The following is a 57671-nucleotide window of genomic DNA, read 5'->3' as shown; positions in this document are numbered from 1 at the left end:
GATAGCGTCCGGTCATCTCCTCGTGGCTGATACCGACCTGCTTGGCGCGCGCCGAGATAACACCTTCGATGCGGGGCCCCTCGATGATGCCGGGCAGGATGGCGTTGACCCTGATGGCGTGCGGCCCGAGCTCCTTGGCGAGACTCTGCGTGAAACCGATGACACCGAACTTGGCCGCCGAATAGGGTGTGCGGAAGGCGTAGCCATGGCGGCCGGCGGCAGACGACATCGAGACGATCGAACCACCGCCCGCCGCCTTGATCAGCGGCACGGCGCGACGGGCGCACAGAAACTGGCCGGTCAGGCAGATGTCGATACAGCGCCGCCAATCGGAAGGGTCGATCTCGTCGACACCGCCGGTCGGCCCGGCAATGCCGGCATTGTTGATCAACGCATCGAGCCCGCCGAGTTTTTTCTCGACCGCCTCGAACAGGCGGTCGACGTCCTCGTCGCGCGAGACATCGGCCTTGACCGCAGCGACAAGGTCGATCTTGCCGGGAGCAGCGGCCAACGCCTCGTCGGAAACATCGCAGACGACGATGCGAGCGCCGAGGCGTGACAGCGTGTCGGCTATGGCAAACCCGATGCCGCCGGCGCCCGCCGTGACCAGCACGCGCTGGCCTTTCAGCCCGGTCAGAAATTCGTCCGCCGATGCCGGCGCCCTTGTGCTCATGGTCCTGTCCTTTTCATTGCAGCCGCCGTTCGCGCAACGCCATGACGGCGCCCAGAACGACCAGTCCGTAAAGAATTGCCCTCGTGGCATAGGGAAGCGTGGTGCCGGCGAGCAGCATCTGCAGTGCCGTCAGCAACAACACGCCGCCGAGCATGCCGAGATAGTGGCCGCGTCCGCCGGTGATCAGCGCGCCGCCGACCACCACCACGGCGATCGACGGCAACAGATAGTCGTCGCCCATGCCAAGGCTTGCCTGACCCGAAAAGCCGGTCAGCATGATGCCGACAACAGCCGCGCAGACGGCCGAAAGCATATAGACCAGGATCAGCGTGCGCTCGACGCCGATGCCCGACAAGCGCGCCGCGCGCAGCCCATTGCCGATGCCGTAGACGCGTCGTCCGAACGGCGTGCGGCCAAGCAGCAGTACCGCCGCGACGACAAAGACGACCATCAGCAGGACGATTGGGGTCAGCAGGCCGGCAAGCTTGGCCGTCATGACCCAGCGCAGCATCGGCGAGGAAAACCCGGCCGGCGTTCCCTGCGAATAGAGCAGCGCACAGCCTTGCAGAATGCCGTTGGTGGCAAGCGTCATGACGATCGGCGATATGCCGAGATAGACGATGCCGAAACCATTGGCGAAGCCGATGGCGCAAGCCATCACCAGAACGACCGGCAAGGCGTAGACAAGGGCCGCGTCGGAGCCGTTGACCATGCCGGCCAGGATGATGCCGGAGATGCCGATCGTCCACGGCACGGAGAGATCGAGGCCGCCGGTCAGGATGACGGTTCCCTGCCCGAGCGCTAGGACGGCGAGGAAGGACGACAGCACCAGCAGCGAATTCCAGTAACCCGGATTGAGGATGGCGCGGCCGAGCCAGACCTGCGTGACGACCACAATGAGCAACAGGCAGACATAGGCGGGCAGCGCATAGCGCAACGTTTCCGCGTTGCGTAGATGGAAGGCAGGGCGCGGCGATGCCGGACTGCGCTGGGCATGGGCTGGTTCGGCGGTCTTGAGACGCCGGTCCACGCGCTCGAGTTGCGAGGGCAGTATGCCGGCGCGCCAGGCGGCGAGCCGGGCACGCGCGGCGCGCAACTGCACGGCAAGCACCGATGCGTGCGAGATGGAGCCGGCAAGTGCTGCCAGCACCAGAATGGTGCCTTCGGCGATGGTCGCATAATAGGCCGATACGTTGAGCACCAGTAGGATGTTCACCACGATCATCAGGATAAAGGCGCCAAAGACAGAGCCCACCGGGCCGCCCTGCCCGCCGCCGAGGCGCGTGCCGCCGACGACGACCGCCGCGAACATCGACAACAGCAGCGGATTGCCGACCAGCGGATCACCGCTGCCGGTCTGGGCGCTGATGAAGACGCCGGCAAGGCCATAGCAGCCGCCGGCGATGACATAGACGGCAAAGCGCACCAGCACGACATTGATGCCGACGGAAGCGGCCGACTCCGCATCGCTGCCGACCGCATAAAGTGCTGTGCCGAAGCGGGTTCCCTTCAGCCAGAACCAGGCGAGCAGGACGACGCCGATCCCCACCAGCGGCATCGGCAGCCAGCCGGCGATCGCGTCGCCAAGATAGAAGGTACCGAGATCGGGCGACACGAAGCCGCCGGGCTTGTCCATCACCAGCAGCGTCACGCCTTGCAGGATGAACATGGTCGACAGCGTCACCACGATGGGCTGCATGCGCAGCACAGCGATGAAGAAGCCGTTGAAGGCGCCCACGGCCATGCCGACGCCGATGCCGACGGCGGTCCACAAGATGATGCTGGCGCCTGGCGCCATTGGGTCCATGCTCGATGCCAGCACGGCATTGACCAGCGATATCACCGCGCCTGCGGACAGGTCGAAGCCGCCCGACAGGATGACGATGGTCTGGCCGATCGCCGCGAGCGCCGAGGTGGCGCCGCCGCTCGACAGGAACGACACGTCGAAATATGTCAACGGCCCGGCGCTGATCCAGTCGACAACGAAGAGCAGGATCGCCAGGACGGCCGCGGCGATCAGCGCGCCGCGATTGCGCATCAGCGCACGGCGCAGTCCGACGCCGCCGGTAGCGGGGGATGAGGCTGCTGCGCTGCTCATGCGGCGGCTTCCCCGGCATGCCCGAGCGCCGGGCGCATGATGGCCGGTTCGGTGATGGCGTCGCCTTCGAGTTCGGCGGCGATGCGCCCATCGTAGAGAACCAGGACCCGGTCGCATTGATGGACGAGTTCGGGAATCTCGGTCGAGTGCAGCAGGATCGAACCGCCCGAAGCCACGTAGTTTCGCATCATCACATAAAGCTCGTGCTTGGTGCCGACGTCGATGCCTCGGGTGGGATCGAACAACAGCAGGATGCGGCTCTGCGCCACCAGCCATTTGGCGATGGCGATTTTCTGCTGGTTGCCCCCGGAAAACGCACCGGCCCGCGTCCAAAGCGCGCGGCGGTCGACCTCGACAGTGGCGAATGCCGCCTCGACGGAGCGGGTCTCGGCTTGCCCGTCGACAAGACCTAGCCGTGTGAAGCGCGATATCACGGGCAGAGTGGCGTTCTGGCTGCCCGACAGTTTCAGGAACAGGCCTTCGGATTTGCGGTCTTCCGGCACCAGGCCGATGGCCATGTTGGGGCGCAAAGCATCGGCCGGCGAACCGAGCCAGACCTTGCGGCCGTCGACGAGGATGTGGCCGCGGGTGATTTCGGCCATGCCGAAGCAGGCCAGGAATAGGTCCTGCTGGCCCATGCCCTGCAACCCCGCGACGCCGAGGATTTCGCCCTTGCGCAGATCGAAGCCAGCGCCGTCGAGCTTGCGCCCGACCTTGAGATCGCGCACGCCCAGAACCGGCGGGCCGAAGGCCTGGGCGCTGTCCGGCTTGGGCGGGAAGGTCTGCTCGATGCTGCGGCCGATGATCTTTTCGATGACGTCGCCATCCGAGACATCGGCAACCGGCGCGGTGACGATGTGGCGGCCGTTTCTCAGGATCGTCAACGTCTCGCAGAAGGCACGGACCTCGCGCATGCGATGGGTGATGAAAACGATGGTGGTGCCGGCCGCCTTCAGCCTGGCGATGATGTCGCCCAGCCAGTCGACGTCGCGGCCGGCGAGCGTCGAGGTCGGTTCGTCGAGCAAAAGGATGCGCGGCTTGCGGTAGACGGCACGCGCGATCTCGATCTTCTGGCGCACCGAAAGCTCGAGCTCACTCACCTCGGCATCGAGATCGACGGAAAAACCGAGATCTTCGATATGGCGGCGGACGGCCTTGCGGGCGGCACCGCGGCGGATCAGGCCGGAGATGCCGACGGGGGCGTAAGGCAGCATCATGTTGTCGAGGACGGAGAGGTCACGCACCAGGGTCATCTCCTGGAATGCTGTCTGCATACCGAGCGCATGTGCTGCGCGCGGTGCGCCGCAAGCGATCTCCTTGCCGAAGACACGGACATGGCCTTGGCTCGGCCGGACCAGTCCGGACAGCAGCTTCACCAGTGTCGACTTGCCCGCTCCGTTTTCACCGAGCAGGGCATGGACGCTGCCGGGCGCGATCGCAAACGACACGCCGTCCAGCGCGACGGTCGGGCCGAACGCCTTGCTGATACCGTCGATCTCGATGGCGGGGAGCTCGGAATGTTCTGTCATTGTCCTCGATCGCCGGGCTTGGCATGGATTGACGATGCACGGACAACAGTCCGTGCATCGTCACACGCGCCTTGGGAGGCTTAGTTCTCCGGTTGTCCGACGAGGGCAGCATTAAGGCCGACCTCGGGTGTCTGGTCCGAGAAGATCGAGGCAAACCAGCCCGGATTGGAGACCAGCGACGGCTTGAAGGCGTTGCAGCCGGCCTTCATCTCCGCCCATGTGCCTTCGTCGCACAGCTTGATCGTCTCATTGGTGACGAGCGGCAGCGGCAGGATGGTGGTCTTCGGCACGTCCTTGCCTTCGATCGCCTCGACGGCAAGCTTCAGCGCCAGCGCACCCGAATAAGGCGGCGAGGCGTAGGAAATGCGTTGTGCGCCGGCCGGCGCGTAAGGGGCGGCCGCACCTTCGACTTCGGTGCCCTCCGGCAGCATCTGGATGCGGCCGCCATTGGAACCTTCGCCGGCGCAAGGCAGGAGTTCGCTTGTCTTCTTGCCGGCCTCGAGCTGCATCGAGTTGGCGGTGAAGCAGCCGACCTGCATCCACAGCCCGTTGATGTCGTCCCAATTGCGGGTGGCCAGGATTTTCGAAAGTTCGGTGCGGGCGACCGCCTGGCTCCACATGCCGACAGCCTCGCCGACGATCTTGATATCAGGATATTTGGCGAAGACTTCCTTGGCGGCTTTTGTCCGCTGATCGTCGACGGATGTTCCCGGGACACCCGTGATGGCGATGATGTTGCCCTTGCCGTTGAGCTTCTTGACCAGCCATTCGGCGGTCACCCTGCCGGCTTCCAGCTGGTCGATGTGGACGTTGTAGGCACAAGGCTCGGTGATCTCGGCGTCGTAGGCAAAGACCTTCACGCCCTTGTCGCAGGCATTCTTGACGACCTGGTTGAGCGCGGTCGGCGAGATCGGATATACGACGATGGCCTCGGCGCCGCTTTGCACCATTGCGTTGATCTGCTGAATCTGGCGTTGCGCGTTGGGGCCAGCGACCTGGACCTGCAGGTCGACCTTGTCGGCCAGGCTCTTGTGAGCGGCCATGGCCTTGACCATGTTGGCCGCCTCCGCTTGCCAATCATTGCCTATGTAGCTCATGCTGAGAAAGATCTTGTGCTTCTCGGCTGCCTGCGCGGCGGACAGGCCGAAGGCGCATGCAGCCATCCCAGCCAGCAGCGCGAGCCGCCGGACTTTCGATCCGATACCCATGTGAAACTCCTCCCAAACAGAACGACCGAATGCCTCCCAAGGGCACAAAACGTAACCTTTGCCATTCGATGCCAGCGACCGTAACATGATTTGATCAAATATCAATGATGAAATCGTTTATATCAAAACGGCTATGTCAGCCGCTTGACGTGGCACCACGAACCTTGCATTCCGACACAAGCAATAGTGTCGCCCTTGGGCGGGAAGGTTGACCGGAGATGGCTGGATCGGCGTTCAGGAAGCCTGGTGTCGAGATCATTCCACTGTCCAAGGAAACTCTGCAGGACCGGGTCTATAATCAGGTCACCGAACTGATCCTCGACGGCAGCATCGTACCGGGCGAGATGGTCACGGTTCAGAGCCTCGCCGACGCCTTTGGCGTCAGCCCGATGCCGGTCAGGGAAGCGCTGCGGCGCCTGACGGCAGCCAACGCGCTGACCGTGGTATCCGGGCGCTCCATTGGTATTCCGGCGCTCAGCCGCGAGCGGCTCACCGATTTGCGCAATGTACGTTTTGAGATAGAGGCCATCGCCGCCGGCTGGGCCTCACAGAACCGGAGTGATGCGGATCTTGCGATTTTCGCGCGCGATCTGGACTCGCTGGAACGCGCGAATGGCGCGGACGACGTAAAGGCCTATCTGAGGGCGAATTACACCTTCCACTTCGCAATCTACCGAGCAGCAGGATCCGAAACCCTGCTCAAGATCATCAAGGACCTATGGCTGCAGATCAGCCCCTATTTCAATATGCTTCATGGGTCCTACTCGACCGCGAACACATACCATCAACAGATGTTTGCGGCCCTGCGCGACCGGGACGAGCAGGCAGTTCAGGCGGCGGTTCGCGGCGATATCGATGCGGCTTTCGACATGCTGGTCGACCTTTTGAAGTAGCGCCCGGCCCCACCTCCAACCCCCAACAGATGCCTCCTATTTCTAGGGATGGCAGAGCAGCGCCCATGCGCACTCAGCGGGCAAGCGCGGGCTTCTTCTGGTGATCTAGAAATCGTATCCAGAGCGCGCCATCCATGGTTCTCGTGCTGGAGCTTGCCGTCGGCAGCCGATGACGCGGCGCACGCATCGCATGGTCATTATCAGATTGCCAAAATCTGGTAGCGTGATTATACCAGTTGATCAGTTGACGACGGGCGATGCCGTCGGCGAAGAACAGGAGTGGTGACCAGATGACAACGATTGCGCTGTTCGGGGCTGGCGGAAAAATGGGCTACCGCCTGTCGACCAACTTTCGCGGGTCGCCCTACACGATACGCCATGTCGAGGTCAGCGATGCCGGCCGCGAACGGCTGAAGACCGGACTGGGTTTCGATACGGTCAGTGCCGACGAGGCGCTCAAGGACGCCGATGTGGTGATCCTGGCCGTTCCCGACACGCATATCGGCAAGGTAGCGGCCAGCATCGAGAGCAAGCTGGTATCAGGCACGATGGTGGTGGTGCTAGACGCGGCAGCACCCTTCGCCGGCCATCTGCCGAAGCGGCCGGACCTCACCTATTTCGTCACCCACCCCTGCCATCCGCCGATCTTCAATGACGAGACGGACATGGCCGCGAAGAAGGACTATTTCGGCGGCGTGAAGGCCAAGCAGCATATGGTCAGCGCCCTGATGCAGGGGCCGGAAGAGGACTACGCCAAGGGCGAGGCGATCGCGAAGATCATATGGGCGCCGGTGATGCGTTCGCACCGCGTCAGCGTCGAACAGATGGCGCTGCTCGAGCCTGGCCTTTCGGAGACGGTGTGCGCCTCGTTGTTGGTGGTGATGAAGGAAGCCGTCGACGAAGTCGTGGCGCGCGGTGTCGACAAGCAGGCGGCGCTCGACTTCCTGCTCGGCCATATGAACGTGCTCGGCGCCGTCATCTTCGGCGAGACCAAGGGCGTTTTCTCGGACGCCTGCAACAAGGCGATCGAGTTCGGCAAGCCGGTGCTGATGCGTGACGACTGGAAGCGGGTGTTCGAACCGGAAGAGATCGCCGCCAGCATTCAGCGGATCACCTGAGAGAAGACAGGTGCTTGACGCAGCACCTCGAGGGCCCGGCCTGTCATTGCCGACCCTCGGTTTTGGTAGCTCATCAGGTACATGTCACCTGAATTAGTGGTTGACTCATCATACCAGTTGGCTTAGCTGTTCATGGCTCGGATCGACAGGGTTTCGCAGGGAGTTCGAAGCCTGGCGAGTGGAGGATGGCTGGGGAGCAACGATCCGCCTGGGGTAAGCCGGCAACGGTTTTTTGACCCAAGCGATCCGCGGCCCGCGCTGCCTGACGAGTTCGGATGCAGACGAAGCCATTGGCCGATCAAGGCAATTTTCAAACGGGAGGACTTCATGAAACTCACACGCAGAATGACGCTTGCGGCTTTCGCCGGCATGCTGGCGCTTGGCACGGCCGTGCCCGCCTACGCGGCGGATCTCATCGCCATCATCACGCCCTCGCACGACAATCCGTTCTTCAAGGCGGAAGCCGTCGGCGCCGAAGCCAAGGCCAAGGAACTCGGCTATGAGGCGCTGGTGCTGGTCCATGACGACGACGCCAACAAGCAGTCCGAGTTGATCGACACCGCAATCGGCCGCGGCGCCAAGGCGATCATCCTCGACAATGCCGGCGCCGACGCCACCGTCGCCGCCGTGCAAAAGGCCAAGGACGCAGGGATTCCGTCCTTCCTGATCGACCGCGAGATCAACGCCACCGGCGTCGCCGTGGCGCAGATCGTCTCCAACAACTACCAGGGTGCCCAGCTCGGCGCGCAGGAGTTCGTCAAACTGATGGGCGAGAAGGGCAATTTCGTCGAACTGGTCGGCAAGGAATCCGACACCAATGCCGGCATTCGTTCCAAGGGTTATCACGACGTCATCGATGACTATCCGGACCTGAAGATGGTTGCCCAGCAGTCGGCCAACTGGAGCCAGACGGAAGCCTATTCCAAGATGGAATCGATCCTGCAGGCCAACCCCGACATCAAGGGCGTGATCTCCGGCAACGACACGATGGCGATGGGCGCCTATGCGGCACTTGCCGCGGCGAACCGCAAGGACGTCATCGTCGTCGGCTTCGACGGATCGAACGACGTGCGCGACTCCATCACCGCCGGCGGTGTCAAGGCAACCGTGCTGCAGCCGGCCTTCGCGCAGGCGCAGATGGCGGTCGAGCAGGCCAACGACTTCATCAAGAACAAGAAGTCGCCGGCCAAGGAAAAGCAGTTGATGGACTGCGTTCTGATCAATGGCGACAATGCCGCCAAGCTGGAGACCTTCGCGCTGACGAACTGAGTCAGCGTGATTTCAATAGCGAGGGGCGAACATCGGTTTTCGCCCCTTGCCGCCATTTTCCGTGGGCCGCCCACGATGCTGAACGACAGGCCGCCATGCTGAACACCAAGCCGAACTGGCCGATCCTTACCGTGATGGTCGGCATCAGCCTGACCGCCTGCAAGATCCTGCCTACGAAATCGGAAGCCGGAGACAACGCTCCCGCCTTCAATCCAGACAAGATGGTCGAAGAGACATGGGCGGCAAAGGTCGTGCCCTATCTCCAGCAGAAAGCCGGACCGTTTGCGCAGGTTCACACCCTGGCGACAACCGATCCATCGGCTGCCGGCGCCAAATACGGCAATCCGAACAAGCAGGCGAATTCGCCTTGGACTTTCGCGGTTCGCCTGGAAGGCAAGATCGTCGCGGCCAACACGCAGTCGCGGGCGGCAACCGTCGACGTCGATGTCGACGGCGACGGCAAGGCCGATGCACGGGTGCAGATCGGACCGGCGGTGCGCGGCACCGCGCTGCGCGACAGCCTGGACTTCATCCAGTTCAACGACTTCACCAACCAGATCGACTTCGCCCAGTTCGGCAAGGCGTTCAACAGCTACACCGACAAGACGGTGCTGTCCAAGCTGCCGCGCGAGGCGCTGGAAGGCCGCAGTGCCAAAGTGCTGGGCGCCTATACGCTGGGGAGCGGCCAGGACCTGCCGCTGGTGACGCCGGCGGAGGCAGAGATCGGGCCGAAGCCATGAGCGCGACAGCAGAGCGCGAAATCATCCTGAAGCTGGAGGACGTCTCCAAGGTCTATTCTGGCACCGTTGCGGTCAAGCGCGCCAATTTCGAGGTGCGCAAGGGCGCGGTCAACGTGCTGGTCGGTGAAAACGGCGCCGGCAAGTCGACGCTGATGAAGATCATCGCCGGTGTGGAACGGCCGACCGCCGGCCGCATCCTGCTGGAAGGCGAAGAGGTTTCCTTCTCGTCATCCGGTGATGCGGTGAACCGTGGCATCGGCATGGTGTTCCAGGAGTTGAACCTGTTCGGCAACATGAGCGTCGCCGAGAATATTTTCGCCACCCGGGAGATCACCAACCGCTTCGGCAAGATCGACCGCAAGGAACAGGAGCGCCGTGCGGCTGAATTTCTGGAACGCCTGCAAGCCGGCATACGGCCCGACATGCTGGTCGAGGATTTGCGCATCGGCCAGCAGCAGTTGGTCGAGATCGCCAAGGCGGTTTCGCTCGATGCGCGAATCCTGATCATGGACGAGCCGACCTCGGCGCTGAGCGCTGCGGAGGTCGAGATCCTGTTCAAGGTGATCGCCGACCTCAAGGCGCGCGGCGTGGCCATCGTCTACATCTCGCACCGGCTGGAAGAGCTGATCCGCATCGGCGACTACATCACCGTGCTGCGCGACGGCCGCATCACCGGCCAGGAGGAGATGAAGAACGTCGACACGCAATGGATCGTTCGCCAGATGATCGGTTCCGACGCCAAGGATTTCGCCAAGGCTGACGGCCATCTTCCGGGCGAGGAGATCTTTCGAGCCGAGGACATCTGCCTGCCGCGCGCTATCGGCGGGCTTGCCGTCGACCATGTCTCGCTGTCGCTGCGCGCCGGCGAGATCCTCGGCATCTACGGCCTGATGGGCGCCGGTCGCAGCGAATTGTTCGACTGCATCATGGGCCGCCACGGCCATTCGACAGGCGCGATCTTCATTGGCGGTAAAAAGGTCAAGGAGCGCGACACGACGCGGCGCATCCGGCGTGGCCTGGCATTGATCCCCGAGGATCGCCAGCGCGAAGGGCTGGTGTCGATCCTCTCGGTCGCCAGCAATCTGACGCTAGCCAGCCTGTCGCGATTTGCCCGCCTGTTCCATATCCGTGGCGCCGACGAAAGGCAGGCGGTGACGCAGATGGTGCGGGAACTGGCGATCAAGGTCGCCGACCCGGCGCAGGAAGTGTCTTCGCTGTCGGGCGGCAACCAGCAGAAGGTGGTGATCGGCAAGGCGCTGCTCACCGAACCCAAGGTGCTGCTAATGGACGAACCCAGCCGAGGCATCGATGTCGGCGCCAAGGCAGACGTCTTCCGCACCATGCGCAAACTGTCCCGCGACGGATTGGGGATTTTGTTCGCCACCTCCGACCTCGATGAGGTGATGGCGCTGTCCGACCGCATCGCGGTGATGAGCAACGGAAAACTGACCGGCATGTTCGACCGTGCCGAGGCGACGGAGGCGGCACTCGTCGCTGCTTCGGCGCTTGGCCACGGACCGGTCCCACACACGGAGAGCACCGCCCATGACTGACATCCCAGCCAAGGCGGCCGCTCATTCCGCTTCCAGCGGCTCCGTGCTGTTGACGCTGATGAAGCTCAGGACCTTCATCGCGCTTATCGCCGTGCTGATCTTCTTCTCGATCGCGGCGCCGAATTTCCTGTCGACCGCCAATCTGATCCTGATGTCGAAGCACGTGGCGCTGAACGCGTTCCTGGCGATGGGCATGACCTTCGTCATCATCACCGGCGGCATCGACCTTTCGGTCGGCTCGATCGTCGGCCTGTGCGGCATGGTGGCCGGCTATCTCGTGCTCAATGGCATCGACCTGCAGATCGGCTACACCATCTATTTCAACGTCTTCGAGATCGCGCTGATCACGCTTGCCGTCGGCATATTGATCGGCGCCGTCAACGGCTTGCTGATCACCCGGCTGAACGTCGCGCCGTTCATCGCCACGCTTGGCGTGCTCTATGTCGCGCGCGGCCTGGCGCTGCTGTCGTCGGATGGCCGCACCTTTCCCAACCTCGTCGGCAAGCCGGAGCTTGGCACCACCGGTTTCGGTTTCCTCGGTGCAGGCCGGCTGCTTGGCCTGCCGGTGGCGATCTGGATCCTGATCGTCGTTGCACTGGGAGCCGCCTATCTCGCCAAATACACACCGCTCGGCCGCCATATCTTCGCCGTCGGCGGCAATGAACGGGCGTCGCGGATTTCGGGCGTCCGTGTCAACATGGTGAAGATGTTCGTCTATATGTTCTCCGGTTTCTGCGCGGCGATCGTCGGCCTGATCATCTCGTCCGAGCTGATGGCCTCGCATCCGGCAACAGGCGAAAGTTTCGAGCTCAACGCCATTGCGGCGGCGGTGCTCGGCGGTACCTCGATGTCGGGCGGGCGCGGCACGATCGGCGGCACCATCGTCGGCGCCTTCGTCATCGGCATTCTTTCGGACGGGTTGGTGATGATGGGTGTGAGTTCGTTCTGGCAAATGGTGATCAAGGGTCTCGTCATCATCGTCGCCGTTGTCGTCGACCAGGCACAACGCCGGCTTCAACAGCGCGTCACCTTGATGCAGATGGCGAAGGCGGGTTGAGCATGGCGGAGTTGCGTGGAGCGCTGATCGGCTGCGGCTTCTTTGCCGTCAACCAGATGCACGCCTGGCGCGGCATTGCGGGCGCTTCGATCGTTGCTATCTGCGACCGTGACCCGGAACGGCTCAAGATCGTCGGCGACCAGTTCGGCATAGCGAAGCGCTATACCGATGCGGCGGAACTTTTTGCCGGCGAAAGCCTGGACTTCGTCGACATCGCCACCACCGCGCCCAGCCATCGTCCGCTTGTCGAAATGGCGGCCGCTCATCGCGTTCCGGTGATCTGCCAAAAGCCGTTCGCGCCGACGCTCGCCGACGCCAAGGCAATGGTCGGGGCATGCGCGGAAGCCGGCGTGCCGCTGATGGTGCATGAGAATTTTCGCTGGCAGTCGCCGATCCAGGCGGTGCGCGCCGTGCTCGACAGCGGCGAGATCGGCACGTCTTTCTTCGGGCGCATCTCCTTCCGCTCCGGCTATGACGTGTTTTCCGGCCAGCCCTATCTAGCGACGGGAAAGCGCTTCATCATCGAGGACCTCGGCATCCATATCCTCGATATCGCCCGCTTCCTGCTCGGCGACGTCTCGACCATCACGTCGCGAACCGCCCGCGTCAATCCTAGTATCGCGGGCGAGGATGTGGCGACGATGCTTCTGGACCACAAGAGCGGCGCGACCTCCGTGGTCGACTGCAGCTATGCGACGAAGCTTGCCACCGAGCCGTTTCCCGAGACGCTGATCGAGATCGACGGCAGCGACGGAACGATCCGGCTGGCGCAGGGATACCGGCTCACCGTCACCGGCAAGAACGGCACGGTCGTCACCGACGTCTCGCCGCCGCTGCTGCCATGGGCGTCGCGGCCCTGGCATAACATTCAGGAAAGCGTCGTCGCCATCCAGCAGCATTGGGTAGACTGCCTGGCGAAGGGAATCGAACCGGCGACCTCGGGCGCCGACAATCTCAAGACGTTCGCACTGGTCGAGGCGGCTTACACCGGTGCCGCGAGCCGGCAACCGGTGCAGCTCGACGCCTTGCTTAAATGACCGCCGACGCATTCCTGCTCTACGGAACGCATGCCGTCGAGGCCGAACCAATCAGGCTACGCGCAGGCGCGCTCAGCGCCGACTTCGTCAACGGCAATCTGCGCACCATCCGGCATGGCGGCACCGAGGTGCTGCGCGCCATCGCCTATATCGTGCGTGACCGCGACTGGGGCACCTATGAGCCAAATTTGACGGACCTGATCATCAACCAGGCGGCCGACGCTTTTTCGGTCAGCTATTCGGCAAGCTGCCTGGCCCCCGATGGAAGCCGGCTCGGCTTCCGCGCCACCATCAAAGGCTCTGCCGATAGCCATCTGGCCTTCGAGGTCAGCGCCCTTCCCGAAAGCGATTTCGAAACCAACCGCTGCGGCTTCTGCATCCTGCATCCTATCGCCGACCTCGCCGGCAGCCCGGTCAAGGTCGAGCATACGGACGGCAGCGTGGAGGCGACAAAGCTTCCCGAACTGATAGACCGCTGGCAGCCTTTCAAGGATATCCGCGCCATCACCCATCAGGTTCGGCCTGGCGTCACCGCCGAATGCCGGATGGAAGGCGATACTTTCGAAATGGAGGACCAGCGCAACTGGTCTGACGCATCCTACAAGACCTATGTGCGGCCGCTGGCGCTGCCATGGCCGTATGTGCTGCCTGCCGGCCAAACCCTGCGCCAGACGATCAGCCTGCGCATCGCAGGTGAAGGCAAAGCACCGGCTGCCACCGTGACCAGCGAACCGGTCCGCGTTGGACTCGGCGAGGTCGGGCCAAGGCTGCCCGATGTCGGCGTGGTCATCTATCCCGAGGATGTCGAGACGGCGCTGGCGAACCTCTCCACGCTGGCGGCACTCGGCCCACAACAGCTGCTGTTTCACTACGATCCGACGCGTGGCCACGGGCTCGACGCCTTGCGCGCTTTCGCCCGACTGGCAACTGCCTACGCAGCCGAAACGACCCTCGAATGCGTCGTTGCCTGCGCCGGCGATCTTGACGCCGAGATGTCTGGCGTCGCCAATCTGGTGCGCGAGGCCGGGCTGAAACTCTCGGCCATTGCCGTGTCGCCGTCGGTCGACCGACAGTCGACTCCGCCGGGCAGCGCGTGGCCGGACTGTCCGCCACTCGAGGAGATCTATGCCGCAACGCGGCGCGCGTTCTCGGATATCCGCCTCGGCGGCGGCATGTTCAGCTATTTCACCGAGCTCAACCGCAAGCGCGTGCCGGCGGACCAGCTCGATTTCGTCACCCATTGCACCTGCCCGATCGTGCATGCCGCCGACGATCTCAGCATCATGCAATCGCTGGAGGCGCTGCCTTTCATCACCCAATCGGCGCGGGCGATCTTCGGGGCGAAACCCTATCGGATCGGACCATCGACGATTGCCATGCGGCAGAACCCCTATGGCGGCGCGACCAAGCCCAATCCCGGGGGACAGCGCATCGCCATGGCCGACCGAGACCCGCGCCATGCCGGCCAGTTCGCGGCGGCATGGACGATCGGCTATGCCGCGCGCATCGCGCCCGCTGGGCTGGAACAGCTCACGCTCTCCAGCTTCACCGGACCGTTCGGCGTGCTGGCGTCATTTGGAGAACCCGTCGCGGAAGGAACACCCCGGCCGCTCTTCAGGGCCATCAAGGGGCTTTGCGAACTGGCCGGCCTTGCGCATGTGTCGGCAAGGACGAGCGATGAGACCAAGGTGCTGGCGCTGGCCGGGCGCTCCGCCTCGGGCAAGACAATCGCGTGGCTGGCGAACCTGACGGCGGACGAAGTGCCGGTCGACATTTCGGCTTTTGGCCGCGGCCATCTCGTGATGACGCCTTACGCGATCACCCGGCTCGGCTGAAGTTACTTTTCGGAATTCATCACATAGAGCGCGCGCGAGCGTTCGAGATGCTTGATCATCGCCTTCTCGGCGCCATCCGCATCCTTTTTCTCGATGCGGCCGATGATCTCTTCGTGCTCGGTCAGCGTGAACTTTTCCTTGCCGGTCCAGATCAGCATTTCGGTGTGGTATTCCTTCAGCCAGCCGAGCATCGCCTCACTAACGGCGACATAGATCGGATTGCCTGAGATCGCGGCGATCTGGGTATGGAATTTCATGTCGGCGGAGATGAAGGCTTCGGAATCGCCACGGAAGCCGCGCTGTTCGGCAACGGTGGCCCTGAGGCGCTGCACATCCTCGGCGGTGGCCTTTTCGGCGGCTTCCCTGACCATGCCGCGCTCGAAGAAGATGCGCGCGGTCTTCAGGTGCTCAAGCGCGTCCTTCGATGACGACAGGATGATCTTGGCGGCGCCATCGACCTGCTTGATGATCGACTTTGCCGTGAGCTGCAGCACCTTGGCGCGCTCGCCATGCGAGATCGCGACCAGGCCCATATTGCTCAGCGCCTGCATCGCCTCGCGAATCGCCGGCCTGCCGACCTCGAAGCGCTCCATCAGTTCGCGCTCCGACGGCATGTCGTCACCCGGCATCAATTCGCCGCTGGTGATCAGGCGCTTCAGCCGCAAGAAGACCTCGTCGGAAAGCTTGCGCCGGACAATCGGTTCCGAACGGTTCATCGTCGCGAATCACTCCCTTGAGCCGGCCCTATCTAACACTGCCGCCACATTTCCCGGAAATTGCCGCCTGTCGATCTGCCTAAAACTTCTAGCCGGATATGCCTTGCAATACTTATGTACTCATTATACCAGATTTAGAACACCGGTGAACCTTTTTCGAACGCCTCGGCTTAAGACAGCAGACCATGATCACCCTCACCTATCGCATCGAAACGCCTGGAAGCATCGAAGCGTTGGCCGCCAAGATCGCCAGCGACCAGTCGACCGGCACCTTCGTCGCGCTGCCCGGCGAGACCGAAGAGCTGAAGGCCCGGGTGGCGGCGCGCGTGCTGGCGATCCGGCCTCTGCCCGATGCCGAGCGGCCGTCACTTCCCGATGACGGCAGCGGGCCGTTCAAACGCGCCGATGTCGACATCGCCTTTCCGTTCGATGCCATCGGCACCGACCTTTCGGCGCTGATGACCATCGCCATCGGCGGCACCTATTCGATCAAGGGCCTCACCGGGATCCGCGTCGTCGACATGAAGCTGCCGGAGGATTTTCGCGGCGCGCATCCCGGCCCACAGTTCGGTGTCGCCGGCAGCCGCCGACTGACCGGTGTGACGGACCGCCCGATCATCGGCACCATCGTCAAGCCGGCGCTCGGGCTGCGGCCGCACGAGACGGCGGCAATGGTGGCGGAACTGATCGCCGCCGGCGTCGATTTCATCAAGGATGACGAGAAGCTGATGAGCCCGGCCTATTCGCCGCTGTCGGAGCGGGTGAAGGCAATCATGCCGCTGATCCTCGACCATAAGCAGAAGACCGGCAAGAAAGTGATGTATGCCTTCGGCATTTCGCATGCCGACCCGGATGAGATGATGCGCAACCACGATCTGGTGGCGAAGGCCGGCGGCAATTGCGCTGTTGTCAACATCAATTCGATCGGGCTCAGTGGCATGGCGTTCCTGAGGAAGCGCTCCAGTCTGGTGCTGCATGCTCACCGCAACGGCTGGGACATCCTCACCCGGCACCCCGGGCTAGGTATGGGCTTCAAGGTCTGGCAGCAATTCTGGCGACTGCTCGGCGTCGACCAATTCCAGATCAACGGCATCGCCTCGAAATATTGGGAGCCGGATGACTCCTTCGTCGAGTCGTTCAAGGCGGTGACGACGCCGATCTTCTCACCTGAGGACTGCGCCTTGCCGGTCGCCGGCTCCGGCCAGTGGGGCGGGCAGGCGCCCGAGACATATGCGCGGACCGGCCGGACCGTCGATCTTCTCTATCTCTGCGGCGGTGGCATCGTCAGCCATCCGGACGGGCCGGGCGCCGGCGTGCGTGCCGTGCAGCAAGCCTGGCAGGCGGCGGTCGACGGCATTCCGCTTGCCGACTTCGCCCTGAACCACCCTGAACTGGCGCGGTCGATCGAAAAATTCGGCGACGGCAAGGCAGCCTGAAGCCATGCAGAACCTGCTTCTCAGCTATTATGGCGACGACCTGACCGGCTCGACCGATGTCATGGAGGCGCTTGAGCTCGGCGGCGTGCCGACCGTGCTGTTCATGCGCCAGCCGGACGATGCCTTGCTTTCGCGGTTTGCCCATTGCCGGGCGATCGGCCTCGCCGGCACCAGCCGCAGCGAGACGCCGCAGTGGATGGACATGCATCTGCGCGATGCCTTTGCCTGGCTGAAGACACTCAACGCCGCGATCTGCCACTACAAGGTTTGCTCGACCTTCGATTCCAGCCCAACGGTCGGCAGCATCGGCCGGGCCATCGAGGTCGGCCGCTCGGTGTTCGCGCAGGATAGTGTGCCGCTGCTGGTCGGCGCGCCGCAGCTCAAGCGCTACACCGCCTTCGGCCATCTATTCGCCGCCTATCGCGACCAATATTTCCGCATCGATCGCCACCCTGTGATGAGCCGCCATCCGACGACGCCGATGGATGAGGCCGATCTCCTGATCCATCTGTCGCGGCAGACGGCGCTGAGCTCCGGGCTGATCGACCTTGCAACGCTGCAGTCCGCGTCGCGATCGGCCGCGTTCGATCGCCTGACCGGAAACGGCACCCCCATCGTGCTTCTCGATGTCGACAATCTGGAAACGCAGGCTCTGGCCGGCAAGGAGATCTGGCGCGTTCGCAAGCCAGGCGGTTCTTTTGTCGTCGGCTCGTCCGGGGTCGAGTATGCATTGCTGGCCGAATGGGCGTCGAATGACATTGTCGGCGCTGGACAAGGTTTTACGCCGCCGGGCGCAGCCGAGCGGATAGCCGTCGTGTCGGGCAGTTGTTCGCCGACCACCGAGCGGCAGATCCGGCATGCCCTGACCGACGGTTTCGACGGCATCGAGGTCGATCCCGTCGAGCTGGTTTCGGAGTCTTCGCAGCAGGCGATCGCGCGCGCAACGGCAAGCGGCCGTGCCAGTCTGCAAGCCGGGCGCAGCGTCATCCTCTACACCGCGCTTGGCCCCGATGCCGACAGGGGCGCCGAAATCGACCGGCAGGAAGGCGCCCGCCACAGGCTTGGCCGCGGCCTTGGAGAAATCCTTCGCAGCCTGACGATCGAACAGAATTTGCGGCGCGTGGTCATTGCCGGCGGCGACACGTCGAGCCACGCACTCGGCGAGATGGGTGTCGATGCCCTGACAATTCGCATGCCGCTGCCCGCTTCGCCTGGCTCGCCGCTCTGCGTTGCCCACTCGCGCGTCAAGGCGATCGACGGCTTGGAGGTCGCGCTCAAGGGCGGCCAGGTCGGAACCGATCGCTATTTCTCAGCCATCCGCGACGGCCTCGGCACTTGAACCAGCCGACACCTGGATTTCAGGAGCCGCTGTGCGAGAGCACTTCAACACGCGAAATGCGCCTTGCCGGGTGGAAATCCCGGTAACACCCGGTACTATCTGCGAAAATGCCGAAATCGGGAGGACGTCGGGTGCAGACCAAGAAGATCATCAACGATGGCAACCGCGCCGTTGACGAGATGCTGGAAGGCATCCTGGCAGCGCATCCCCGCCATCTCAAAAGCGTGGACGGCAGTCCACGCTCCATCATCGCCCGCGACGGACCGCGCCAGGGCAAGGTGGGCCTCGTGATTGGCGGCGGTTCGGGCCACGAGCCGAGCTTTCTCGGCTTTGTCGGCAAGGGATTGGCTGACGCTGCGGCCATCGGCAATGTCTTTGCCTCGCCGCCGCCGGACCCGATCCTCGAATGCGCCAAGGCAGTCAGCGGCGGCGCCGGCGTGCTCTTCATGTACGGCAATTATGCCGGCGACGTGATGAATTTCGACATGGCGGCCGAGATGGCCGCCATGGACGACATCGAGGTGCGCACGGTGCTGAGCACCGACGACGTCGCCTCGGCACCGCGCGACCAGCGGCACAAGAGGCGCGGCGTCGCCGGCAATTTCTTCATCTTCAAGGCGGCCGGCGCCGCCTGCGACCGGATGTTGTCCTTCGACGAATGCGAGCGCGTCGCCGGCAAGGCCAACGACCATACCTTCACCATGGGCGTGGCGCTGTCGCCCTGTTCGCTGCCGCAGACCCGCCGGCCGAATTTCGAGATCGGCCCGGACGAGATGGAGATCGGCATGGGCATCCACGGCGAGCCCGGCATCGCGCGCGAAAAGTTGAAAACAGCCGACGAGATCACCGACGAGATGCTGGACAGGATTCTCGACGAGATGGCGCCGGCGCGCGGCGACAAGGTCGCGGTGCTCGTCAATTCGCTGGGCTCGACGCCGCTGATGGAACTCTACATCATGAACCGGCGCGTGAAGCAGAGGCTCGATGAGATCGGTGTGTCCATACACGCAAGCTGGGTCGGCAATTACTGCACCTCGCTCGAAATGGCCGGGGCCTCGATCACTCTGCATCGGCTGGACGGCGAGTTGCAGACGATGCTGGACCACCCCTGCGACTGCGCCATGTTTCGCGCCGGCTAAACCCACTTCTGTGGCAAGGACTAAGACATGACGACAATCGACACCGCCCGCCTTGTCGCGATGTTCGCGGCGATCGCAACCGCCATGTCGGCCGACAGGGACCGACTATGCGCGCTTGACGGAGTTATCGGCGACGCCGACCACGGCATCGCGATGGAGCTTGGATTTTCCGCGGCACGCGATGCAGTCGCCGCACTGGACACCGAGGCCACTGATCCGACCACCTTGCTGAACACGGCGGCAAAGTCGTTCCTGAATGCGGTTGGCGCCTCCTCCGGTCCGCTCTATGCGACCGCGTTCATGCGCGCCGCGGCAGCCGTCAAGGGCAAGACGACGCTCGACGACGCGGACGTGGTCACTCTGTTCCAGGCGATGGCCAAAGGCATTCAGGATCGCGGCAAGGCCGAGCCAGGCGAAAAGACGATGATCGATGCATGGGCGCCGGCTGCGCAGGCGGCGGGCGAAGCGCTGACCTCCGGCAAGGATCTGGCGGGCAGTCTCGAAGCTGCTGCACAAGCGGCAAACGCCGGCGCGGAGGCGACCAAGTCGATGGTCGCCACCAAGGGCCGGGCATCGCGCCTCGGCGAACGCTCGCTTGGCCACATGGACCCGGGCGCCGCCTCCGCCGTGACCGTGATCGAGGCGATGCGGGTCGCCTTGACCACCTGATCAGTAACGGGCCTTCCGCGCCTCAGCGCTTGGCGTCGAGCTTGTCGATGGCCTGCACGTTTGTGGCGGAGGGGCCATTCGGATCGAACTCCGAGGCCAACCATGCGTCGGCGATCGATTTCGCCAGTTCGGGACCGATGACGCGGGCGCCCATGGTGATGATCTGGGCGTTATTGGACTTGGCGGCGCGCTCAGCGGAATAGGTGTCGTGGGTCAATGCGGCGCGAATGCCCGGGACCTTGTTGGCGGAGATGCTGACGCCGATGCCGGTGCCGCAAAACAGGATGGCCCGGTCGTAATTGCCGTCGAGAATTTCGTGGCCGACCGAGGCGGCGATATCGGCGTAGAATCCGGCCTGGCTTAGGTCGACGACCTGCAGTTCCGGCTTGGTGGCGAGATGCTTGGCGATGACGTCGAGCAACGGCTTGCCGGCGCTGTCGGCTCCGAGTGCGATCTTCATGATGATGAGCTCCTTTGCTTGGTCTTTTAGCGGTCAGCGCGCGATGGCGGCCGACGCCTTTTTCAGAATGTCGATATAGCCTTCCGCTTGCCACGCCGAGCGGCCGATGAACAGGCCATCGATATGCGGCTGGCCGATGAGTTCGGCCGCGTTGCCGGGATTGACGCTGCCGCCGTAAAGCACAGGCGGGGCAGCCGGCAGCCGGTCGGCGGCAACCTGCTTGATCAGCGCCTGCTGCCTGTCGGCATAGTCGGCGCTGGCGGGAATGCCCTTCTCGCCGATCGCCCAGACGGGCTCGTAGGCAAAGAGGATTTCAGCCTTCAGTTGATCGCCGCTCAGCTCTTGCAGCGCGCCGAGAACCTGTGCCGTCAACACCGCCTCGGCGCGGCCTGATTCACGCTCAGCCAACGTCTCGCCGACGCAAATCAGCGGCACGAACCCGTGCCTGACAGCGGCCGCCGTTTTCAGTCCCACAGTCGCGTCCGTTTCGCCGAAATGCTCGCGACGCTCGCTATGGCCGAGTTCGATCACATCCAGCCCACAGTCTTTCAGCATCACTGGCGAGATCTCTCCCGTCCAGGCACCGGCGTCGGCCCAATGCATGTTCTGGGCGCCGACTTTCACGCGGGTGTTGGCCAGCGCCGCTTTGACCTGGCGCGCGGCGGTGAACGGCGGAATGACGAAAGGCTGTATCGCCTGATCGAAGTCAGGCACGAAGGCCGCCAACGCATCGGCGAACTGCAGCGCCTCGGCAAGCGTCTTGTTCATCTTCCAGCTCGTGCCGACCCAATATGGGGTCATTCTTTTCTCCTTCAACGCGCGTTTTTCCTGGCCACCATCGGTGCCGGCGTCTAGCCAGCATTTCACTCAAGCCCGAGGCTTGAGACTGTCGCGACCGCTGTCGATATGAGGCGCCCAGAAATCCACCGACTCGCGGATCATCTCGATAACCTGATGGTCGACTGGTTCCCTCTCCCTGAAGGAAAGTTCAAGGCAAATTTCATTGTCGGTTCCACCGCCCTGCCGAACCGCGTCCAGCAACTTCTGCGGCACTATGCGGCCATCCTTGTTGTAGGCGGCCGTGAACGGCCAGTGCCCGCCCTTATTCATCGACGACTGCTTGATGTGGATGATCGGCGATTGCAAGGGAAACGCTTTCGCCCAGGCATAGGGATCGGTGTCGGCAGGGTTGGGCGAAGTGACGTCGCCATGGTCGATGTCGACCATCATTTTCATCGGTATGGGCAGCTTCGCCGCGTCGATGGCGCCTTGCAGCGTGGCGCAGCTTTCGATCGTGTGGCCGAACTCGCGGCCGACCGACATCGGCTCCCAGAACAGGTATGTCAGACCCGCCGCCTTGGCGTGTTCGGCCACCTCGCGCCAGCATTCGAGGGCGATATCGAGAAGCACTGCCCGCCGTTGCGGATCGTCAAAGTCCTTGTGGGTGAAGATGGCGAACTGCGTGCCCATGCCCGACGCACCGAGTTCCGCGGAAATATCGGCGAAGGTCTTGAACCAGTCGACATAGTAGCGCCGGACATCCGCGTCCGGATGGCCGAAGTGATTGAGCCGGCCATAAGGTCCGGTCATGCCGGAGGTGATCCGCACGCCGGTCCGCGAAAGCGCCCTGTCGAACAGGCGCAGGAATTTGGCAATCGTTGCCGCCGGCCAGCCCGGATTGACGAATTCATGCGTCAGCTGCACGTCGCGGATACCGATGCCATAGGCAATCGCGTCGATCAAATCGTCCGGATCGGCGAAACGGTTGACCAGCGGATTGGTGTTGAGGGAAAGCGTGAAGGCCATCAGTCTGCCGTCGCCATGATGTTATCGAACCAGTCTTCGAATGCTTTCCGCTCGGCCGCATTGAGATGCAGGCCATGTTTGGTGCGGCGTTCCAGAATATCGGCTGATGTGCCGGCCCATTCGGTCTCGGCCAGGAACCTTGCCTCCCGCTCATACAGGTCGGGACCGAAGCGGCGGCCGAGATCCGCCTCGCGCTGTGCGCCGGCGAGCAATTGCCTGGCACGGGTGCCGTAGCTTCGAGCGTAGTGCTTCACCAGCGACGGGCTGAGCCATAAAAACTCGGAATGCAGATCGCTCAGGAACTGCTCGAAGTCCGCATTGGGCAGGTCGCCTCCCGGCAAGGGGATTTTGGCCGTCCAGGCTTTCTTCATCATCGGAAAAAACGGCTGGATCTTTTCCAGCGCATGTTCCGACAGCTTGCGGAAGGTGGTGATCTTGCCGCCGAACACCGACAGCAGCGGCGCGTTGCCATTGGAGGCGTCGAGTTCGAAAATATAGTCGCGCGTCACCGCGCTTGGATTGTCGGCATTGTCGTCATAGAGCGGACGCACGCCTGAGAAACTATGGACCACGTCCTGTGACGTCAGCTGTCGCTTGAAATAGCGATTGACCACCTTGATCAGGTAATCGACTTCGCTTGCCTCGGCGACCACTTCCTCGGGCCTGCCTTCGTAGGGAATGTCGGTCGTGCCGATCAGCGCCAGATCGTTCTCGTAGGGGTTGACGAAGATCACTCGCTTGTCGTTGTTCTGGATGAGATAGGCCTGCCGCCCCTCCCAGAATTTGGGCACGACGATATGACTGCCTTTCACCAGGCGAACATTGCGGGTGGAGTTCTGCCCGGCGACTCGGCTGACAATGTCGTTGACCCACGGCCCGGCCGCGTTGACCAGCGCCCGCGCCCGGACCTTCGTCACCGCACCCGTGCGACCATCCTGCATGTCGATCGACCATAGTCCGTTTTCGCGGCGGGCCGCGACACAGGCGGTGCGCGTGAGCACTCTGGCACCGCGCTGCCTGGCATCCAGGGCGTTGAGCAGCACCAGGCGCGCATCGTCGACCCAGCAGTCGGAATATTCGAAACCGCGCTTGAATTCGTCCTTGATCGGCGCGCCTTCCGGCGCAGTCCTGAGGTTCAGTGTTCGTGTCCCCGGCAGGCGTTTACGGCCGCCAAGGTGGTCGTAGAGAAACAGCCCGAGCCGGACCAGCCATGCCGGCCTGTCTTGCGGGCTGTGCGGAAGAACGAAGCGCATCGGCCAGATGATGTGCGGCGCTGCCTCGAGCAGCACCTCGCGTTCGATCAGTGCTTCGCGAACCAGCCGGAATTCATAATATTCGAGGTAGCGCAGGCCGCCATGCACCAGCTTGCCGGAGCGCGAGCTCGTGCCTTGCGCGAGATCGTCCTTTTCGCACAGGATGACGGACAGCCCGCGACCTGCCGCATCACGCGCTATGCCGGCTCCATTGACGCCGCCGCCGATCACGAAGAGATCGACGACATCTGTTGTATTGCTCAAGATCTTGCTCCTGTGCGGTGCGCCATGCCCTTCCACACCGGCCGAAGCGCCTGACGCGCTGCAACGAAGGAAGGGAAGAGGGCATCGTAGGTATGCGAAAGCGCCTCGTCATAGGCATCGCAGTCGCCGAGAAGCGGCGTCACCCATTCGGCGGCGCAGTCTTCCATCGAGCCATAGACGCCGAGGCCGACGGCCGCCATCATCGCGGCGCCTGCCGCGCCGGCTTCCTGGCGACTGCTGGTGCGCACCTGCGCCCGGGTCGCCGCCGCGATGATGCGGCGTAGGGAGGGGCTGCGCGCGGCGCCGCCCGACAGGCGGATCTCGCTCGGCACGGCGCCCATCGCCTGGTAGCAATCGCGTGCGGCGAAGGCCAGTCCCTCGAGGACGCCGCGTGCCAGATCGCCAAAGCCGTGCTTGACCGAAAGGCCGATGAAGCCAGCGCGTGCGTCAGGATCGACGAACGGTCCTCTTTCACCGGCCAGCGATATATAGGGCTGGTAGATCAGCGAACCAGGCTCCGATGCTTCCACCCAAGCGTCGAGGGCCTTCAGCAACTCGTCATGAGAAGGCTTGCCGCCAGCCGTCGCGAGCACGTCGCGCGCAAGGCCAAGCACCCAGTCTATGTTGAGCGTCGCCGCCATGTTGGATTGCAATTGTGCAAAGGCGCCTGGAATAGGCATGGCGATCGTGTAGCCGGAGCCATCGTCGTTCAGCACGACATCGTCGGGAGTGGCGGCAAAGCGTGTGTGTATGCCGGTCGAGCCGATGACCGTGCAGCCGACATTGCCCGAGGGATCATAGAGGCCGGCTCCGAGCGCCGTCATGACCATATCGACGTAACCCAGCACCACCGGCGTGCCTTCGAGCAGGCCAGTCTCTGCCGCCGCCGATCGCGACAGCGGATGATGGTCGGTGGTGCCTTCGAGCATGGGAGGCAACAGGCGGCGATGCGTCGTCAGATCCAGGATGTCGAGGGCTTCGTCGGAATAGCTGCGCGACCGAAAATCGCCGAAGGTGAAGGTTCCCTCGGAGGGATCCGTGGCGCGTTCGCCCGTCATCTTGAAGTAGAGCCAATCCTTGCAATGCAGTGCGGTCGCCGCCCGCTCCAGCATGTCGGGATGGTTCTTTTTCATGAAGGCAAGCTGGGCGCCTTGCTGGCAGGAATTCAGCCCCGTGCCGGTCAGCTCGAACCGCCTGCGATCCCGGGGATCGGCGCGCATCTCGTCCACCAGATGTCCAGCTCGGGCATCAAGCCACAGCCAGGCGCGCGAGACAGGCAAGCCGTCGCCATCGATCAGCCAGGTTCCGTCGCCCTGCCCGGTGATGGCCACCGCCGCGGTTCGTTGCGCGAGGTCGGGAACCTTGGCCGCGAGATCGCGAACGGTCCGCGCCATGTCGCGCCAGGTCTGGTCGAGGTCCTGCTCGGCGCCGCCGCCTTCCAGCGTGACGAAGCTATTGGGCACCGACGTCATGGCGAGCTGCCGCCCGGACAGGTCGAAAGCGATCGATTTGATCACCGACGTTCCCGCGTCGATGCCGATCAGCAGGTCTTTCATGCCGCAAATTCCGGTTGGTTGCGAAGGCGGTTCACGAGGGCAGTCATTTCGTAGAAGAGGCAGGGAGTGTCCGCAAGGACACCCCCTGTACAGGTATTACTCAGACAACACGAAGGGTGCGGTGTACTTGTCGACATTGTCCTTGGTGATGAGAAGGCAATCGAACAGCTGCTTCTCGGTCGCCGCACCGGTGGCACCCGTCTTGATAAACGAATCCGCCTGCTGCACGGCCTTGGCCGAGAAGATGGCGACCGGCTGAAGCACGGTGTACTGCAGTTCGCCGGACTTGATCGCCGCAACCGCATCCGGGGAGCCGTCGAAGCCACCGACCTTGATGCCGGCGAGCTTGCCGGCTTCCTTCAGCGCCGCAACCGCGCCAAGCGCCATCTCGTCATTGCCGCTGATCACGGCGATGATGTCGGGATTGGCCTGCAGCATGCTCTGCATCTTGTCGTGGCCCTGGGTACGATCCCAGTTGGCGACCTGCGAAGCAGCCTTTTCGAGATCCGGGTACTGGCTCAGCACAGTCGCGTACCCGTTCGAGCGCGTGGCGGCGTTGTTGTCAGACGGGGCGCCGAGCAGTTCGACATATTTGCCCTTTTCGCCGACGGCCTGCACCCACTGCTGGGCACCGAGAGCAGCACCCTGCGCGTTATTGGAAACGAGCTGACCCTTGGCGAGGCCTTCCTGATTGATCTCGGCATTGACGAGGAACACCGGGATGTTGGCTGCAATCGCCTTCTTCACCGCACCGACAGAGCCGTCGGCGTTGGCCGGATCGAGGATGATCGCCACCGACTTGTTGGTGATGGCGGTGTCGATCAAATTGCTTTCGGTATTGGTATCGCCCTTGTGGGCACCGACATTGGCCGTATAGCCAAGCTTTTCAGCCTCGGCCTTGGCGACGTTGCCCTCGGTCAGCCAGTAGGGGTTGGCCGGATCGTTGACGATGATCGAGATCAGGCCCGCGGCTGACGCGGCGGCCGTGAACCCGACGACCATCGCGGCGGCGAGCAGACTTTTCAGCATGGTTTTCATGTACATTCCTCCAATGATTACGCGGTGTTGCTGCCAGTTCACCTGGCAGTCTTCCCTTGGGCAGGATTGGCCGGTTCGGCCTTCCCCCGTTTCTGAGAAGTCGGTTGGCCACCTGACGCGCTTGGGAGCTTGCTACGGCGGCGATACTGAACGGCATTGAGGAGCACGGCGAGCACGATGACCGCGCCCGTGAACACTGTCTGCCAGTAGGATGAGATGCCGATGATCACCAGACCGTCGGACAGGAAGCCGATGACGAAGGCCCCAAGCAGGGTTCCGCGGATGTTGCCGCGCCCGCCGGTCAGTGCCGCGCCGCCGATGACGACGGCCGCGATGGCCGTCAGTTCGTAGGTGGTGCCGGCGGTCGGTCCAGCCGACGTCAACTGCGAGGACAGGATCAGGCCGGCGATGGCGGCACAGATGCCCGACAGCACATAGACGGAAATCTGCACCGTCTTGACCGGAACGCCGGAGAGTTCGGCCGCGCGCTCGTTGCCGCCCGAGGCGTAGAGCCAGCGCCCGAAAGCGGTGCGGTTCAAGACGATGCTGCCAATGAGCGCGATGACCACGAGAACCACGACGCCCGTCGGCACGCCGAACAGGCGGTTGAAGCCAAGCGCATCGAAGCCGGTGTTTCCGAGCTCGGGCTTGCCGCCGAGATTGTTATAGGTCAGGCCGCTGGTCATCAGCAGCGCCAGGCCGCGTGCCATGTACATGACGCCGAGCGTGGCGACGAAAGCCGGAACCTTGAAGCGCGCGATGAGCACGCCGTTGATCAGTCCGACGACGGCGCCGAGCATGCAGGCCAACACCGCGACCACCCAGACCGGCGGATAGAGAACGACACCCAGCCAGGTCAGCGTCACGCCTTGCATCAGGAACCCGGCAACGACACCGGCCAAGCCCAGCGTCGACCCCACCGACAGGTCGATACCGCCATTGAGGATGACGAGCAGCATGCCGATCGCGAGGATTCCGAAGATGGCGACATGCGAGGCCATGGTCAGGAAATTCGCCACCGAGAGATAGTAGGGCGACAGGATCGAGAACACGACGATGATGACGATCAGGGCAAAGAAAGCGCGACCCTCGAGCAGCAGCTTGGCGAGATCGAAGCCTTCGCCGCCCGCGCTTGGACTGGACTGTTTTCTGGCCTGGCTGACGTCGGTCATTGGTCTGGGCTCCGAAATTCTGGTGATCAGGCGACCACGGCTTCGCCAGAGGCGGCCATGATCTGCTCTTTGGTGGCGTTGGCGCCGAATTCAGCTGAAATCCTGCCACGCCGCATGACGACGATGCGGTGGGCAATGCTGAGGCATTCGTTGACCTCAGAGGTCGAGAAGACGACCGCAAGCCCTTGCGCGGCGCGTTCGCTCAGCAAGCGGAAGACCTCGGCCTTGGCGCCGACATCGATGCCACGGCTCGGTTCGTCGAGAAGGATGACTTTTGGGTTGGTCGTCAGCATCTTGCCGATGACGACCTTCTGCTGATTGCCGCCCGACAGCGATCCGATCATGGCATTGCCGCCTGCGGTCTTTATGGTCACCTTGCGGATCGAATCCTCGACCAGCCCACCCTCCTTGGAACGGGACAGAAACAGCCCCTTGGCGAACGCCTCGATGCTGGCCAGCGAGAGATTGCGGCCGACGGTCATCGTCTGCACCAGCCCGTCGCGCTGGCGGTCCTCGGGGACCAGCACAAGACCTCTGGAGATGCGCTGGGCAATGCTCAGTCCCGAAACGTCCTCGCCTTCCAGAAGCGCGCGGCCGCCCGCCATCGGCACCCGTCCGGCGACGGCTTCCAGCAATTCCGTGCGCCCGGCGCCCATCAGCCCATAGATGCAGACGATCTCGCCTGCCCGGACATCCAGCGACAGGTGGTCGACGACGGAATAGCCCGAGCCCGAAGTGTCGACGACGCTGACATCCTCGATCGACAGGGCGACCTCACCGAACGCATGGCCGGTCGGCGGCGAGCCGAGATCGAAGTTCTCGCCGACCATGTTGCGGACGATCCACTCGAGGTCGATGTTTCTGGCTTCAGCCGTCGCCGTTATCGCCCCGTCGCGCAGGACAACGGCGTAGTCGGTGATCTGCAGCGCCTCTTCGAGGTGATGTGAGATGTAGACGATGGAAACGCCGCGGCTGGTCAAATCGCGGATCACCTTGAACAGCACCTCCACCTCTGTGGCGCTGAGCGCCGAGGTCGGCTCGTCCATGATCAGGATGCGCGAATCGACCGACAGCGCCCGCGCGATCTCGACGATCTGCTGTTGGCCCAGGCGCAGATCCTCGACCAGGGTCATCGGGTCGATGTCCTCTTCGAGATCAGCCATCAGCGCGCGCGCCTGGCGCGATTCTTCGGCGAAGTCGAGGCCGGTCCTGGTGCGCAGTTCGCGGCCCATGAAGATGTTGTCGCGAACGCTGAGATTGGGCGCCAGGCTCAGTTCCTGGTGAATGATCGAGATGCCGCGATCGCGTGCGTCCGAGGATGAGGAAAAACTGACGAGATTGCCGTCGAGCACGATGTCGCCGGATGTCGGCGTGACCACGCCGGAGAGGATCTTCATCAGCGTCGACTTGCCGGCGCCATTTTCTCCGAACAGCGTGGTGACCTTGCCGCGATGGATGTCGAAATTGACGCCCTTGAGTGCATGGACGCCGCCATACGACATGACGATGTTGCGCGCCGAAAGCACGGCGTCGCCATTCGCGGGTCCGGTGTCGGCAGCCGCGCTCATTTGACCTCCAGCCTCACCGGAGTGACCAGCCAGCTCTTCGGGTTGACCAGCTTGAATGCGCCGACCACCGATATGGTCTTGCCGGTCAAGGTGCTCGTATCGACCTTGGCCAGGATTTCCTTCTTCATCTCGTTGTTCAGCGCCGAACCGGCGTCCTGGTATTCGATCTGGTTGGTGAACTGGCCGAATGTGATCTTGCCGGTGGCGTCGCGAAGCTCGGTGCCGTTGATCGCCGGTCCCGTCTGCACGCGGATCATCAGCGTGTCCGGCACACCTTCGACGGCGACTTTGTAGATGCCCGATTTTCCTTCGCCGACGACGCCGGTGAACTTCACCGAGATGACCGGCCCAACGCCCGCCGGCACGCCGTATTCCTTTTCCGCCGTTGCCCTGTCCTTGGTGATCGCCGTCGCCACCGTTGCCGCGTCGGCGGCACGCGCTTCGACATCGGCCTGCACCTTGGGAAACTCCGACTTGCCGTAGTCGGCGGCGGAAAAGACGGCGCTGCGGACATCGCCGGCAGAGCCGATCCTGACCACGTTGGTGTCGAGCGCCATGGCGCCGAGCAGGACGACAACCGCAGCGCCGGCAAGTACCCGACGCAAGCCGGGCGAAGCCGGCCTGGTTGGTGCGGGGGCGGCCTTCGCGCTCATGACGCAACCGCCGGCAAGGCTGATCCGCGCTTGTCACGCATTTGACGATCCTCCGTTCACATGGCGCTTCGCACCATTGGGTTTGTTCTGTTCGACAAGGGCACGGGCGGTGGACTCGTCAGTGATCAGCCCGCTCAGATAGCGGCTTTCGAGCACCGCCTTGATGGCGCGTATTTTCACCTTGCCGCCGGCGACTGCGACGATCCGACGGCCCTTCAACTGGTCCCGCGGAAGCGCCAGGATTCTGTCCGACAGCGCCGTTTCCACCGGGCGTCCCTTGTCGTCGAAGAAGTGGGCGAGCAGCTCGCCGACGCCGCCATCCCGTTTGACCTCATCGATTTCGGAATGTTCGATCATGGCGGTAGCGACCAGCGAGGCTTCCCGTTCGGCGGTGCCTATGCCGACGAACATCAGGTCGGACCGGCTTGCGAGGTCGAAGACATCGCTGATGCCGCGCTGGCCAAGCAGCACTTCACGGTCCTCGGCGGTGTTGGCGACGAAAGGCACCGGCATCACATAGGCCTGCGCGCCGGTCCGCTCGGCCAGCCGATGCATGACATCGTGCGGGTTGGCCGCGAATTTGCGCGTCACGCCGCCAAGCAGCGAGACGAAACGGATATGGGCAGCGGCGGTGCGCGTCAGATACTCGACGCTTGCGGCAAGGGTACGGCCATGGCCGACGCCGATCAGCATGTCCTCGCCGCGATCGATCTCCCGCTTCAGAAACTGAGCGCCGGCGATGCCAAGGGCCTTCAGCGGCAGCTCGTCCTGATCGAGATCAGGAACGACCTCGCAGTAATCCAGCCCGTAAGCATCGATCAGCTGCTGCTCGAGGTCGATGCATTCGCCGACATCGCCGTCGATGATTACCCTGACAAGGCCATCCTGGGTGGCCCGGGTGATGAGCCGATGCGCCTTGAGGCTGGTCAGGCCGAGCCGCTTGGCCACCTGGGCCTGCGTCAGCCCCCCGGCATAGTGAAGCCAGGCCGCGCGGGTGGCGAGGCTGGACTCATGATCGCGGTTAGCGGCTCCGCCGGATTTCAAGACATCTCCTCCCTGAGATGATATTATTATCTTTGTGTGCAAAAATTTTCACATCCCTGCATCGCTGTCAATCCCTCGCCGGATTTGGCGCATGCACATACGGGGAATTCACAGGTCTCGCCCTTCCCGAAACGCCGGTCTGCCGGCATTTCGGCGGGCAACATCGACCTATTAGGAGGTGAGCATGTCACTTGATCATACGGCTATGTTAATTTAACGTCAATCTGTGTTATTTCGTGTCTGAGCCAGTAGAATTGCACAGCCATCGGCTATCCAATTTTTTGCTAACTAACTGTTTCTCAATAATAATATCTAATATCGCAAAATCCCAACCCGCCTGTGAGTTGAGCGATTGGGGATGCGGCGCATCCTTAGGCAAACCGACCGGATTGCCTTGGGAAAGAGCATCGGCGACGGAATGATCAGCCCAGCCGCATCAGGTTCCGGTCCTCGAGTTCCAGGGCGGCGGCCTCGACTTCCTCTGCGAGGCGCCCGGCGCTCCAGCCCAGCGCCCGTCCGGCAATCGTCGCAATCTCCTGCAGATCCCGGCCCGTCAGTGACCCTGATATCGCCAGGGTGCTGCGGCGCATGACGATATCGGCCAGATGTTCGACGAACTCGGTGCGGACGATGTAGTCGATTTCCGATTTGCTGTAGCTTTCTGAATCCGGCAGCCGACCCTCATCACCCGACCCATGCGTGGCGATCTGCGTGGCTCTGGTGCCATATCGCGACAGCAGCGCCTCGAGACGCCGTCCTCCAGCGCCCGTTTCCGAGTGAGCCAGAGCCAGCCAACTTGCTCGCGCTGCGGCATCGGCCGGGAAATCCCTGCCGCCGCCGATCGGCATGGCCTGCGTCGTCACCTTGCGGCTGCGCTGCAGGCGGCCGAGCACGGTGTCGGCGACTTCCTCGGCGAAGCCGCGAAAGGTCGTCCACTTGCCGCCGATCAGCGAGATGACCGCGAAAGGTCTGTTCCCATCCGGCTCGGCGACTGGCGCCGAGTGGTCACGGCTGATTAAGCCGGGCACCGATGCATCCGAGGCCGGCAGCGGCCGGATGCCGCTATAGGCATAGACGATCTGGTCGCGTTCGAACGCCATCCCCGGCAGCAGCGTGCGTACGCTGTCGAGCAGGTACTCCACTTCGTCAGGCTCGCAGCGTACCGCGTCGGGATTGTCGGCCTTGATGTCGGTAGAGCCGACCAGCGCCAGGCCGAGATAGTCGTAGACAAGGCAGATGCGGCCGTCATCGGCCTCGAAATAGAGCATGCGCCCGGCAAGGCTTTTGACCAGCTCGTCATGCTTCAGCAGGATGTGCGAGCCCTTGGTACCGCCGATCATCTTCGACGGCGCGCCTAGCAAATCGTTGACATCGTCGATCCATGGACCGGCGGCATTGACCACCAGCTTCGGCCGCACCGAAAAGGCCGCGCCGTTTTTCGGCTGGAAGGTCAGCACGCCATCGGCGGACTTCGCCAGCGCCGTGTAGTTCGCGCTGGCCGAGGCCGTATTTGCCTGCAGCCCATCGAGGATCAGTTCGAGCACCAGCCTTTCGGGATGGCTTATCTTGGCGTCGTAATAGGTGCCGGTGGCGACGATCGAGGGGTTGAGCGCCGGCATCTTGCTGAGCGCCTGGCGCCGCCCGACCATGCGGTGGCGCGGCATGACCTGGTTTCGCGAGCCGTAGAAATCATAGATCATCAGGCCGATCTTGATCAGGATGGCGCCGCGGCTGCGCGGCGCGCTGGTCGAGCCGAACAGCGTCCGCAGCGCCGCCAGCATGCCCTTGCTCCAGGAAAAGATCGGGATGACGGTCGGCAGCGGGCTGACATAGTGCGGCGCGTTTTTCAAAAGCAAATTGCGCTCGAGCGTCGATTGCGCCACCAGCCCGAATTCGCCAGTTTCTAGATATTTCAGGCCACCGTGAATGAGCCGCGATGGCGCGGCACTGGTGCCGGAGCCGAAATCTGCCTTGTCGACGATCAGGCAGCTGACGCCCTGCGCGCACAGGTCGCGAAACAAGCCCGCCCCGTTGATGCCGGCGCCAAGGATGACGACGTCGACCTCGCCGGTCCCGGCCATGGCGGCCAATCGCCCGGCGGGATTTTCCGTAAATGTTGCTTCGCTTGAGCTCATGGCGCTTTCGTCTTGACGATGCGCAGCTTCACGCCGGCCCGTTCGAGGGCCCGCGCCCGCGCATCGCCCAGGCCTTCGGTCGCCAGCACGACGTCGAAGCTGGTCAGATCGTCGAAGACGTGCAGTGCGATCCTGTCGAACTTGGCATGGTCAATCAAAAGGATGCGCTTGACCGATGCGGCCATCATCGCCTGCTTGACCCGCACGACATTGGGGTCCTGGATGAAGGCGGTGGTTCCAGTGATGGCCGAAGCCGAACAGATCAGCACATTGGCGCGCAGCTGCGCCACGGCGTTCTCGCAGACGATGCCGATATAGGCGTTGTAGGTGCCGTGGTACTGACCGCCGAGACAGATGAAGTCGAGTTCGTCGACATTGGTCAGCAGGGAAGCCGTCGCCACTGAATTGGTGATGACGGTCAGCGGCTTGACGTCGAGCAGCAGCGTGGCGACGGCGTTTGCCGTCGAGGAATCGTCCAGCATCACCACTTGGCCGGCCTCGACAAAATCGAGCGCCGCCCGCGCCAGCGCATCCTTCTCGGCCCGATTGACCGTCACCCGGTAGCGGAAGGCGCTTTCATAGAGGCCGGAAGGCTGAACCGTCACCGCACCGTGCAGCTTGCGCAGCACACCCTGCTGCGCCAGCCGGTCGATGTGCCGGTGGATGGTCATGCGCGATACGCCGAAATGTTCGACCAGATCGTCGATGCGCACCTGGCCGAGCTTGATCACATAGTCGGCGATCTCTTCGCGTCGTTCGTCGGCCTTGATCATGCGGTTCCCCCAGTGTCTTGCCGCGCCAGCTTCTCGATCTCCGGCCACTGCGGTTCGAGCGCACCGGCTATGCGGCCATAGAGGGAAAAGCGCTCGTTGAACACAGCACTTGAGGCCGCCATCGGCTCGTATTGGCGTGCCGTCATGCCGGCTTGCCTGGCGCCTTGTTGCGGCGTCGCGAAGATGCCCACCGCGGCACCCGCGCAAAGGGCCGCGCCAAAGGCCGCGGCCTCGTCGGTCGAGGTGACGGTGACCGGGGCATTCAGCACATCGGCAAACATCTGGACAAAGGCCGGATTGCGTGAACCGCCCCCGGTCAGGCGGATCTCGCTGATAGCAAAGCCCTCGCGCAGGGCTTCGACATGGGTGCGATGATTGAAGGCAATGCCCTCTAGAACCGCCTTGAGCATATCGCCGCGATCGTGCCAGCCGTGAAGGCCGACAAAGCTGGCGCTGGCGACATCGCCAAAGGGGGAGCCGAACAGATAGGGATGAAACAGGATGGTCGACCGCTTTTTCAGCGCCGCGTCGATCTCGCCTGCCAGAAACTCGTGGATCGAGCCACCACCGACCGATGCCCTCTCCTGTTCCGAGCGGCAGAACGTGTCGAGAAACCAATCGTAGTTCGCGGTCGAGGCCGGCGATATCGCCATGTTGTTCCAGCGGCCGGCGTCGATGGCGTTGCGACAGAGCCAACGCGGATCGACGCGCGGTTGCGAAGAGACTACTTCGTTGATGGAATAGGTCCCGGCGACAATGGCGAGCACGCCCTCCTCATGGCCGCCCATGCCAAGTGCGGAGCCAGTTACGTCATGCAGGCCGCTCGCGACCGGTGTCCCCTTGGCAAGGCCGGTCATGTCGGCGGCCTCGGCGGTAACGTGGCCGGCGATCTCGGCCGAATGCGCCATCGGCGGCAGCGCGTCGAAAAGATCGTCCAGTTCGAAGATGCGCATCGCTTCCAGCGCGCAATCCTGCGTGCGGAAATCCGTGAATGAGGTGCTGGCCTCGGTACGGTCGGTGCCGATCGTGCCGGTCAGGCAAAAGCGCAGCCAGTCCTTGCAGGCCAGTATATGCCCGATGCGGCCATAGCGGTCGGGTTGGTTCTTCCTGATCCAGGCCAGCAGCGCCGACGGAGCCGAAACGTGCGGCGCCTGTCCGGTGCGCGCCAACGCATTTTGGAAGACCCCGTCCGCCGACCATTGTTCGACAATCTCGCCGGCGCGGCTGTCAAGCGACAGGATACCGGGGCCTAGCGGCCGGCGATCCTTGTCGAGCAAATAGAGACCATCGCCGTGTGCGGTCGCCGCCACCGCCTTGATATCGTTGGCGGGCCGGCCGCACAATGCGATCGCTTCGCGGATGGCATCGGCGGTGGCTTGCCATAGCCTTGCCATGTCGCGCTCCACCCAGCGCGCATGGGGCATCGACTGCGGAACGCGCCGACGCGCCACCGACAACTGCGTGCCATCGGCATCGAAGATCACTGCCTTGGTGACCGTGAGACCGTTATCGATTCCGAGCAAACTGGGCATGGGCGCCGCCGCTTTCAGCAACTGGTGAAGGGCGCTGCAAGGCTAACCTGCAGGTTAGGATAGGGATGACAGACATGACGACAATCAACGAGCAACGGTGATACAAAAGCGACGCATCCGACGCGGTAACAGACCATAATAGCATGTTAAGTTAACGTCAACATGTGAGATATTTTTGCGGAAAAGTCTGACGTCATCTGCGACAAAAATTGCCATCCACTCGTACCGCATCCGATGCGGGACGAAGTTCCGGCCAATGCCCAACTGGCCGGATGACCCTCAACCCTGCGCGGCGAGCCAGGGAGCGCGGTACGACTGACGCCGAACGCGCTTCGACTGGCTTTGCAAGTTCCGTGCGCAACGACCGGACAACCCGCGCTTCGGCGCCGTTCAAAGAAAACGCGACGACTCAAGAAGCTCAGCCACCCCGTCCAGTTCCTTGTGCAGGCGATGCCAGCGACGGTCGAGATAAACAAGCGAATGCGCCTCCGGGGGGACCTCGTCCGGCTGCACCTCGCCGTCAAGGAGTTCGGCCGCGACCAGCGTCGCGCCCTCGATCGGCAGGATGCCGAGCCGACGGGCGCGGAACCAGGTCGAAACGCCGATATAGCGGGGTTCGCCCGTAGGCAGCCGCGCCCAGGCGCCTCCCGGCGGGAAACGTTCCGCGCCGCTCGACGCGCAGAGCTGCGCCAGGTCGATATCAGTGAAGCGCAGCAGGTGGATCACCATGGTCTCGGCCCGTAGCAAGGGCTCGGACGAAGTCGATTTCATGGAGAGCGAGAAAGCGACGACCGGCGGCGCAGCACTTACCGAGATCAGCGAGGATACGGTCATCGCCACCGGCCTGTCGCCGGGATCGGCCGTGATCACGGCAACACCGGCCGGATGGTGGCGAAAGGCTTCGCGGAAGGCGTTGGTCATCGGATGCGGGAAGCTCATCGACGTCTCTCTTCTGCAGCGTGAATAAGGGCCGGACGGCGTCCGCCGTCCGGCCCTTGCGGGCTACTTCTTCTCGATCAGGTCGTAGAACTGCCAGGTGCGATCGCTCCACAGGCCGCCGATGTCGCGACCGGCCGAGGTGACGATCGACGGCGCGATCGTGAAATGGTTGGCCGCCACCATCATCTCGCGGAAGGTGCGCTGGATCACGCCGGCGCGCAGCGACGCGCCGCCGCCGGCGCGGTAGGCGAAGTTGCAGATATCCACGCCAACCTCGTGAATCTCGGATTTGGCCAGATGGACAAGGCTGATCTGCCGCGTCGATACGCTGTTGCCGGCTTCGACCGTCGCCTCGATGTCGCGCCAGACTTCGAAGACAAAGGCGCGGGCAGCGCGATAGCGGGCTTCGGCGCGGCCATAGTCGTGCCAGAACTTCTCGCTTTCGCCGATCAGTCCGGCCCGGCCTGACTTCGAGCGGGCGAACTTGGCGATCTCGTCCAGCATCCGCCGCCCGGTGCCGAGCGCCCAGCCGGTATGACCGATGGCGGCGAGGCCAACGACCCCGAGACTGAAGAACTCCTTCTGGCGCAGCGGTGGTGCGGTCAGGATCGGGAAGACGAGATCGTCGGCGATGAAGACATCCTCGGCCGCATAGTCGATGCTGCCGGTACCGCCGAGGCCCAGAACGTCCCAATTGCCGAGCTGCTTGTGCTGGGAGATCGGGGCATGGGCGCACATGATAATCAAATTGCCCTTGTCGTCCTTGGCGGGCTTGCCGGTGCCGTCGTCGACGAAGGCGGCACTGTGGCTATAGGTGGCGTGGCTGAAGCCGCTGCCATAGCTCCACTTGCCGTTCAGCCGGTAACCACCGTCGACCTTCTTCAGCATGCCGAGCGGCGCGCCCTGCCCCGAGAAACGGTTGTCGGTGCCCGGTGCGAACAGCCGCTCGACCGCGCTATCCGGCAGAAAGGCCGCCGACATCGCACCGATGCAGCAATGCACCATTGAAACCCAGCCGGCCGCCCCGGAGTGCCAGGTGATCGCCGCCAGCAGTTCGAGACCCTGGGTGGGTCGCAGCTGCGCACCGCCGAGGCTCTCCGCGGCGAAGATATGCGACATGCGCAGCGGCTTCAGCAGCTCGAACGTGGCCGCAGTCAGTTCGCCATTCTCCTCATCGGTGGTGGCGTTGGCTTCCAGGGCCGGCCCGATCTCCGCGATCTTGCTGAGCAAGTCGCGATAGTCGGTGGTCGTCCCCCACGAGCCGTGCTTGATGGGTTTGTTCATTGTCTTCTCCTCCTTTTCAAATGCGGTCAGCCGGCGAGGAAATCGCCGATCTTCCTGAGTGTTTCGGGTTTCTCCTGCATGACGAAATGGCCGGCATCCTCGACCAGGATCAGGCGTGCGTCGGGCAGGGCTTCGACGAAGAGCGGCGCCTGGCCAGCTGGCAGCAGACGGTCCCTGGTGCCCCAGACGACCAGCGTCGGATTGGCGATGCGCGCCAGGAAGCGCCGCAGGTTCGGATGGCCCATGCCGAACGGCGCCAGCAACCGGCCGAGCGTCTCTCCTTCGCGGGCGCGATCGGCGCCGAAGGCCTCCGCAAAGGCGGGATCCGAGCCGTCCGGGAAATAGCGCAGCGCCACCGAGACGTCATGCGCCAGATAGGCCGGCAGCTCCTGCGGCGCGACCGCGCCCAGATCGGTGGCCGGATGCGCGGGGTCGTTGAGCCCTGCCGGCGCGATCAGCACCACCTTGTCGAAACGCTCGCGCGCAAGGCCGGCGAGCTCCGTCGCCATCCAGCCGCCCATGGAAAAGCCGATGAGATGAGGCTTCTCCGGCAGGTTCAGAACATCGAGCAGGTTCAGGTAGTGCAGAACCATGTCGGACATCCCGGTCACATGCGGCGCAGCGCCCGAAAAGCCGAAGCCCGGATGGCTCGCGCAAAGCACGCGGAAACGGTCGGCGAGGCCTTCGGCGAAGTCGAAACCTTCAAGCGTCGAGGCGCCGTGCAGGAACAGCACGGGCTTTCCCTCACCAATGGCCTTCACCACCGTTTTGGTGCCAGCGACATCGTATTTGAGCGTTTCGAATTGAACGGCCATTTTATTCCTCCTCAAACAAGGTCCGGCTGGATCAGCACTTTGCATTGCGTTGTGCGGCGGCGAAGGCTCTCGAATATCTGCGGAACCGGTGAGAGATCGATCCGATCGGTGATCAGCGCCTGCGGTGCGAAAGGTCCGCCGCGCAGCGCATCGAGGGCGACGCCGAATTCGTTTCGCTTATGGAAGAAGACCGAGAACAGCAGGTTCACCTCCTTGGTCAGCGCAATGAACGGGTCCCACTGGTCTCCGCCAAGGCAGAGGCCGACCCCGACCACCGTGCCCTGCAGCCGTACCGCTTCGACCGCCGCGCCGATGAGGCCGCGCTTGCCAACGCATTCGAAGACGATATCGGGCGCCCCGCCGCAGAGGTCGGCGAGATTCTCCGCCAGCTTTTCGCCGGAAAGCGCGAAGCCGGTCGCGCCGAGAGCAAGCGCACGCTCGCGCTGATGGCCGTGAATGTCGGCGACGACGACACGCGACGCGCCCATCCGCCGCGCCCAGAAGGCGACGAGCAGCCCGATCGGCCCAGCGCCCAGGATGGCAACCCGATCCCCCGGCTTCATGCCCGAGCGGACGATGCAATGCAGCGCAACCGAGAGCGGCTCGGCCAGCGCGCCATCCTCGAGCGCCACATCGCCGGGCAGGATATGACACTGGCGTGCGGCCACAGTCGCGTATTGCGCATAGCCGCCGCCGATCAGCTCCATCTCGCGACAGCGCGCCGGATCGCCTCGCTCACAGGCCTCGCAGTGTCCACAACCGCGCATCGGCGCGACGGCGACACGGTCACCGATCCGAAGGCCTGTTGCCTCCGATCCGACCGCGACGATGTCCCCAGAGAATTCATGGCCGAGCACGAAGCCTGCCTCGATGCCGAAAGGCACGGGATCCTCGGTGATATGCAGATCGCTGCCGCAGATGCCGCAGGCGGCGACACGCAAGACGACCTCGTCCGGTGCCGGCGTCGGGTCCGGCACCGTGCCGATCCGCAGCGGGACGCCGACCCTATCGAAGATGGCGGCTTTCATGAATCCTCCTCGTCAGCGGTTCGGGTCAACAAGCTTGCGTCGGATCGGGAACCATGGTGCATCCCACCGTTTCGTGATCAGGCCCCAGATGCCCGTCCGGGCGTAGAGCGCGACCAGAAGCGTCATCAGGCCGAGGACAACGAAATAGGTCGCGCCGTATTCGCCGAACCAGCGGTCCGCGATGAAGAAAATCAGGGATCCGATCAGAACGCCCTCGATGGAGCCGATTCCACCGACCATGACGATGAAGATCGCGACGTTCGCCCACATCGGATCAAAGGCCGAACCCGGGGTGATGCGGAGCTGCGCCATGAAATAGATCGCCCCAGCAAGACCGCAGCCGACCGCCGACGCGACGTAGATCAGGAAGCGCAGCTTGACGACATTCACGCCCTGGCTCGCGGCCGCGCCCGGATTGTCGCGCATGGCGATCAGCGCAAGGCCGAAGCGCGAGCGAAGCAGCCAGTAGCTGCCGCCCAGCGTGACGAGCAGCATCCCCGCGCAGAGCAGCGACATGGCGACATTCCGCTCGAAGGCCGAATAGTCCTTCATCACGCGAAGCGACATGCCCGCGCCGGAATTGACGAGCGGCAGGTTCGAGGCGGTCAGCCGAAAAACCTCGGCCACAACCCATGTGCCGATCGAAAAATAGGGGCCATCCAGGCGGTGCAGCAGCAGGTAGATCGGCACGGCCAGCGCGGCCGGCACCAGAAGCGAAAGGAAGACCGCCACAAACGGATTGATGCCGTAAGTCTGCGCCAGCACGAAAAGCGCATAGCCGGCCGCACCCATGAAAGCGTGCTGGCCCACCGAGACGAGGCCGGCATAGCCGGCGAGCAGGTTCCACATCTGCGCGACGGCGATGTAGGAGCACAGCACCAGAATCGACCGGATGGTGCCGGTCGAGGCCCACCACGGCATGGCAGCAACACCGATCATCGCCAGCACCGCCAGCGTCATCGCGATGCGACCGGACCGGGTCTGGCGCTGGACCAGGACCTCGGGCACCTCGGTTGTTGCCACATAGGGGATCGCACTCATGACAATGCCTTTCCGAACAGACCCTGCGGGCGGGTCGCCAGCACGACCAGGAAGACGATATGTCCGGCAAGCACGCCGAAGCCCGGATCGATGCGGAAGCCGATGGCCTGAGAGATGCCGAGGACCATCGAGCCGGCGAAGGCGCCCCATACCGTACCCATGCCGCCGATGATCACCGCTTCGAACGCGTAGATAAGCTGGGCAGGTCCATCGGCCGGCGCAACGGTCGACCGCAGCGCCTGGAAGACGGCCGCAAAGCCGAGGATGCCGACCGCCGCCGCTGTCGCCATCGCATAGACGGCGCGCGGGTTGATGCCGGTCATCGCCGCCGCCTCGACATCGGCCGACGCGGCGCGGAGCGCCCGGCCGAAGCGCGTGCGCTTCAGCGTCAGGTCGAGGCCCCATGTCAGTCCCGTGGCGACCGCCAGCACGATCAGCGGCAGGAGGCCGATATAGATACCGCCGATCTCGATGGACTGGCTCTCGATCCCGTGGCCCGGCAACGACCGGCTGTTCGCGGACCATATCTGGAGCATCAGGTTCTGCAGCGCGATCGACAGTCCGAAGGTCGCGATCAGCGAGGGCAGCGGATCGCTGCCCACCACGCGGTTCAGCACGGCCTTCTGCAGCACCCAGCCCATCAGCACCGCGAGCGGCACCAGCACGATCAGCACAGGCAGCGGTCCCAGACCCCAGGCCGTGGCGATCGAAATGCCGATCAGCGACAAAAGGATCACCAGATCGCCGTGGCTGATGTTGACGATCCGCATGACGCCGAACATCAGCGCCATGCCGAGCGCATACTGGGCATACATGCCGCCCAGCAGGATCCCCTGCACCAAGGCGTCAAACCACTCCATGGCCCGCTCCAAAATAGGCTTTGCCGATCTGCTCGCGCGTGATCTCGGCGGACTTGCCGGTCAGGGTCACGCGCCCCTCCAGCATGCAGTAGAGGCGGTCCGAGGCGGTTCGGGCGAGACCGACATCCTGCTCGACCACGATCATCGCCGTTCCAGTGGCGCGGATTTCGGGCAAGGCGGCATAGATCTCGCGGATCACCTTGGGCGCAAGACCGAGGCGGATCTCGGCGCAGAGCAGCACGCGCGGCTGGCAGAGCAGCGCGCGGCCGATGGCCACCATCTGCTGCTGCCCGCCCGAGAGGCTCTGCACCTGCGTGCGGGCCTTCTCCTTGAGGATCGGGAACAGCTGATGCAACCGCGGCAGCGTCCATCCGCCCTTGGCGCCCATGCGCGCGGCCTGGTCGATGGCGACGCGAAGATTGTCCTCGACCGACATGCCGGTGAAGAGGCGGCGGCCCTCCGGCACGATAGCGACGCCCTTCTGCACCATGCGGTCGGTGGCGGTGCCGCCGACCGGCTCGCCGTGCAGCAGCACCATCTCGCGCCCAACCGGGAGCAGGCCCATGATCGAACGCAGGAGGGTGGATTTTCCAGCCCCGTTGGCGCCGATCAGAGCCACGGCCTCACCCTGGTGCAGCTCGATGTCGACGCCGTAGAGCGCCTGGAAGTCGCCATAGCGGGCCAAGAGCCCGTGGGTGGAAAGAACAGCCGTCATACCTCGATCCCCATGTAGACGCGCTGGACCTCGGGCAGCGCGATCACTTCGGCGGGCACGCCTTCGGCGATCTTCTCGCCGAAGTTCAGCACCAGCAGCCGGTCGGCCACCGCCAGCAGTGCGTGCAGCACATGCTCGATCCACACGATGGTGATGCCGCGGTCGCGGATGCGGCGCACCAGCGCCACCAGCGCCTTCGATTCATCGTCGGTCAGCCCGCCCGCGATCTCGTCCAGCAGCAGCAGCTTCGGATCCGACGCCAGCGCGCGCGCCAGCTCCAGCCGTTTGCGGTCGAGCAGCGTCAGAGCGCCGGCCGAGACATTGGCTTTGTCGGAGAGCTCGCAATCGCGCAGGACCTGGGCGCAGAAAGCATAGCTTTGCTTCTCGGACCGGCCGCCGCCGAAAGCAGCGGCGACCAGCAGGTTTTCGAAGGTGGTCATGCCGGAATAGGGACGCGGGATCTGATAGGTCCGCCCGATCCCCATCTGGCAGCGCCGGAAGGGCGGCTCGCCACGGAGCGCCGTGTCGCCGAGCTGGATCTCGCCGCCGGACGCCTTCAAATCGCCGCTGATCATGTTGAACAGCGTCGTCTTGCCCGCCCCGTTCGGGCCGAGGATGCCCAGCACCTCGCCCCGATGTACGTCGAAACTCACCTCATGCAGGACGCGGACAGCACCGAAAGACTTCGACACGCCGTGCGCTTTCAGCAGGATTTCTCTATCCATAGCTCTGCCCGCGTCCCCGCTCATGTCACCAGGCGATCGGCTGAATAGCCTGCTGGGGTGCGAAAAGCTGATTGACCGTGTTGTCGACGATCTTCAGGTCATAGGGCCATTTCTCGCCCTTCACCCACTGGCCGCCGAAGATCGGCGTCTTGCAGATGTTCTTGTGGGGCGAGCCGTCGAACTTGATATGACCGACCAGGGTCTGCAGATCGGTAGCGACCAGAGCGTCACGGTTGGCCGTACGGTCAAGCGGATTGGAAGAGCGCTTCAGGATGTCGAGCGCAACCTCGAGCAAGGCATGCGAATAGCCCAACGGCTGCGTCCACTGGCGCTTCGAATCGACTTCCCATTGGCTGGCGATGTCGCTGCTGACCTGCCCGGTCAGCGACGACTTGAACGGGAAGGCCGGCGTCCACCAGACCTCCGAGGACATGCCGTTGCCCAGAGGACCCATCGCCTCGACGCCGCCTGGAAACAGCAGCGCCGCCGCCACCGTGACCGCCTTCGGCTTGAAGCCCTGCTGGTTGCACTGGGTGACGAAGGTCTTCAGATCGTCGGGATAGGTGATGCCGCCGATGATCTCGCAGCCCTGCTTCTTGAACTCGGCGATCTGTGCGGAAAAATCATTGGTGCGGGGCTGGAAATAGCCGGGCACCACGACCTCGTAGCCGGCCTTGCGGGTCGGCGCTGGCAAGCCATATTCGTCGTTGCCCCAGGTCTCGCCGTCGATGTTCTGCGGGAACAGCATCCCGACCTTCTTGTTGGTCTCCAAATGGTTCCAGAGCCCGACGAAGGTGTTCAACGCCTCGTCGAGGCCCCAGAAGAAATGATAGGTCCAGTCGAAGGTCTGCTTGCCGCCGCCGCGCGGCATGATCACCGCTTGCCAGGGAGCGCCCGAGGAAATGCAGGGCGTTTCATAAAGTTCGGCCTGCTCGGCCGCGGGCAGGATCGTGTCGGTGGTCGAGGCCGGCACGAGCAGATGAACCTCGTCGTTCAGGATCAGATTGCCGGCGATTTCCGATGCCTTGTTCGGATTGGACTGGCTGTCGCGGTCGAGGATCTCGATTTCGTAAGTATTGCCGTCGGCGCATTGCAGCTGGCCGCCGAGCAGGGCGCGGATCTTCTGCAAGGTGTAGCCATCCGTTTCACCAAAAAGGGCGAGCGGTCCGGTCGTCGGGCTGAGGTAACCCAGCTTGATCTTCCCGGCGGTCGCGGCGCGCACATAGGCCGGCATGCCAAGCGTGCTGGCGGCAACGCCGGCTCCAATCCCCTTCAGCACGCTTCGACGGCTGGGCCGCAAGCCCGATTTCACCAGTCTGTTGTAGTAGCTCATCGTCGGTTCCTCCCTGGGTTAAGTTTCTCCGGCCCACGGGACCGGTCTCAGTTCAAAGCGTGTTCAGGTCATCCGCAGCAGCGAGCCGCCATCGATGACGATCAGAGAGCCCGTCACGTAGGAAGCGGCAGGCGACGCCAGATAAAGCGCCAGGCCCTTGATCTCTTCCGGGTCGCCGATCCGACCGAGCAGCGACTGGGCCTCGAAGGCCTCGCGGTCCGCCGGATTGCGCAGCCGACCGCCGGCGATGTTGGTGATGAACGGTCCGGGCAGGATGGCATTGATGCGGATGTTGTAGGCGCCAAGCTCCATCGCCATGTGGCGAACGAGATGGTTCACCGCGGCCTTGGCGGGCATGTAGGGCGTGCCCACGATGCTCTCGTTGATCAGCGATGCAATGGACGACGTGACGATGATCTGGCCGCCGCCATTCGGCTTCATGTGCCGGACGGCATGTTTGATCGTGGTGTAGACCGAGGTCAGGTTGATCTCGATCACCTTGTCCCAGTGCTCGTCGGGCAGGTTCTCGATGGCGCCCTCGGGGTTCCTTTCGCCCGTCGGGGTGTTGAAGCCCGGCCCGGCATCGATCCCGGCATTGGCGAACACGACATCGATCGAGCCCGCCTTCCCGGCGACCTTGTCGAAGGCTGCGGCCATGGCCGCACGGTCACCGACGTCGACAACCTGGCCCCAGACATCGCCACCCACCGCCCTGATCGCGGCCACGGTCGTGTCAAGCCCGGCAGGGTTCAGGTCGAAGATGCAGACCTTCGCCCCGTGCTCGGCCATGATCTCGGCATAGGCCTGCCCGATGCCGCCGGCGCCGCCGGTGACGATCACCGACTTGCCTCTGACATCGAACATCTTCTCAAGTGCGGCCATCAGTTTCCTCCTTTGTGCGACAGCACGAAATCGAACTCCACGTCGTAGAACGGGGCCGCAACCTCGACCCTGGCGGCAGCTTCGGCGTTCTCGACCTTGCGGAATTCGGCGAGCAGGCTCTTCTTCACGCCGAAGACGGCATCTGAATCGATGTACGGGTCGTCCGGGTCGAAGATGTGCGTGGTCAGCGCTTCGAAGCCCTCGGCCTCGACGATGTAGTGGAGATGCGCCGGACGATTGGGGTGACGCCCCAGCGCGCCCAGCAGCTTGCCGACCGGGCCATCATCCGGGATCGGGTAGTATTTGGGCTTCACGCCGCGAAACCAGTAGCGCCCGTCCGTGCCGGTGCGAAAGACGCCGCGCAAGTTGAAGTCGGGCTGGATGCCCTTCTGCTGCACGTCGTAGAAGCCCTCGTCATTGGCCTGCCAGACGTCGATCTTGGCGCCTGCGATCGGCTTGCCCTCGGTATCGAGGATGCGGCCATGCACGAACATGGGCTCGCCCTTCTGGTCGAGGCAGATGTTGGAGCCCATCGGCAGTTCGGGGGCGTCGGCGACGTGGAAGGGTCCCAGCACCGTCGATTCCGAGGCGCCCGACGGCTTGCGGTTGTTGATCGCATCGACCAGCATCGAGATACCGAGAACATCCGACAACAGGATGTATTCCTGCCGCCACTCGTTGCAGATCTGGCCTGTCCGCGTCAGGAACATGATCGCGCCGAACCATTCCTCCTGTGTCGGCTCGATCTCTTTCACCGCCTCGTGCAGCTTGCGGGTGATGACCTCCATCACCTCTTTGAGCCGCTCGTCCTTGGCGTTCCTGTTCCGCGCCACCACGACCTCGGCCGAGTTCGCTTCGGTGAAATAGCCGGATTCGTGTTCGTCGATCATGCGATCCTCCTCAGCGCGCCAGAACGGATTTGAAGATCCGGCGCAGTTCGGCCGCCGGCTCGGCCGCCAGCGTTTCGGAGCGCCAGGCGACGTGGTGGTCGGGACGGACGATCAGGCAGCCGGTGTCGCGGATCTCCCGTGCGCCGGCCCAGTCGCCGGTATGATCCTCGATCGCGCGGCGCGGGCCGATCACATGGCTGCGGATCGGCAGACCGAGCTCCGCGCCCACCGTCTCCGCCGCGGCGACCCACGCCTCTCCGCCAATGCCGGTCAACAGCGTGAACTCGCCATGCCCGCAAAGATCGAGCGTCGAGACCTTCCTGCCCGAGCGCTCGAAGACCCAGACATGCGGCAAGCGCGCGCCCGGCCAGGTTGTCGGCGCATAGTGCAGCTCGCGATCCTTCTCGAAGGCCGGCTCGCGCTGGCCGTCGGTCACCACCGCGCCCGACGCATAGCGCTGGTTCATCTCGACGCCATGGGCGTCGAACTCGTACTTCTTGAAGGCGATGGCCTTGCGGAGCGCCTCGCGCTGCGCTTCGGCGACGGGCGTCGCATCGGCGCGAGCCTCCATGTTCCTCTGGATCTTGTCGTGATCCACGCCGCCGTCCATGCCGAGCGCCTCGAAGATCGGTCCGAATTCGGCGATGGACTGGTTCGCCCGTGTCACGATCTGGCGCGCGATCGGTGCGCGCTCGGCCGAGAAGCTGTCCAGAAGCCCGACCCCCGCCTGCCCCTTGATGACCTTGGCAAGCTTCCAGGCGAGGTTGAACCCGTCCTGGATCGATGTGTTCGAGCCGAGCCCGTTCGAGGGCGGATGCCGGTGCGCGGCATCGCCCATGATAAACACCCGCCCCTTCTGCATGTGCGTGGCGAAGCAGTTGTTCACGGTCCAGGTGTTGGCGCCCAGGAGCTCGATTTCGAGCGCGGGATCTCCGACCAGTTGACGCGCGACGCTGGTGGCCAGTTCCGGCGTCACGTCCGGCGGCGGCTGGTTGATGTCGTAACCCCAGACGATCAGCCATTCGTCCCACGGCCGCACCATGCGAACGAGACCCATGCCGATGCCGCCGACGTCGGCGCCGGGCTGCATGACCCAATAGAGGACGCTCGGCCGGTGGGCGACATATTTCGAGAGATCGGCCCTGAACAGGATGTTCATCGAGCCGCCGACGCCCATCTTGCCCTCGAGCGGCAGGCCCAGATGCTCGGCCACCAGCGAGTTGCCGCCGTCGGCGCCGACGAGGAACTTCGACCGCACGGTGAAATCGTTGCCCGACAGCCGATCGCGGCAGGTCGTGGTCACGCCGTCCGCATCCTGGACATGGCTGACATATTCCGTGCTCATGCGTGCCTGCGTGCCGCGGGCGCAGGCCGACTTGAACAGGATCGGCTCCATGAAGGTCTGCGGCAGATCGTTCATGAAGCAGGGCGACGACAGCAGATGTTCGGCCTTGGAGAGCGGGTGGACGCCCCAGCTCTTCATGCGGCCGATCTCCTCGGCGGCCAGGCTTTCGCAGAACACGTTCTCGCCCATCAGCTCCTGCGGGGAGGCGTGCATCATGGCCTCGGCCTCTACCTCCGGCCCAAGGTCGCGCAGCACTTCCATCGTGCGCTGGTTGGTGATGTGGGCACGCGGCGTGTTCGACAACCAGCGATAGCGATTGACGATCATGTTGGCGACGCCGTAGCTGGACAGCAGCGCGGCGGTGGCCGAGCCGGCTGGGCCAGTGCCGACGATCAGCACGTCGATTTCGATATCCGCCATCAAATTCCTCCCTTGATCTTCGGACCGGTCAGCCTGCGGCGGACCGGAAACAGGTGCAGGCCCTTGCGGGACGCAATCAGCCCCCACAGCCCCTTTGGCGCAAAAAGCATCACGACGACGGCGATGAGGCCGAGCGTCATCAAGTACCAGCTGCCGTAATCGGCCAGCGCCGAGCGCAGCGCGAAGAAGACCAGCACACCGAGGATCGGCCCCTCGATGGTGCCGATGCCGCCGATGACGACAATGAAGATGACGTTGGCGGTCCAGTCGGTGACGGCAAAGGCCGCGCTCGGCGAGATGCGGGCCGTCTGCAGGAAGATCAGCGCGCCGGTCAGCCCGGTGGCGGCCGCGGCGATCAGAAAGACCGCCCATCTGAGCCGGCCGGTATCGACGCCCACCGATTGCGCCGCGTCGACATTGTCGCGCACGGCCGCCAGCGCCAGCCCGAGGCGACTGCGCAGCAGCCAATAAATGCCTCCCGTCACGGCCACGAGCAGCGCCAAAGCCAGCCAGTAGGCCATAACATCGCGTGCCGCGGCCTCGCGGACCCCGAACAGCGCCCGGACCGCATCGGTGCCCAGGATACTGCTCGTCGCCTCGCGCGGCAGCGAGGTGCCGGTGCCGCCACCGAGCGCCTTCCACTGCGCGACCAGCAGTCGCGTCACTTCGGCGATCACCCAGGTGCCGATGGCGAAATAGGCGCCCTGCAAACGGAACGCGAAGAAGGCCGTCGGAACCGCCAGCACCAGAGCGGCAAGGCCGCCCAGCGGGATCGCCAGGACCGGATTCCAGCCGAGCAGGATCACGCCGGCGAACATCGCATAGGCGCCGATGCCAACGAAAGCCTGCTGGCCCACCGACACCAGGCCGCCATAGCCCGCCAGCAGGTTCCATATCTGCGCCAGCGTCAGCATGGTGAGGATGAAGAAGAGATCCTGTATGACGCCACGCGAGGCCACGGCAGGCAGCGCGAGCGCGGCGACGATGAAGATCGGCACGATGATCGCGGTCACGGTTCCGGCGCGGGTGCGGGTTGTCAGTCGATACATGCCGCCCTCAATCCACTGCGCGCGGAAAAAGCCCGCGCGGCTTGAGCAGCATCACGGCCAGGAAGGCGATGTGGCCGGCCAGGATCTGCCATTCCGGATTCAGCGCGGCGCCAAACGCCTGCGCCACGCCGATGATGATCCCGCCCGCGAGCGTCCCCCACAGGCTGCCGAGGCCGCCGATGATCACCGCCTCGAAGGCATAGATCAGCCGCGCCGGTCCGATCGAAGGATCGAAGTTCGCCCGCATGCCGAGATAGAGCGCCGCCAGCGTCACCACGACCATGGCGATCCCGGTGGCGATCGCGAAGATCCGCTTCGGCTCTATCCCCATCAGCCCCGCCGTCACGACGTCGTCCGAAGTGGCGCGGAAGGCACGGCCGAGGGCGGTGTGGTAAAAAAGCCCGTTCAGGGCAATGATCATCACGATCGCCGAGGCAAAGGTCATCAGCGGCATGATCCCCACCGTGACCAGCCCGAGATCGAGCGAGGCCCCCTCCAACGCGCCCACCGGGATGCGGCGGCTGTCGGCGGAAAAGAGCTCGAGCAGCCCGTTCTGCAGGGCAACCGACAGGCCAAACGTGACGAGAAGCGGCGGCAGGATGTCCTTGCCCAGCACGCGGTTCAGAACGGCGGTCTGCAGCAGCCAGCCGAGCGCGAACATAACCGGCATGGCGACCAGAGCGGCGATCCAGGGCGACAGGCCGAGCAACGTGACGCCCATCAAAACCAGATAGGCGGCAAGAATGATGAGGTCGCCATGGGCGAGGTTGACCAGCCGCATAATGCCGAAGACGAGGCTCAATCCCGCTGCGAACAGGGCATAGAGCCCGCCCAGCAGAATCCCCTGCACGAGGGTGTCCAGCCAGATCATCGCCGTGCCACCTCGATCATGCTACAAGAGCACTGCGCGCGCAGACGACGGAGCCTCGGTTCCCGCGTCATGCCGCCACCCCGAAATAGGCAGAATGGATTTCTTCGCGCGTGACCTCGGCCGCCCTGGCGGCCAGCGTGACGCGACCCTCCATCATGCAGTAGACGCGGTCGGCCACCGCCAGCGCCTTGCCGATATCCTGCTCCACCAGCACGATCGCGGCGCCGCCTTCGCGTATCCTGGGAAGGGCTGCGTAGATGTCGCGGATGACGACGGGCGCGAGGCCGAGGCTAATCTCTTCTCAGAGCAGCAATTCGGGGTTCGACATCAGCGCCCGGCCGGTCGCCACCATCTGCTGCTGGCCGCCCGAGAGCGCGGTGCCGGGGCTCTTGCGCCGCTCGCGCAGGATCGGAAAAAGGTCATAGACGGCGTCGAGGCTCCACGGCCCCGGCACCTTGCGCGCCTGCCCGCCGACCAGCAGATTTTCCTCGACGGTCAGCGAGGGGAACAGTCGGCGCCCCTCCGGCACCATGGCAATGCCGCGCTTCATGATCTCGGCCGAAGACAGCGCGCCAATCGGCTCGCCCCTGTGCAGCACCATGCCGGGCTCGTTGCCGATCACGCCCGTGATCGAGCGCATCAGCGTGGATTTTCCGGCGCCATTGGCGCCGATGATCGCCACGCATTCGCCCGCGGCCACGCTGATATCCACACCGAACAGCGCCCGGAACTGGCCGTAATTCGCGGTGAGGCCGCGCGTTTCCAGCATCAGACCTCGAGCCCCAGATAGATTTCGCGAACCGCCTTCGAGGCCATGATCTCATCAGGCGCACCGATCCCGATCACACGCCCGAAATCCAGCACGAGAAGCCGCTCTACCACCGAATTCAGGGCGTGCAGCACATGCTCGATCCAGATGATTGTCGTGCCCCTGGCATGGATCGCCTTGATCGTCGCGACCAGGGCCTTGCATTCGCCCTCCGTCAGACCGCCGGCGATCTCGTCCAGAAGCAGAAGCTCAGGGCCTGTCGCCAGGGCGCGGGCGAGTTCGAGGCGCTTGCGGTCGAGAAGGCTCAGCGAGCCGGCCACGAAATTGGCCTTCCTGAGAAGCTCCGTCTCCTCGAGGATACCAGCGCAATCGTCGACCATCTCGGCCTCGCGTCCGCCGCGGCCGAAGGCGGCAGCGGTCAAGAGATTTTCGAACACGGTCAGCCCCTCGAAAGGCTGCGGAATCTGGAAGCTGCGGCCAACGCCCATGCGCGCCCGCTCCATCGCCGGAGCACGGGTCACGTCGCGGCCGAGCAATTCGATGCGACCCTCATTTGCAAACAGATTGCCGGTGATCAGGTTGAAGAGCGTCGATTTTCCGGCGCCGTTCGGGCCGATAATGCCCAGCGCTTCGCCGCGCGGCACGCTGACGGTCACGGAATCCGCAACCTTCAAGGCGCCGAAGGACTTCGAAACGTTTTCCAGCCTGAGTATCATCACTGTCATCCTTGGGTCGCGCCGAACGAGGGCGGCGGTATCAGCCGCCCTCGGCAGCGTCAGGCCAGGGCTTCCATCTTGCCGGCGGTGGGTATCTGGGAGGCGCCGGCGTTTTCGACGATCACCAGATCGAAGCCGCCACCGGCCTTCTTGCGCCACTGCCCGCCAACGAGCGGCGTCTTGCAGACGTTCTTCGCGGCGAAAGGTGGCAATCCCGCACCGCTCCAGGCCACCTTGCCCACTACCGTCGTCAAGTCGGTGGCCGCTATCGCCGCCGCGATCGCCTCGGCATTGGTTGGATCCGACACGCGGCCCATGACATTGGCCGCCACCTCGAACAGCGAATGGACAAAACCGATCGGCTGGGTCCAGGGACGGCCGGTCTTGGCGGTGAAATCCGCAGCGAGTTCGGCCGAACTCTCGCCCGTCAGCGACGATTTGAACGGATGCGAGGCCGACCACCAGACCTCGGACGAGAGGTTGTGGCCGGCGTCGCCGAGCGTCTCGACCGATTGCGGGAAAAGGATCGCCTTGGCCACCGTCACCGCCTTGGGCTTGAAGCCCTGCTGGCGGGCCTGGTTCCAGAAGGTGGTGAAGTCGGGCGGAATGACCACCCCGGTAACGATCTCGGCATTGGCGGCTTTGAAGGCGTTGACCTGCGCGGTGAAATCGTCCGAAAGGTTCTGATAGCGGCCAGGATCGGCAAGGCTGAAGCCGGCGGCGTCGAGGCCGGGCTTCAACCCATTCTTCGGGTCGCCCCAGGCATTGCCGTCGGCATCGTTGGGGAACAGCCCGCCCACCTTGCCGTTGGTGGAAAGCTGCTTCCACATGCCGGTGTAGACGGCGATGATGTCTTCGAGACCCCAGAAATAATGATAGGCGAAGTTGAAAGGCTTCCACGAGGCCGGATCGGCCGGACTGCCCTGCTGGCCGATGAACCAGGGCTGCCACGGCGCCATCGTCGAGATGACCGGCACGCCCTCCGCCTCGCAGGTGGTGGCCACTGGGTTGGTGTTCTCGGGCGTCGAGCCGACGAGCATCAGGTTGATCTCGTCATCGACGATCAGGCTCTTCGCCACCTCGGCCGCGCGATTGGGGTTCGACTGGCTGTCCTTGACGATGACCTCGAAGTTCTTGCCTGCCTCGGAAGCGAGGAAGGCCTTGATGTTGTAGGCATCGCTCTCCGCAAAGCCGGCGAGCGGCCCGGTCTGCGGCGAAACATAGCCCAGGCGGATCTTGGCGCCTTGCGCGATAGCCGGCGTCGCCAGGCGCGAACCGGCGAGCGCCAGGCCCGTCGCCGCCGAGGCTTTCAGTAGGCTGCGTCTTGTGATCATGTGAAGTTCCTCCCTCTTGTTTTATTCTCAAGCCCCCGGACGGCGTCCCTCCCACGCCGACTGAAGGAGTTCCCTTATCGATCCCGGATCGATGGGCCTTGGATTCGCATAGGCATTCTTGACCGCGATCGCCGCCGCGCGGTCGAGATCGGTCTCCTCGATACCGATCGCCTTCAAGCTCAGCGGAGAGCCGACCGACTGTGCGAAATCCCAGAGCCCGCTGCCCGCCGAGCCACCACCGAATGCGTCGGCGATCGGGCCCAGCAGATCGGGCACCGCCGCTTCGTTGAAGGCGGTCGTGTACGGCAGCAGAATGGCGTGGGTTTCGGCATGCGGCGTGTCGAACGAGCCGCCGAAGACATGCACCAGCTTGTGATGCAGCGCCATCGAGACATAGCCGAGCGCGGTCGAGCAGCACCACGCCGCATAGAGCGCCTGCATCCGCGCCGCGCGATCCCGCGGATCGCCGATCAGCCTTGGAATGCCGTCCCGGAAGGCAACCATGGCATCCCTGCACATCAGCACGATCACCGGATTGCGATCGGGGGCATACAAGGCTTCCATCGCGTGAGCGATCGCGTTCATCGCCGAGGTGACGGTGAGACTGACCGGCAGGCTCAGTGTCAGATCGACGTCGTAGATCACCGTCTCGGGGCGAATGTCCGGCGAGCGGCGAGTGGTCTTCTCGCCGGCCGCCGTCTCGCCGAGGATGTCGGTCATTTCAGAACCGGCATAGGTGGTGGGAATGACCACCTGATCGGCGCCGGTGCGCACCGCAATGGCCTTGCCGAGCCCGGTGGTCGAGCCGCCGCCCAAGCTGACGACCGCCGAAGCGCCGCTGCTGCGGAAGGCGTCGACGGCCTTTTCCGTAACCTCGACGGGCGTATGCATGACCGCGCCGGCAAATATCCCGGCGGCGAGGCCGCCAAGACTTGCGGCCAGTCTTTCCGCATCGCCCTTCTGATGCGGTGTCGACAGCACCATCACCTTGTCATGGCCGAGCCGCCGGACTTCCTCCTCGACCCGAGCCATGGTGCCGGCACCGAAGACCACCCGTGTCGTCAGGCCCGGAAAGGTGAAGCTGTCCATCATCGCGCCGCCTCCATGCGCGGGCCACGCCCGGCCGCGAGGTCGTCGAGCATCGTGCCCAGCATGGCAATCTCGGCGTCCGAGACCTCATGACCGCGGCCCGGGAACAGATCGGCCCGCAGGCTCGCGCCAATCCGGCCCAGCGATTGCGCGGCATCGGCAAACGCCGAGACCGGAATCCAGGGATCGGCATCGCCACCGGAAAGATAGATCGGCATTCCGGCCGGCGCGGCCTCCGATCTTTCGTCCGCCGGAACACCGACACGGCAGCCCGTGAAGGCCGCCAAAGCATCCGGCGGCGGCAGCCCCGCGCAGAGGTATTCGATCGACAGACACGCCCCTTGCGAGAAGCCCGCGAGAAGAAGCGGCAGTCCGGGCAGTTCGGCCCGCGCCGCGACCATTGCGGCCGCAAGGTGGTCGAGCGCGTCGGAAAGCTGCGCCCGGGCGACCGGCGTCAACGGGTCGACGGCACGCGCCTCCCACCACATGCCGTGTGGTGCACGCGGCAGGATAAAGGCCACGGCGGTCGCGGAAAGCCGCGACAGCACATGGGACTGCATCTCTTCGGGCGATTGGCCACGGCCGTGGACGAAGACGCAGATCGCCTTCGCCTCCGGGCCTCTTGGCCCAAGCCGGAGCGGACCGCTGCCTGAACTCACGTGAAATCCGCCTCTTCCAGGCCGACCTGCAATTCGCTCTCACGGTCCTTGAACCATGGCGGGAAGACCAGCGTCTTGCCGATCTGGCCCGGGGGCTCGTCCTTGGCCCAGCCTTCGGGCGTAGTCCAGGCAATTTCGAACAGCGCGCCTCCGGGCGAGCGGACATAGCAGGACTTGAAGTAGTTGCGGTCCTTCTGCTCCGAAATATCGGTGAAGCCGAGACCCTCGATATGAGCGCGCAGTTTCAGCTGGTTCTCTTCGTCGCCGGTGTTGAGGGCGAGGTGGTGGATGGTGCCGCCCGCCAGCGTCCAGGTGCCCTGCGGGCTGTCGCGATCGACAATGACCTCCACGCGCTGCGCGACGCCGGCCGCGTCCGGCACGCGGAACACAAGCCCCTCGTGGTCATCGGCCTCTTTCTCCATCGGCAATGCGATGGTCAGGAAGTCGTCCATGGCGGTGCGGTCCATCACCGCCACCACGGCGCCGTAGATTCCCTTGATGCCGTTGGCCTTGCCGATGCCCTGCGCCTCGTTGGTGATGGGCGCGCGTGGATCCCTGTCGCTTTCCACCAGCTCATGCGGGATGCCGCAGGGATGTGCGAAAGCCGCACGGTCAGCGCCAAAACGCGTGATCTTGATCGCCTCGATACCGCGCGCGTTCAACCGGTCCACCCAGAAATCCGCGGCCCCTTTGGGGATCGACTGCATGATGGTGCGCGACTGGTTGGACCCGCGGCGGCCATAGACGCCCGGCTTGCGGAACGGGAAGGTGGTGATGATCGTCGAGGCATCGCCATTGGGCGAGCCGTAATAGAGGTGGTAGACCGGGATGACGCCGTCGAACAAGACCGTGCGCTTCACCGAATGCAGGCCCAGTGCCTTGGTATAGAAATCAAAATCTTCCTGAGCGCTGTCGGTCGAGAGCGTCAAATGGTGGTAGCCGCTGACACGTGCCATCGGTCATCTCCTCCCAGAGGTTTCGGTTTCGCCCCGCCGCTGTGGACAGAGCACGAGGTTGAGATCGAGCGCGTGCTTCCGTTTTCCTCCGTTGGGCGGCAGCGCGCGGAACTCGGCCATGAGGTCGGGTTTGACCCCGAAGATGGCATCCCGGCCGATCGCAGGGTCCGACCGGTCAAAGATGTGGGTCGTCAGCGTTTCGAAGCCCTCCGCCGAGACGCGAAAATGGATATGGGCCGGCCGCTCGAGGCCAAGGCCAAGCGCTGACATCAATTGACCGACCGGTCCGTCCGATGGCAACGTGTAGCCCTTCGGCTTCACCGTCACGAAGACGAAGCGTCCCTGCGGATCGGTGCGGAACCGTCCACGCAAATTGAATTCCGGCTGCCTGTCGGGTTCCTGGTTCTCGTAGAGACCCTCGGCATTGGCCTGCCAGATCTCGACCATCGCATCGCCGATCGCATCGCCGTCGAGCGCGACGATCCGGCCCGCAACCTCCAGCTGCTCGCCCTTGTGATCGCGCGAGATGTTCGCGCCGAGCGGCATCTCCGGCACGTCGGCCCGGTAGAAGGGGCCGGCCAGGGTGTTTGGGGTCGCCCCAACAGGGCGCGGGCTGTTCTGATCCTCGATCAGCGACGACACGCCCAGGACGTCGGCGAACAGCACCCATTCCTGGCGCCGCGCATCGGCGTAGTGGCCAACCTCGGTCAGAAAATCGATCGCCTGGCGGAACTCCTCGCCCGAGGGTCGCAGCTCGACGATCAGCGCGTGCAAACCGTCGACGGCTGCCTGCGCCGCCGCCGCCAGGCGGGACTGGCCCATTGCCGTCAGGCGCCGTGAGAATTCCTCGGCCTGCGTCGAGATCGCCTTGGGGAATTCATCTCGCTTCGGGTCGTGCTGGCCGTGCATTCCGCCGGGGCCTCCCTTCCCCTTGCCAAGCGGGATAGCACGGCCCGACGCGATGCTTGATGAGATGTGGCGTCCCTTGTATAGCGTTTTGCTATGAAGCTGAACGAGCGCCACCTCATGCAGCTCGCCGCGGTGCTGGATGCCGGCGGCGTGTCGGAAGGAGCCGCCATGCTGGGTCTGACCCAGCCGGCGGTCAGTCGATCGCTGGCCATGCTGGAGGCGCGGGTGGGCGAGCCGCTTTTCCTCAAGGGTCGCCGGCCGCTGCAGGCGACACCGCTCGGCTTCCAGTTGGCGGCGCAGGGCCGCACGATCATCACCGCGTCGCGCAAGGCGTCGGATGCGGTCCAGGGCTTCATGAAAGGCACGAAGGGCGTCGTCCGTGTCGGCGGCGTGCCCTTCTTCATGGATGCGATGATCAGCCGGATGATCGGAGAATTCCAGAAGCTCGAACCCGAGGTCACCGTTCAGCAAAGCTATATGAACCTGCCCGAGATGGTCGCGGCGCTGGAGAGCAACCAGATCGATCTCGGGATCGTGCCGATCGGCGTGCTCGACCTGGGACCCGGCTTCGAATTCACCGAAATCCTGCCCGGACGCAACGTCGTGGCTTGCCGGCCCGACCATCCCCTGCTGCGAAATCGCCGCCTCAGGGCGCATGACCTGACCAGCTTTCCCTGGGTAGCCCCCCTACCCGGCTCTCCGCTGATGTCGGACCTGCAGATGATCCTGATGAGCATCGGCATGTCGGACCTCAACGTCCGCTATTCGGGAGGCTCGCTGATGAGCGTGATCAACTTCCTTGCCGAAACCGATGCGCTGGCGGTGCTGCCATTCTCCGTGGTCTTCGCGCAGCGCAAGGAAAACCGGGTGACGGTGCTGCCCTATGAAATTCCGCAGCCCAGCCGCTCGCTTGGTATCCTGCGCCGGGTCAGCGGACCGCGCTCGCCCGCGGCAGAGCGCTTCGCGGGCCACGTCACGACCGCCTTCGAGAATCTGAAGCACATCATCAAACGGCACGAGAATGCCGTCGTCTGGGGGCGGTAATCCAGCCGACATGGCGCCCCTTACAGCTCCAAGAGCCAGGAGCGGACGTTTGGAGCAGCGAGACGATCGGGCGTCCATTGGCCAGTCTCGTTTTTCCCGAACGGGATCCCGGTTTGAGGAGCTGAAGGGCACGCCGGTGAGCGCCAGTATCAGCGAAGCTGGTTCATGGCGCCTATTCAGCATCGCCAGCAATGAAGTGCGGCTCTCCCACCCCATTCCGTGCAGGAATGGAACTCCCGTGCCTGTATTCGGTTGGGTACAAAGCCGGCGTCCCACACGCGCTGGCAAGGGTGCGCTGAGGTGACAGATACTCGACGACGAAGAGGCCGAAGGTTTGTAAGTGCGAATATCGATCTTGGTTGAGCCTCCTGTCACCGGTTTGCCTTCACCTCACGGCGAGGGTAACTCCGCGCGACCAGATCAGCTAATGTCCTC

51 protein-coding genes and 1 pseudogene (1 of these 52 running past the window's edge) are annotated in these 57671 nt (G+C 64.0%); 13 read left to right on the top strand and 39 right to left on the bottom strand.

What is annotated here, in order from left to right:
- From NKJ37_RS00260 to NKJ37_RS00245, 4 genes are all read right to left on the bottom strand, one after another.
- Positions 1-673 carry the 5' portion of an SDR family oxidoreductase gene (locus NKJ37_RS00260; RefSeq protein ID WP_292694483.1) on the bottom strand. 134 nt of this gene lie to the left of the window's left edge, so only the first 673 of its 807 coding nucleotides appear in the window; the start codon lies at positions 671-673; its stop codon lies off the left edge, out of view.
- 13 nt (positions 674-686) lie between these two features.
- Positions 687-2771, bottom strand: coding sequence for an ABC transporter permease subunit (locus NKJ37_RS00255; RefSeq protein WP_352609310.1), 2085 nt, complete (start codon positions 2769-2771; stop codon positions 687-689).
- On the bottom strand, positions 2768-4300 hold the full coding sequence (locus tag NKJ37_RS00250) for a sugar ABC transporter ATP-binding protein (RefSeq protein ID WP_352609309.1): 1533 nt from the start codon (positions 4298-4300) through the stop codon (positions 2768-2770). The genes NKJ37_RS00255 and NKJ37_RS00250 overlap by 4 nt, the downstream gene beginning before the upstream one ends.
- A gap of 80 nt (positions 4301-4380) precedes the next feature.
- Positions 4381-5508 (bottom strand): sugar ABC transporter substrate-binding protein, encoded by a 1128-nt coding sequence (locus NKJ37_RS00245; protein ID WP_023808891.1) that lies wholly within the window; start codon positions 5506-5508, stop codon positions 4381-4383.
- Positions 5509-5726: 218 nt separating this feature from the next.
- Here NKJ37_RS00245 and NKJ37_RS00240 point away from each other — a divergent pair, with 218 nt between their 5' ends.
- The 8 genes from NKJ37_RS00240 to apnL all read left to right on the top strand — a co-directional run bounded on the left by NKJ37_RS00240 (position 5727) and on the right by apnL (position 15010).
- Positions 5727-6401: a GntR family transcriptional regulator gene (locus NKJ37_RS00240; protein WP_013533053.1), complete on the top strand. Its 675-nt coding sequence runs from the start codon at positions 5727-5729 to the stop codon at positions 6399-6401.
- Positions 6402-6691: 290 nt separating this feature from the next.
- Positions 6692-7519, top strand: a complete 828-nt coding sequence (locus NKJ37_RS00235) for a phosphogluconate dehydrogenase C-terminal domain-containing protein (protein WP_023808892.1) — start codon at positions 6692-6694, stop codon at positions 7517-7519.
- Between the two features lie 327 nt (positions 7520-7846).
- A complete protein-coding gene (locus NKJ37_RS00230) occupies positions 7847-8788 on the top strand; it encodes a D-ribose ABC transporter substrate-binding protein (protein ID WP_352609308.1) in 942 nt (313 codons plus the stop codon).
- Positions 8789-8883: 95 nt separating this feature from the next.
- Complete coding sequence (locus NKJ37_RS00225) at positions 8884-9528, top strand: DUF2291 family protein (protein ID WP_352609307.1); 645 nt, start codon at positions 8884-8886, stop codon at positions 9526-9528.
- A complete protein-coding gene (locus tag NKJ37_RS00220) occupies positions 9525-11081 on the top strand; it encodes a sugar ABC transporter ATP-binding protein (protein WP_023808895.1) in 1557 nt (518 codons plus the stop codon). Before NKJ37_RS00225 ends, NKJ37_RS00220 begins: the two co-directional genes overlap by 4 nt.
- A complete protein-coding gene (locus NKJ37_RS00215) occupies positions 11074-12138 on the top strand; it encodes an ABC transporter permease (RefSeq protein WP_023808896.1) in 1065 nt (354 codons plus the stop codon). The genes NKJ37_RS00220 and NKJ37_RS00215 overlap by 8 nt, the downstream gene beginning before the upstream one ends.
- A gap of 2 nt (positions 12139-12140) precedes the next feature.
- Positions 12141-13175: a Gfo/Idh/MocA family protein gene (locus NKJ37_RS00210; protein ID WP_352609306.1), complete on the top strand. Its 1035-nt coding sequence runs from the start codon at positions 12141-12143 to the stop codon at positions 13173-13175.
- A complete protein-coding gene (gene apnL, locus NKJ37_RS00205; protein ID WP_352772164.1) occupies positions 13172-15010 on the top strand; it encodes a D-apionate lactonase in 1839 nt (612 codons plus the stop codon). Before NKJ37_RS00210 ends, apnL begins: the two co-directional genes overlap by 4 nt.
- A 2-nt stretch (positions 15011-15012) precedes the next feature.
- Here the strand turns inward: apnL and NKJ37_RS00200 are convergent, their stop codons facing one another.
- Positions 15013-15726, bottom strand: coding sequence for a transcriptional regulator NanR (locus NKJ37_RS00200; RefSeq protein ID WP_352772162.1), 714 nt, complete (start codon positions 15724-15726; stop codon positions 15013-15015).
- 185 nt (positions 15727-15911) lie between these two features.
- Here NKJ37_RS00200 and oiaX point away from each other — a divergent pair, with 185 nt between their 5' ends.
- The 4 genes from oiaX to dhaL all read left to right on the top strand — a co-directional run bounded on the left by oiaX (position 15912) and on the right by dhaL (position 20309).
- Positions 15912-17162: a 3-oxo-isoapionate-4-phosphate decarboxylase OiaX gene (gene oiaX / locus NKJ37_RS00195; RefSeq protein WP_023808900.1), complete on the top strand. Its 1251-nt coding sequence runs from the start codon at positions 15912-15914 to the stop codon at positions 17160-17162.
- A 4-nt stretch (positions 17163-17166) separates the two neighbouring features.
- A complete protein-coding gene (locus tag NKJ37_RS00190; protein ID WP_023808901.1) occupies positions 17167-18501 on the top strand; it encodes a four-carbon acid sugar kinase family protein in 1335 nt (444 codons plus the stop codon).
- Between the two features lie 131 nt (positions 18502-18632).
- Positions 18633-19640, top strand: coding sequence for a dihydroxyacetone kinase subunit DhaK (locus NKJ37_RS00185; RefSeq protein WP_023808902.1), 1008 nt, complete (start codon positions 18633-18635; stop codon positions 19638-19640).
- 27 nt (positions 19641-19667) lie between these two features.
- On the top strand, positions 19668-20309 hold the full coding sequence (gene dhaL / locus NKJ37_RS00180) for a dihydroxyacetone kinase subunit DhaL (RefSeq protein WP_023808903.1): 642 nt from the start codon (positions 19668-19670) through the stop codon (positions 20307-20309).
- Between the two features lie 22 nt (positions 20310-20331).
- On the opposite strand, the gene derI is transcribed toward dhaL, so the two are convergent.
- The 34 genes and pseudogenes from derI to NKJ37_RS00010 form a co-directional block, all read right to left on the bottom strand.
- On the bottom strand, positions 20332-20769 hold the full coding sequence (derI, locus tag NKJ37_RS00175; RefSeq protein ID WP_013533067.1) for a D-erythrulose-4-phosphate isomerase: 438 nt from the start codon (positions 20767-20769) through the stop codon (positions 20332-20334).
- Between the two features lie 33 nt (positions 20770-20802).
- Complete coding sequence (locus tag NKJ37_RS00170) at positions 20803-21570, bottom strand: triose-phosphate isomerase (protein WP_023808904.1); 768 nt, start codon at positions 21568-21570, stop codon at positions 20803-20805.
- A gap of 66 nt (positions 21571-21636) precedes the next feature.
- Positions 21637-22575, bottom strand: coding sequence for a sugar phosphate isomerase/epimerase family protein (locus tag NKJ37_RS00165; protein ID WP_023808905.1), 939 nt, complete (start codon positions 22573-22575; stop codon positions 21637-21639).
- Entirely contained in the window at positions 22575-24092 is a 1518-nt protein-coding gene (locus NKJ37_RS00160; protein ID WP_128302322.1) for a glycerol-3-phosphate dehydrogenase, read from the bottom strand. The genes NKJ37_RS00165 and NKJ37_RS00160 overlap by 1 nt, the downstream gene beginning before the upstream one ends.
- On the bottom strand, positions 24089-25648 hold the full coding sequence (locus tag NKJ37_RS00155; RefSeq protein WP_128302321.1) for an FGGY-family carbohydrate kinase: 1560 nt from the start codon (positions 25646-25648) through the stop codon (positions 24089-24091). Before NKJ37_RS00155 ends, NKJ37_RS00160 begins: the two co-directional genes overlap by 4 nt.
- 96 nt (positions 25649-25744) lie before the next feature.
- Positions 25745-26686, bottom strand: coding sequence for a D-ribose ABC transporter substrate-binding protein (locus NKJ37_RS00150; RefSeq protein ID WP_013533072.1), 942 nt, complete (start codon positions 26684-26686; stop codon positions 25745-25747).
- A 38-nt stretch (positions 26687-26724) separates the two neighbouring features.
- Positions 26725-27858: an ABC transporter permease gene (locus NKJ37_RS00145; protein WP_128302320.1), complete on the bottom strand. Its 1134-nt coding sequence runs from the start codon at positions 27856-27858 to the stop codon at positions 26725-26727.
- Between the two features lie 26 nt (positions 27859-27884).
- Positions 27885-29426 carry a sugar ABC transporter ATP-binding protein gene (locus NKJ37_RS00140; protein ID WP_352440100.1) on the bottom strand — a complete coding sequence of 514 codons (1542 nt, stop codon included), beginning with the start codon at positions 29424-29426 and terminating at the stop codon, positions 27885-27887.
- Positions 29423-30079, bottom strand: a complete 657-nt coding sequence (locus NKJ37_RS00135) for a DUF2291 domain-containing protein (RefSeq protein ID WP_127296544.1) — start codon at positions 30077-30079, stop codon at positions 29423-29425. Before NKJ37_RS00135 ends, NKJ37_RS00140 begins: the two co-directional genes overlap by 4 nt.
- A 33-nt stretch (positions 30080-30112) precedes the next feature.
- Positions 30113-31123, bottom strand: coding sequence for a sugar-binding transcriptional regulator (locus tag NKJ37_RS00130; RefSeq protein WP_352772157.1), 1011 nt, complete (start codon positions 31121-31123; stop codon positions 30113-30115).
- 422 nt (positions 31124-31545) lie between these two features.
- Entirely contained in the window at positions 31546-33258 is a 1713-nt protein-coding gene (locus tag NKJ37_RS00125; RefSeq protein WP_023808913.1) for a glycerol-3-phosphate dehydrogenase/oxidase, read from the bottom strand.
- Positions 33255-34031: a DeoR/GlpR family DNA-binding transcription regulator gene (locus tag NKJ37_RS00120; RefSeq protein WP_031212333.1), complete on the bottom strand. Its 777-nt coding sequence runs from the start codon at positions 34029-34031 to the stop codon at positions 33255-33257. The genes NKJ37_RS00125 and NKJ37_RS00120 overlap by 4 nt, the downstream gene beginning before the upstream one ends.
- Positions 34028-35563 (bottom strand): FGGY-family carbohydrate kinase, encoded by a 1536-nt coding sequence (locus tag NKJ37_RS00115; protein WP_352772155.1) that lies wholly within the window; start codon positions 35561-35563, stop codon positions 34028-34030. Before NKJ37_RS00115 ends, NKJ37_RS00120 begins: the two co-directional genes overlap by 4 nt.
- Before the next feature lie 390 nt (positions 35564-35953).
- Entirely contained in the window at positions 35954-36502 is a 549-nt protein-coding gene (locus NKJ37_RS00110) for a flavin reductase family protein (RefSeq protein ID WP_023808916.1), read from the bottom strand.
- 63 nt (positions 36503-36565) lie between these two features.
- Positions 36566-37786, bottom strand: a complete 1221-nt coding sequence (locus NKJ37_RS00105; protein ID WP_023808917.1) for an acyl-CoA dehydrogenase family protein — start codon at positions 37784-37786, stop codon at positions 36566-36568.
- Between the two features lie 26 nt (positions 37787-37812).
- Entirely contained in the window at positions 37813-38601 is a 789-nt protein-coding gene (locus tag NKJ37_RS00100; RefSeq protein WP_023808918.1) for an alpha/beta fold hydrolase, read from the bottom strand.
- An 11-nt stretch (positions 38602-38612) separates the two neighbouring features.
- Entirely contained in the window at positions 38613-39629 is a 1017-nt protein-coding gene (locus tag NKJ37_RS00095; RefSeq protein ID WP_023808919.1) for a zinc-dependent alcohol dehydrogenase, read from the bottom strand.
- Between the two features lie 12 nt (positions 39630-39641).
- Positions 39642-40670, bottom strand: coding sequence for a branched-chain amino acid ABC transporter permease (locus NKJ37_RS00090; protein ID WP_023808920.1), 1029 nt, complete (start codon positions 40668-40670; stop codon positions 39642-39644).
- Positions 40667-41530 (bottom strand): branched-chain amino acid ABC transporter permease, encoded by an 864-nt coding sequence (locus tag NKJ37_RS00085; protein WP_023808921.1) that lies wholly within the window; start codon positions 41528-41530, stop codon positions 40667-40669. Before NKJ37_RS00085 ends, NKJ37_RS00090 begins: the two co-directional genes overlap by 4 nt.
- Positions 41517-42245, bottom strand: a complete 729-nt coding sequence (locus tag NKJ37_RS00080; RefSeq protein ID WP_352772150.1) for an ABC transporter ATP-binding protein — start codon at positions 42243-42245, stop codon at positions 41517-41519. Before NKJ37_RS00080 ends, NKJ37_RS00085 begins: the two co-directional genes overlap by 14 nt.
- The gene (locus NKJ37_RS00075) at positions 42242-42970 is read right to left on the bottom strand and encodes an ABC transporter ATP-binding protein (protein WP_023808923.1); all 729 of its coding nucleotides are present in this window, start codon (positions 42968-42970) and stop codon (positions 42242-42244) included. Before NKJ37_RS00075 ends, NKJ37_RS00080 begins: the two co-directional genes overlap by 4 nt.
- Before the next feature lie 25 nt (positions 42971-42995).
- Positions 42996-44303, bottom strand: coding sequence for an ABC transporter substrate-binding protein (locus NKJ37_RS00070; protein WP_023808924.1), 1308 nt, complete (start codon positions 44301-44303; stop codon positions 42996-42998).
- 63 nt (positions 44304-44366) lie between these two features.
- A complete protein-coding gene (locus NKJ37_RS00065; protein ID WP_023808925.1) occupies positions 44367-45185 on the bottom strand; it encodes an SDR family NAD(P)-dependent oxidoreductase in 819 nt (272 codons plus the stop codon).
- On the bottom strand, positions 45185-46075 hold the full coding sequence (locus NKJ37_RS00060) for an intradiol ring-cleavage dioxygenase (RefSeq protein ID WP_031212335.1): 891 nt from the start codon (positions 46073-46075) through the stop codon (positions 45185-45187). The genes NKJ37_RS00065 and NKJ37_RS00060 overlap by 1 nt, the downstream gene beginning before the upstream one ends.
- 10 nt (positions 46076-46085) lie before the next feature.
- Positions 46086-47840, bottom strand: coding sequence for an FAD-dependent oxidoreductase (locus NKJ37_RS00055; protein ID WP_352772146.1), 1755 nt, complete (start codon positions 47838-47840; stop codon positions 46086-46088).
- Complete coding sequence (locus NKJ37_RS00050; protein ID WP_023808928.1) at positions 47840-48889, bottom strand: branched-chain amino acid ABC transporter permease; 1050 nt, start codon at positions 48887-48889, stop codon at positions 47840-47842. The genes NKJ37_RS00055 and NKJ37_RS00050 overlap by 1 nt, the downstream gene beginning before the upstream one ends.
- 7 nt (positions 48890-48896) lie before the next feature.
- A complete protein-coding gene (locus NKJ37_RS00045) occupies positions 48897-49760 on the bottom strand; it encodes a branched-chain amino acid ABC transporter permease (RefSeq protein ID WP_352772144.1) in 864 nt (287 codons plus the stop codon).
- Between the two features lie 67 nt (positions 49761-49827).
- Positions 49828-50529, bottom strand: a pseudogene (locus tag NKJ37_RS00040) (ABC transporter ATP-binding protein).
- Positions 50529-51245 (bottom strand): ABC transporter ATP-binding protein, encoded by a 717-nt coding sequence (locus tag NKJ37_RS00035; protein WP_352556029.1) that lies wholly within the window; start codon positions 51243-51245, stop codon positions 50529-50531. Before NKJ37_RS00035 ends, NKJ37_RS00040 begins: the two are co-directional and overlap by 1 nt.
- Positions 51246-51304: 59 nt before the next feature.
- Complete coding sequence (locus NKJ37_RS00030) at positions 51305-52579, bottom strand: ABC transporter substrate-binding protein (protein WP_352581656.1); 1275 nt, start codon at positions 52577-52579, stop codon at positions 51305-51307.
- A 27-nt stretch (positions 52580-52606) separates the two neighbouring features.
- Positions 52607-53671: a maleylacetate reductase gene (locus NKJ37_RS00025; protein ID WP_352581655.1), complete on the bottom strand. Its 1065-nt coding sequence runs from the start codon at positions 53669-53671 to the stop codon at positions 52607-52609.
- Complete coding sequence (locus NKJ37_RS00020; protein ID WP_352443267.1) at positions 53668-54327, bottom strand: alpha/beta hydrolase; 660 nt, start codon at positions 54325-54327, stop codon at positions 53668-53670. Before NKJ37_RS00020 ends, NKJ37_RS00025 begins: the two co-directional genes overlap by 4 nt.
- The gene (locus tag NKJ37_RS00015) at positions 54324-55283 is read right to left on the bottom strand and encodes a VOC family protein (RefSeq protein ID WP_352581654.1); all 960 of its coding nucleotides are present in this window, start codon (positions 55281-55283) and stop codon (positions 54324-54326) included. The genes NKJ37_RS00020 and NKJ37_RS00015 overlap by 4 nt, the downstream gene beginning before the upstream one ends.
- A 3-nt stretch (positions 55284-55286) precedes the next feature.
- The gene (locus NKJ37_RS00010) at positions 55287-56192 is read right to left on the bottom strand and encodes a dioxygenase family protein (RefSeq protein WP_352581759.1); all 906 of its coding nucleotides are present in this window, start codon (positions 56190-56192) and stop codon (positions 55287-55289) included.
- A 93-nt stretch (positions 56193-56285) separates the two neighbouring features.
- On the opposite strand from NKJ37_RS00010, the gene NKJ37_RS00005 reads away from it, so the two are divergent.
- On the top strand, positions 56286-57236 hold the full coding sequence (locus NKJ37_RS00005; protein ID WP_023808937.1) for a LysR family transcriptional regulator: 951 nt from the start codon (positions 56286-56288) through the stop codon (positions 57234-57236).
- Positions 57237-57671 lie beyond the last annotated feature (435 nt).

This window comes from Mesorhizobium sp. M0140 (genome assembly GCF_040322475.1).
GTDB lineage: Bacteria > Pseudomonadota > Alphaproteobacteria > Rhizobiales > Rhizobiaceae > Mesorhizobium.
The sequence above is the reverse complement of the archived record's forward strand: the minus strand, read 5'-3'. Positions and strand labels throughout refer to the sequence as shown.

Excerpts from the sequence above, each read along its gene's own strand:
- NKJ37_RS00075 (WP_023808923.1), bottom strand. The coding sequence starts at position 42,970 with ATGGATAGAGAAATCCTGCTGAAAGCGCACGGCGTGTCGAAGTCTTTC.
- NKJ37_RS00210 (WP_352609306.1), top strand. The coding sequence starts at position 12,141 with ATGGCGGAGTTGCGTGGAGCGCTGATCGGCTGCGGCTTCTTTGCCGTC.
- NKJ37_RS00005 (WP_023808937.1), top strand. The coding sequence starts at position 56,286 with ATGAAGCTGAACGAGCGCCACCTCATGCAGCTCGCCGCGGTGCTGGAT.
- NKJ37_RS00215 (WP_023808896.1), top strand. The coding sequence starts at position 11,074 with ATGACTGACATCCCAGCCAAGGCGGCCGCTCATTCCGCTTCCAGCGGC.
- NKJ37_RS00140 (WP_352440100.1), bottom strand. The coding sequence starts at position 29,426 with ATGAGCGCGGCTGCCGACACCGGACCCGCGAATGGCGACGCCGTGCTT.
- NKJ37_RS00015 (WP_352581654.1), bottom strand. The coding sequence starts at position 55,283 with ATGGCACGTGTCAGCGGCTACCACCATTTGACGCTCTCGACCGACAGC.
- dhaL (WP_023808903.1), top strand. The coding sequence starts at position 19,668 with ATGACGACAATCGACACCGCCCGCCTTGTCGCGATGTTCGCGGCGATC.
- apnL (WP_352772164.1), top strand. The coding sequence starts at position 13,172 with ATGACCGCCGACGCATTCCTGCTCTACGGAACGCATGCCGTCGAGGCC.
- NKJ37_RS00030 (WP_352581656.1), bottom strand. The coding sequence starts at position 52,579 with ATGATCACAAGACGCAGCCTACTGAAAGCCTCGGCGGCGACGGGCCTG.
- NKJ37_RS00100 (WP_023808918.1), bottom strand. The coding sequence starts at position 38,601 with ATGGCCGTTCAATTCGAAACGCTCAAATACGATGTCGCTGGCACCAAA.
- NKJ37_RS00220 (WP_023808895.1), top strand. The coding sequence starts at position 9,525 with ATGAGCGCGACAGCAGAGCGCGAAATCATCCTGAAGCTGGAGGACGTC.
- NKJ37_RS00115 (WP_352772155.1), bottom strand. The coding sequence starts at position 35,563 with ATGCCCAGTTTGCTCGGAATCGATAACGGTCTCACGGTCACCAAGGCA.
- NKJ37_RS00235 (WP_023808892.1), top strand. The coding sequence starts at position 6,692 with ATGACAACGATTGCGCTGTTCGGGGCTGGCGGAAAAATGGGCTACCGC.
- NKJ37_RS00095 (WP_023808919.1), bottom strand. The coding sequence starts at position 39,629 with ATGAAAGCCGCCATCTTCGATAGGGTCGGCGTCCCGCTGCGGATCGGC.
- NKJ37_RS00085 (WP_023808921.1), bottom strand. The coding sequence starts at position 41,530 with ATGGAGTGGTTTGACGCCTTGGTGCAGGGGATCCTGCTGGGCGGCATG.
- NKJ37_RS00245 (WP_023808891.1), bottom strand. The coding sequence starts at position 5,508 with ATGGGTATCGGATCGAAAGTCCGGCGGCTCGCGCTGCTGGCTGGGATG.
- NKJ37_RS00190 (WP_023808901.1), top strand. The coding sequence starts at position 17,167 with ATGCAGAACCTGCTTCTCAGCTATTATGGCGACGACCTGACCGGCTCG.
- NKJ37_RS00155 (WP_128302321.1), bottom strand. The coding sequence starts at position 25,648 with ATGAAAGACCTGCTGATCGGCATCGACGCGGGAACGTCGGTGATCAAA.
- NKJ37_RS00200 (WP_352772162.1), bottom strand. The coding sequence starts at position 15,726 with ATGAACCGTTCGGAACCGATTGTCCGGCGCAAGCTTTCCGACGAGGTC.
- NKJ37_RS00105 (WP_023808917.1), bottom strand. The coding sequence starts at position 37,786 with ATGAACAAACCCATCAAGCACGGCTCGTGGGGGACGACCACCGACTAT.
- NKJ37_RS00225 (WP_352609307.1), top strand. The coding sequence starts at position 8,884 with ATGCTGAACACCAAGCCGAACTGGCCGATCCTTACCGTGATGGTCGGC.
- NKJ37_RS00230 (WP_352609308.1), top strand. The coding sequence starts at position 7,847 with ATGAAACTCACACGCAGAATGACGCTTGCGGCTTTCGCCGGCATGCTG.
- NKJ37_RS00065 (WP_023808925.1), bottom strand. The coding sequence starts at position 45,185 with ATGGCCGCACTTGAGAAGATGTTCGATGTCAGAGGCAAGTCGGTGATC.
- NKJ37_RS00060 (WP_031212335.1), bottom strand. The coding sequence starts at position 46,075 with ATGATCGACGAACACGAATCCGGCTATTTCACCGAAGCGAACTCGGCC.
- NKJ37_RS00035 (WP_352556029.1), bottom strand. The coding sequence starts at position 51,245 with ATGATACTCAGGCTGGAAAACGTTTCGAAGTCCTTCGGCGCCTTGAAG.
- NKJ37_RS00135 (WP_127296544.1), bottom strand. The coding sequence starts at position 30,079 with ATGAGCGCGAAGGCCGCCCCCGCACCAACCAGGCCGGCTTCGCCCGGC.
- NKJ37_RS00045 (WP_352772144.1), bottom strand. The coding sequence starts at position 49,760 with ATGATCTGGCTGGACACCCTCGTGCAGGGGATTCTGCTGGGCGGGCTC.
- NKJ37_RS00120 (WP_031212333.1), bottom strand. The coding sequence starts at position 34,031 with ATGATCAAGGCCGACGAACGACGCGAAGAGATCGCCGACTATGTGATC.
- NKJ37_RS00250 (WP_352609309.1), bottom strand. The coding sequence starts at position 4,300 with ATGACAGAACATTCCGAGCTCCCCGCCATCGAGATCGACGGTATCAGC.
- NKJ37_RS00145 (WP_128302320.1), bottom strand. The coding sequence starts at position 27,858 with ATGACCGACGTCAGCCAGGCCAGAAAACAGTCCAGTCCAAGCGCGGGC.
- NKJ37_RS00165 (WP_023808905.1), bottom strand. The coding sequence starts at position 22,575 with ATGGCCTTCACGCTTTCCCTCAACACCAATCCGCTGGTCAACCGTTTC.
- NKJ37_RS00125 (WP_023808913.1), bottom strand. The coding sequence starts at position 33,258 with ATGAGCTCAAGCGAAGCAACATTTACGGAAAATCCCGCCGGGCGATTG.
- NKJ37_RS00255 (WP_352609310.1), bottom strand. The coding sequence starts at position 2,771 with ATGAGCAGCGCAGCAGCCTCATCCCCCGCTACCGGCGGCGTCGGACTG.
- oiaX (WP_023808900.1), top strand. The coding sequence starts at position 15,912 with ATGATCACCCTCACCTATCGCATCGAAACGCCTGGAAGCATCGAAGCG.
- NKJ37_RS00050 (WP_023808928.1), bottom strand. The coding sequence starts at position 48,889 with ATGTATCGACTGACAACCCGCACCCGCGCCGGAACCGTGACCGCGATC.
- NKJ37_RS00110 (WP_023808916.1), bottom strand. The coding sequence starts at position 36,502 with ATGAGCTTCCCGCATCCGATGACCAACGCCTTCCGCGAAGCCTTTCGC.
- derI (WP_013533067.1), bottom strand. The coding sequence starts at position 20,769 with ATGAAGATCGCACTCGGAGCCGACAGCGCCGGCAAGCCGTTGCTCGAC.
- NKJ37_RS00240 (WP_013533053.1), top strand. The coding sequence starts at position 5,727 with ATGGCTGGATCGGCGTTCAGGAAGCCTGGTGTCGAGATCATTCCACTG.
- NKJ37_RS00150 (WP_013533072.1), bottom strand. The coding sequence starts at position 26,686 with ATGAAAACCATGCTGAAAAGTCTGCTCGCCGCCGCGATGGTCGTCGGG.
- NKJ37_RS00055 (WP_352772146.1), bottom strand. The coding sequence starts at position 47,840 with ATGGCGGATATCGAAATCGACGTGCTGATCGTCGGCACTGGCCCAGCC.
- NKJ37_RS00170 (WP_023808904.1), bottom strand. The coding sequence starts at position 21,570 with ATGACCCCATATTGGGTCGGCACGAGCTGGAAGATGAACAAGACGCTT.
- NKJ37_RS00070 (WP_023808924.1), bottom strand. The coding sequence starts at position 44,303 with ATGAGCTACTACAACAGACTGGTGAAATCGGGCTTGCGGCCCAGCCGT.
- NKJ37_RS00080 (WP_352772150.1), bottom strand. The coding sequence starts at position 42,245 with ATGACGGCTGTTCTTTCCACCCACGGGCTCTTGGCCCGCTATGGCGAC.
- NKJ37_RS00010 (WP_352581759.1), bottom strand. The coding sequence starts at position 56,192 with ATGCACGGCCAGCACGACCCGAAGCGAGATGAATTCCCCAAGGCGATC.
- NKJ37_RS00025 (WP_352581655.1), bottom strand. The coding sequence starts at position 53,671 with ATGATGGACAGCTTCACCTTTCCGGGCCTGACGACACGGGTGGTCTTC.
- NKJ37_RS00090 (WP_023808920.1), bottom strand. The coding sequence starts at position 40,670 with ATGAGTGCGATCCCCTATGTGGCAACAACCGAGGTGCCCGAGGTCCTG.